Origin of the sequence: Antarcticimicrobium luteum (assembly GCF_004358185.1) — a bacterium.
Taxonomy (GTDB): Bacteria; Pseudomonadota; Alphaproteobacteria; order Rhodobacterales; family Rhodobacteraceae; genus Antarcticimicrobium; species Antarcticimicrobium luteum.
Window position 1 is genome coordinate 1 of the sequence record NZ_SMUV01000059.1, and the last position, 56,049, is coordinate 56,049.

A 56,049-nucleotide genomic window follows, 5' to 3' on the forward strand; every position below is an offset into this window, starting at 1 on the left:
GCGCTGGCCCGCGACGACCTGCGCGAGGAGCTCTCCCGCTATCTCGCCGAGGTCGTCCAGATCGACAAGGCCGCACAGTAGACAAGCAGCGGGCGGCCCGTCGCGGGCCGTCTGGCTGTTGGGCCGCGGGCCGAAACGGTCTAGACTGCGGTGGACGACTGCCGATGCCCGGAGATGCCGCCGCTGGCCGATACCACAGATAACCCTGCCCCGCCCGCCCGCCTGCTGGACCTGACCCGTCTTGTCCGCCGAGCGGGGCGGCGTCCGACCGGCATCGACCGGGTCGAGATGGCCTATCTGCGTCATCTCGCCGGTGACGCGGTGCCGCTTTTCGCGCTGGTGCGCAGCGCCTGGGGTTACATCCTGCTGGACGCGGGCGGGATCGCCGATCTGGCCGCGCGATTTCAGGGGACGCGGGATTGGGGGCGGCCCGATCTGCTGTCGCGGCTGGCGCGCCGCCTGCCGCCGCCGGTGCGCCGGGCCGAAAGCGACCTGCGCCGCGCCGCCTGCGCCCGCAGCAGCCCGCTGGGGCTGGCGCGGATGCTGCGGCGCCATCTGCCCGGCGGGTTCGCCTATCTCAACGTCGGTCATTCCAACCTCGGCGCGCGCAGCCTGCGCGGGGTGCGCGCGGGCGGGGCCGGGCGCATCGCGGTGCTGATCCACGACGTGATCCCGCTGGAGTTTCCGCGGTATCAGCGCCCCGGCACCCCGGAGGCGTTCCGCGCCAAACTGGAACGGATACGCGCCTGGGCAGACCTGATTATTTACAATTCTGCCGACACACGCGCGCGCGCCGAGGCCCGGATGCGGGTCTGGGGGCCGGTGCCCGCCGGCGTGGTGGCGCATCTGGGCGTGGATCGGCCGCAGCCGGGGACATTGCCCCCGGGGATCGACGCCGAGCGCCCCTATTTCGTGGCGCTGGGCACGATCGAGCCGCGCAAGGGTCATGATCTGCTGCTCGATCTCTGGGACCAGATGGGGGAGGGGCCGGAGGTGCCCGGCCTGTTCCTCTGCGGTGCGCGGGGCTGGAACAACGACGCGGTGTTCGAAAGGCTGGACCGGCTGCCGCCCGATTCCTCCGTGCGCGAGCTGGCCGGGCTCGACGACGGGCAGATCGCGGCGCTGCTGGTGCGGGCCCGGGGGCTGCTGTTCCCCAGCCGGGCCGAGGGCTACGGGCTGCCCCCGATCGAGGCCGCCGCGCTGGGGGTGCCGGTGTTGAGCAGCGATTTGCCCTCTGTCCGGGAAATCCTGGGGAACATTCCAGTTTACCTGGATGAGTCCGACCGGTATCAATGGCTTAGCGCCGTCAAGACCCTGTCAATGGGCGGGATGGCGCCGCATGAGGCAGCAAGTGACGCAGGTTTTGTCCCACCGGGCTGGGAGAAGCACTTCAACATCGTCTTAAGGTTAACCTGATAGGCGCCAAGGGGTGACATGACCTGCAAATGGGTGAAGAGGGCGAGATTTGGGCGTATGGCAGACATATCGCCTGAGGATGCAGCGGAAACGCTGGCGCATCCGCGCGTTCCGCAAGCGGCGCGAGCTGTCCTCTGTCGTCAACCGCACGGCTGCGATCCGCCGCGACGACATCCTGCTGTTCTGCACCCAGCGCAACGAGCGTCTTCGCCTGCCCTATTTCCTCGAATATTACCGCGGGCTGGGTGTCGATCACTTCCTTTTCGTCGACAATGACAGCACCGACGGATCCCTCGACTATCTGCGCGACCAGGACGATGTCTCGCTCTGGCATACGGCGGCCAGCTACAAACGCGCGCGTTTCGGGGTCGACTGGCTGAACTGGCTGCAACGCAGGTACGGGCACCGGCACTGGTGCCTGGTGGTCGACCCGGACGAGCTGCTGATCTATCCTTTCTGCGACACCCGGCCGCTGCGGGCGCTGACCGATTGGCTTGACGCCTCATCCATCAAATCGTTCTCCGCGATGCTGCTGGACATGTATCCCAAGGGCCGTCTGGACGCGCAGCCCTACCGCGAGGGGCAGGATCCGATCGAGATAGCGCGCTGGTTCGACAGCGGCAATTACACCCTGAAAAAGAACCGGCGCTATGGCAACCTGTGGATCCAGGGCGGGCCGCGCAGCCGGGTGTTCTTTGCCGACAAACCGGCCAAGGCGCCGGCGCTGAACAAGATCCCGCTGGTCAAATGGGACCGCAAGTACACCTATGTCAGCTCGACCCACATGCTGCTGCCGCGCGGACTGAACCAGACCTTTGACGAATGGGGCGGCGAAAAGGCCAGCGGCGTTCTGCTGCACAGCAAGTTCATCGACACCTTTTCGGTCAAGGCGGCCGAGGAGCTGGAGCGCAAACAGCACTACGCGGCCTCGGTCGAATACCGCGCCTACGCGGAAACCCTGCGCGACGACCCCGAGCTGTGGTGCAAATGGTCCGAGAAATACATCAACTGGCGCCAGCTCGAGATTCTGGGGATGATGTCCAAGGGGAACTGGGCATGAGCGGTAGCGTCGGCATCGTGATGCTGGTGCACACCGCGCTGCATCGGGCCGAACAGGTGGCGCGGCACTGGCGCGCGGCCGGCTGTCCGGTGGTGATCCATGTGGACAGGAACGTGGCGCGCGCCACCTACCAGCGTTTCGAAAGGGCGCTGTCGGACGATCCCGGTATCCTGTTCAGCCCGCGCCACCGCTGCGAATGGGGAACATGGGGGATCGTCGAGGCAACCCAAAAGGCCGCCGAGATGATGCTCGACCGGTTTTCCGGGGTGCGCCATGTCTACCTTGCCTCCGGGTCCTGCCTGCCGCTGCGCCCGGTGCAGGAGCTGGTCGATTACCTCGCCGCCCGCCCGCGAACTGACTTCATCGAAAGCGCGACCACGGCCGATGTGCCCTGGACGGTGGGCGGGCTGGATGCGGAACGCTTCACCCTGCGCTTCCCGTTCTCGTGGAAGCGGCAGCGGGCGCTGTTCGACATGTATGTCGAGTTTCAGCGCCGGATCGGCTTCCGGCGCCGCATCCCGTCCGGGCTGGTGCCGCATATGGGCAGCCAGTGGTGGTGCCTGACGCGCCAGACCCTGTCGGCGATTCTGCAGGATCCCCAACGCAAGACCTATGAGCGCTACTTCCGCCGGGTCTGGATTCCGGACGAAAGCTATTTTCAGACTCTGGCGCGGAAATACTCGACCAATATCGAAAGCCGCTCGCTGACCCTGTCCAAGTTCGATTTTCAGGGAAAGCCGCACATCTTCTACGACGACCACCTACAATTGCTGCGCCGGTCCGACTGCTTTGTCGCGCGCAAGATCTGGCCGCGCGCCGATCGGCTCTATCAGGCGTTTCTGACGGACAGCGACGGCGCGATGAAACGGACCGAACCCAACCCGGGCAAGATCGACCGCATCTTCGCCAAGGCTGTCGAACGGCGCACGCGCGGGCGGCCGGGCCTCTACATGCAAAGCCGTTTTCCCCAGCCGGGCTGGGAGAACGGAATCACCGCCAGCCCCTATTCGGTGTTCCACGGTTTTTCCGAACTGTTCGAGAATTTCGAGACATGGCTGGCCCGGACCACCGGCGCGCGGGTGCATGGACATCTTTTCGCGCCCGAACGGGCCGAATTCGCCGGCGGCCAGGCGGTGATCAACGGCGCGCTCAGCAACAGCGCGGCCAAGCGGGACTATGATCCGGCGGCGTTCCTGACCAGCCTGATCTGGAACACGCGGGGCGAGCGGCAGTGTTTCCAGTTCGGCCCGCGCGATGCGCAAGCGATCAACCAAACCATCGCCCGCGACCCCAATGCGCAGGTCTCGGTCATCACCGGGGCCTGGGCGGTTCCGCTCTTCCGCTCCAACAGGAACTTTGCCGAGCTGCGCAAAGAGGCCGCCAGCCTGCAGCGCATCGAGAGCAAGCATCTGGACATCCTGCGCGCGGCACAGGCCAAGGCGCGGATCCGGATCTGGAACATGGCTGAATTCATAGAGGCGCCGATGGAACCGTTGCAGACCATCCTGGGCGAGCTTGGATCGCCGGCCCCGCGCCATCTGGCCGAGGCGCCGAAAATGGTCGATCTCACCGGCTTTGGCCAGTTCCTCCAGAACCTCAAGAACCAGGGCATGCACCCCTATCTCATGGGTGATTTTCCAGTGGACCAGGGGCCGGCGACGCCGTCCGAACCGGCCCGCAAACCCTATCTGGTAAGGTGATCCCGGCATGGCCGATTTCGATTATTTCACCGTCTTCGCCGAAATGCGCACCGGCTCCAATTTCCTCGAGGCCAATCTCAACGCGCTGGACGGCGTCGCCTGCCACGGCGAGGCGTTCAACCCGCATTTCATCGGCTATCCCAACCGCGACGAGATCCTCGGGATCAGCCGCGAGGCCCGCGATGACGACCCGCAACTCCTGATCGGCGCGATCCGGGGGCAGGCGGATGCGCTGGGCGGGTTCCGCTATTTCCACGACCATGATCCGCGTGTGCTCGATCCCATGCTGGACGATCCACGCTGCGCCAAGATCGTGCTGACGCGCAACCCGCTCGACAGCTATGTCTCATGGAAGATCGCGCAGGAAACCGGCCAGTGGAAGCTGACGGACGTCAAGCGGCGCAAGGCCGCCCGGGCCCGCTTTGACCCTGACGAGTTCGCCCGCCATGTCGGGGCGCTGCAACAGTTCCAGCAACAGCTACTGAACCGGCTCCAGATCCACGGGCAGACCGCATTCTACCTCGCCTATGAGGATCTTCAGGATCTGGAGGTGATGAACGGGCTTGCGCAGTGGCTGGGGATCGCGGCGCGGCTCGACAAGCTGGACCAGAGCCTCAAGCCGCAGAACCCGGCGCCGGTCACCGAAAAGGTCACCAACCCCGACGAGATGGCGGCGGCGCTGGCCGGACTTGACCGGTTCAACCTTACCCGTACCCCCAATTTCGAGCCGCGCCGCGGCCCGGTCGTGCCCAGCTATCTGGCCGCCGCCGAAACGCCGCTGCTTTACATGCCGGTGCGCGGCGGCCCGGAGGCCGCGGTTGCCGCCTGGCTCGCCGCGCTCGACGGGCTCGAGGCGGACGCGCTGCCGGGCCGGATGACCCAAAAGGATCTGCGCCAGTGGAAACGCCGCCACCCCGGCCATCGCAGCTTTACCGTGTTGCGTCATCCGGTGGCGCGGGCGCACCACGTGTTCTGTACCCGCATCCTTGACGACGGCCCGGGCAGCTTTCGCCAGATCCGCGACACCCTGCGCCGCAAGTTCAAGCTGCCGATCCCGAAATCGGCCCCCGATGAGGCCTATGACGTAGAGGCGCACCGCGCCGCGTTCGAGGGGTTTCTGGACTTCGTCAAAATGAACCTGGCCGGTCAGACCGCGATCCGGGTGGACAGCGCCTGGGGCACCCAGGCGCAGGCGCTGTCGGGTTTTGCGGATTTCGCCCCCCCCGACCTGGTGCTGCGCGAGGACGAGCTGGAGGCGCTGCTGCCCGATCTGGCCCGACGGGTCGGCCATGCCGCGCCGCCGGCGCCGGGGCCCGCCGAGGCGGACGGTCCGGTGCCCCTCGCCAGCATCTACGACCGGGCGCTGGAGGCGCGTGTCGCAGAGGTCTATCAGCGCGATTACATGATGTTCGGATTCGGACCCTGGCGGACGGCATAGGATTTCCGGATCCAGGGGGCGCGGCCCGGGATGGGTTCAGGCCGCGACCGGCTGTGCCTCGGTCAGAAGGGTATAAAGCGTGGCCGAGTCCGGATTGGCCCGCAGCTTGCTGCAAAGCGCGCTGTCGCGCAGCGTGCGCGATACCAGCGCCAGCGCCTTGAGATGCTCAACGCCGCTTTCCTCCGGGGCAAAAAGCGAAAAGGCGATGTCCACCGGCTGGCGGTCCACCGCGCCGAAGTCGATCGGCGTCTCCAGCATCAGAAAGATGCCGATCACGCTGTCGATCTCCGGCACCCGGGCGTGCGGCAGGGCGACGCCATGTCCCACACCGGTGGGGCCAAGGCTTTCGCGTTCGAGCAGGGCCTCGACGGTATTCTGCGGGTCCAGGCCATAGGCGCTGTGGGCCACATCGCCGATTTCCTGAAACAGTCTCTTCTTGCTCGAAGCCGCGGAAAAGACTTTCACGGCCTCAGGCTTGAGGATACTCGAAAGGGCCATCAATTGATTGCTCCACTCCGGCGCCACGGTGGGCGTCCCGGCTGTTATGTGTCGGTCTGCGGGTCGATCCAGCCGATATTGCCATCGTCGCGGCGATACACGACATTGACCCCGCTCTTGTTCTCGTTACGGAACACCAGAACCGGCGCGCCTGACAGCTCCATCTGCATTACCGCCTCGCCTACGCTGAGAGAGGGAATTTTGGTCTCCATCTCGGCGACGATGATCGGCTGAAGCGTTTCGGGCTCCGACTCGTCCGTCTGTTGATCCGAGGCGAGGATATACGAGGCCGCACCGAAAAGTTCAACCGGTTCCGACCGCTCGCGGTGGTGGTCCTTCAGGCGGCGCTTGTAGCGGCGCAATTGCTTTTCCATCTTGTCGCGGCAGGCGTCGAAGGCGCCGTAAATCTCGGTCGCATGCGCCTTGGCGGTCGCGGTCAGCCCTGTGGACAGATGCACCGTCGCCTCGCAAACGTATTCATGCGCATTCCGGGAAAAGACCACGTTGGCATCGGTGGGGCGCTCGGCGTATTTCTTGACCGCCGCGTTCAGCTCTTCCTGGACGTGGCTTTGCAAGGCCATGCCGATGTCGATCTGTTTTCCGCTGATTTGGTAACGCATGTGCTCTCCTTTTCATTTTACACCCTGCCTGCTCCGGTGACCCGGCCTGCGTTATTTGCGGGTGATGGGAAATGGCATCGCGGCCGGTTGCGCGTTGCCGGGCCCTGTGGCTAAGGCCGGATCGGAAACTGCATCGAACTGCACACGTGCCATGGTTCCATTTGAGGCGTGTTGCGCGGCAAGAGTCAACGCATCGCGGTATCGAATTGCGGAAAATCAGGTCGCGTCTGCTGCCCCGTTCAGGGTCCGCAGACCGCCCGCCCGGGCGTCAGAAAATCCGGAAGCTCTCGCCCAGATAGACGCGGCGGACATTTTCGTTCTCGACCACCTCGTCCGGGGTGCCCGACATCAGCACCTGGCCGTCATGCAGGATATAGGCGCGGTCGACGATCTCCAGCGTTTCGCGCACGTTGTGATCTGTGATCAGCACGCCGATGCCGCGTTTCTTCAGGTCGGCCACCAGATGGCGGATGTCGCCCACGCTGATCGGATCGACACCGGCAAAGGGTTCGTCCAGCAACAGGTATTTCGGATCGGCCGCCAGACAGCGGGCGATCTCCACCCGCCGGCGTTCCCCCCCCGACAGAGCCAGCGCCGGGGCGCGGCGCAGATGCTCGATCGAGAAATCCGACAACAACTCTTCCAGCCGCTCGCGGCGCGTATGTGGATCGCGCTCGGAAATATCCAGCACCGCCAGGATGTTGTCCTCCACGCTCAGCCCGCGAAAGATCGACATTTCCTGTGGCAGATAACCGATGCCCATCCGCGCGCGCCGGTACATCGGCAGTGTGGTCACCTTTTGCCCGTCCAGCGTCACGGTTCCGGCCTCGGGGAACACCAGCCCGGCAATGGCATAAAAGGTCGTGGTCTTGCCTGACCCGTTCGGACCCAACAGCGCCACCACCTCGCCGCGGTCCAGCTCCATCGACACGTCGCGAATTACCACCCGCTTGCGGTACGACTTGCGCACCCGCTCCACGCGCAGGCCCAGGCTTCCCTCGGTCACGGTCAGGTCGGGTTTCGCCATCAGTCGCCGCCGCCCGGATTCAGGATCGTTTTCACCCGCCCGGCCATCTGCGCAGTGCCGGTGGTCAGGTCCACCGTCATCCGCTGCGAGCTCAGCACGCTGGGCCCCTGGGTCAGCAGCACGTTGCCGGTCATCACGATCAGCCCGTTGTCGATGCTGTATACGGCGCTGTCGGATTCGGCCGCGTCCGGTCCGTTGACCAGCACCACGTTGCCGGTCGCCTCCAGCTGGGCGATGCGGCTGGCCTCGCGGTCATAGATCACAAAGACGCGATCGGCGGTCATCCGCATCGCGCCCTGGATCACCAGCACCTCGCCGGTGAACTCGGCCGAGCCGTCGGCCTGGTTCACATCCAGGCTGTCGGCGGTCACCTCGACCGGCTGGCTGGGGTCTGCCGGCTCCGCGCCAAAGGCGACGCGGGTCTCCTGCGCAAAGCTCGCGCCGGCCCCCAGGACAAAGGCGAGACAGAGAAAAAAGGCGCGAAATTTTTGCAAACTTACCGCTCCGGCGATTTTTTGGGATCGTATATCAGCTTAACGCCGTTTTTGAAAACCATATGCATCGGACCGCCAGGGTTTTTCGCGGCGATTTCCATCTGCCCTGCGGTCAGCTCCCCCACCGGTCCGGTGGCGCGCACCGCCCCCGGGGTGCTGGCGTGAAAGGTGCCGATCGTGGCGTCCAGCTGCTCGGTGCGCACCGTGTAGCCGGTCGAGGTGGTGATCTCGACCGCGCCGGCAAAGCTGGCCCGATCGCTTTGGGGATCGATCGACCCGGTCTGCGAGCGCAGCGCGATCTCGCCGCCCTTGGCCAGTTTCAACCGTGCGTCCAGCGCTTCGGCCTCGGCCAGCCCGCCCTGGCCGCCGGGCCGCGCCAGCCGGGCGCTGACGTTGATCTCGTCGCCGCCGTCGGTGGTGCCGGAAAAGAAGGGCGCGGTGATCTGCTGGCCGCGCACCCGCGCCTCGATCTCCTTGCGGGCAAACGGCAGGGTTCCCTCGGGATCGATACTGCTCGACAGCAGGAACAGCGTCGACAGCAGCGCCAGCGCCGCCAGCGGCAGGATGACCTTGAGATAGGCCACGAAACGCGAATGACTGTCCATCGCCGTGCTCGCCCCGGATCAGCCCAGACCGGCCCGCAGGCAGTCGTGGATATGCAAAAGACCCATCGCCCGGCGCGGCCCGTCGGGATCGACCACGAACAGACAGGTAATCTTGCGCGCGTTCATCAGCGCCACCGCCTCCTCGGCCAGCGCGTCCGGACCGATGGTGGTGGGCGCGGCCGTCATCACATCGGCGGCACGATGGGACAAAAGCCCCTCCATGTGGCGGCGCAGGTCGCCATCGGTGATGATGCCGGCAAGCGCACCCGTTGCATCGGTCACACCGACGACCCCGAACCCCTTCCGGCTGATTTCCAGCAGCGTGTCGCTCATCGGGGCCTCGGCGGGCACGGTGGGCAGCGCCTCGCCCGTGTGCATCAGATCGCGCACCTTGCTCAGCCGCGCCCCCAGCTTGCCGCCGGGGTGAAACTCGCGGAAATTCTCCAGCCGGAAATCGCGGTATTTCATCAGCGCGATGGCCAGCGCATCGCCCATCGCCAGTGTCAGCGTGGTCGAGGTCGAGGGCACCATGCCAAAGCCGCAGGCCTCGCCCAGCGAGGGGATCAGCAGATGCTCGTCCGCCTGGGTCATCAGCGTGCTGTCGGGGCGGCTGGACAGGCCGATCAGCGGAATCTCAAACCGGCGGGTATAGGCCAGCAGATTGGCCAGTTCCGGCGCCTCGCCCGAGTTGGAGATGGCCAGCACCACATCGCCCCTGGCCACCATGCCCAGATCGCCGTGGCTGGCCTCGGCGGGGTGGACGAAATGCGCCGGCGTGCCGGTGCTGGCCAGCGTCGCCGCGATCTTGCGCCCGATATGGCCGGACTTGCCGATGCCGCTGACGATGATCCGGCCCTTGGACGCGAGGATCAGCCGCAGCGCGCGGACAAAGCTTTCGTCAAGGCTCGCGGCCAGTGCGTCAAGCGCGCGGGCCTCGTCGGTGACGACCTGCCGCGCGGTTGCGAGGAATGTCTCGGTCCCGGTCATGCGTGGGCAAAGATGTCGATTTCGGGCCAGCCTTCCAGATCCAGCAGCGCGCGGTGCGGCAGGAAATCGAAACAGGCCTGGGCGATCTCGGTCCGCCCCTCGCGCGCCAGCCGCTTGTCCAGCTCCTCGCGCAGCCGGTGCAGGTGCAGCACGTCGGAGGCGGCGTAATCCAGCTGCGCGCCGGTCAGCTCCTCGGCGCCCCAGTCGCTCATCTGCTGCTGCTTGGAGACGTCCACGCCGATCAGTTCCGCGGTCAGGTTCTTCAGCCCGTGCCGGTCGGTGTAGGTGCGCACCAGCCGGCTGGCGATCTTGGTGCAATAGACCGGGGCGGCCAGCGCGCCAAAGGCATGATGCATCGCGGCGATGTCGAACCGGCCGAAATGGAACAGCTTCAGCACATCGGGATCCGTCAGCATCCGGCACAGGTTCGGCGCCTCGGTCTGGCCCTTGGCGACCTGTACGATATGCGCATTGCCGTCGCCGCCCGACATCTGCACCACGCACAGCCGGTCGCGATGCGGGTTCAGCCCCATGGTTTCGCAGTCGATGGCGACAACGGGGCCAAGGTCGAGCCCGTCGGGCAGATCGTTCTGATAGAGATGGTTCGCCACGTCGGGTTCCTTTGCTGCGGCCATGGGCCTGCGTATGGCTTTTGTTCCCGGTCGAAATAGGCCTTTTGGTGGGCAAACTCAACTGCGGCGCAGCGGGGCCTTGTCGCGGCGGGCGGGGCGCGCGATCCTTGCCCGACGCCCGGCCGCGCGCGGGGCCGCGCATATACAGTCCACCAGACGGAGCCAGACCCTGCCGACCCGCCCCGATCCTCTGCCCGCCGATCCGCCCGCCGATCTGATCGCTCGGCTGCGCCGGCACCGGATTTTGCCCGGCGCGCCGCGCCCGGTGGCGCTGGCGGGCGGGCGCACCAACCGGGTCTGGCGGTTGCGGGGCGAGCTGTACGATTTCGTCCTCAAACTCTACGATGCCGGCGCCGCCACACCGCTTTTCGCCAATGACCCGGTGCGCGAGGCGGCCTGCCTCGCGGCGCTCTGCGCGCAGGGCCTCGCCCCGGCGCCGGTGGCCGGCGATCCACAGGCCGAAACGCCCTGGATCCTCTATCGTCATCTGCCCGGCGCGCGCTGGGTGCAGGGACCGGCGGCGGTGGCGCGCCTTCTGGCCCGTGTCCACGCCCATCCACCTCCGCCCGGCCTGCCGGCGGCGCCCGGCGGCAGCGCCGCGCTGAGCCGCCAAACCCTTGAAATTTTGTCGCTTTGCCGCTCCGGGCAGGCCGACGATCTGCGCCTGCTCGAGCCGCCGGGCACTGTCGCCGCCGCTGGCCGCACCCGGCTGCTGCACGGCGATCCGGTGCCGGGAAATATCGTGGTGCAGGGCACCCGCGCCACGCTGATCGACTGGCAATGTCCGGCCCTGGGCGATCCGGTGGAGGATCTGGCGCTCTTCACGTCGCCGGCGATGCAGCTGATTTATCGCGGTGCCCCGCTCAGCCATGCGGAAACAGACGCGTTTCTAACGGCTTATCCGGATCGCACGGTTGTCGCCCGATACCACGCGCTTCGCCCCTGGCATCACTGGCGCATGGCGGCCTATTGCCTCTATCAGGCGGCGCGCGGGCGCCCCGGATATGCCGAAGGCCTGGATCTGGAGCGCGCCGCGCTCAGCGCTCAGTCCCCGGCCCGATAATCGCTGCGCCCGACCGAGACATAGCGGGCGAACCCGGCGCGTCTGGCATCCTGCGCCGAATAGATGTTGCGCAGATCGGCCATCGCCGGAAAGGCCATGCGTTTCGCCAGCCGCTTCAGATCCAGCGCGCGAAACTCGTTCCATTCGGTCAGGATCACCAGCGCGTCGGCGTTCTGCGCCGCCTTGTAGGCGTCGTCCATCCAATGCACCCCGGGCAGCAGCGCCTCGCCCTCGCGCCGGCCCTGCGGGTCGACCACCCGCACCCGGGCTCCGGCCCCGATCAGGGCGGGGATGACGGTCAGGCTGGGCGCCTCGCGCATGTCGTCGGTATTCGGCTTGAAGGTCACACCCAGCACCGCGACGGTCTTGCCGGCGAGATGACCGTCCATCATGTCGGTGATCTTCTCGATCATCCGGCGGCGGGTCTCGTCATTGACCTTGATGACGGTCTCGGTGATCTGCATCGGCAGGCCGTGGTCCTGTCCGATCCGTGCCAACGCCTTGGTATCCTTTGGAAAACATGACCCGCCATAGCCGGGGCCGGCATGCAGGAACTTGTTTCCGATCCGCCCGTCGCGGCCCATCCCCTTGCTCACCTGCTTGATGTCGGCGCCGACCCGTTCGCAGAGCGCCGCGATCTCGTTTATGAAGGTGATCTTGGTCGCCAGAAACGCGTTCGCGGCGTATTTGATCATTTCGGCGCTTTCCAGATCGGTGGTGATGATCGGAAATTCGCGCAGGTAGAGCGGCCGGTAGATATCCGCCATCACCTGGGCGGCGCGGTCATTTTGCACGCCCACGATGATGCGGTCGGGTTTCATGAAATCCTCGATCGCAGCGCCTTCGCGCAGGAATTCGGGGTTGCTGGCCACGTCGAATTCGGCCTGCGGATTGGCCTTGGCGATCACCTCTTCGACCTGTCGGTTGGTGCCCACCGGCACGGTGGATTTGGTCACGACTACGGTATAGCCGGTGATCGCATGGGCGATCTCCTCGGCGGCGGCCATCACATAGGACAGGTCCGCATGACCGTCACCGCGCCGCGTCGGCGTGCCGACCGCGATGAACACCGCCTCGGCGCCGTCCACCGCCGCCGGCAGATCCGTGGTGAACGACAGCCGTCCGGCCGCCACGTTCTTTTCGATCAGCGCATCCAGACCGGGTTCAAAGATCGGCACCTCGCCGCGTTCCAGCATGGCGATCTTTTCCGGATTCTTGTCGACGCAGACCACGTCGTGGCCGAAATCCGAGAAACACACGCCCGAGACCAGCCCGACATATCCCGTCCCGATCATCGCAATTTTCATATGCCCGTCCTCAAGCCCGGTTTTTCTCAGGGATGGGCGATCCTGCGGGGGCTGTCAACCGCGCCGCGAAAGGACCGCTCAGAGGTCGCCGAGCGCCAGCGCCGCGTAGAGCGGCGGCATCAGCAGACGCCGGGCCCGGCCCAGTGGAAAGCGCCGCATCGGTCGCCGCATCGGGTCGGGGTAGGGCAGATCCGGCGTCTGGCCCCGTGCCAGATCGGCCAGCAGCCGCCCGGTATAGCTGCCCATCGCCACGCCGTTGCCGTGATAGGCCAGCCCGGCGAACATCCCCGGGCGTCCCGGCACCGGTCCGGCAAAGGGCACGCGGTTTGCGGCCAGACAGACCATCCCGGACCACATATGCGCGCTTTCCACGCCGCGCCAGGCGGGGAACATGCGCTCGAAATCGGCCCTGGTGCGGGCCCGCGCGGCGGCCTCGGCCCGGCCGCCGGAGAGCAGCCCGCCACGCATCCCGAACAGGAACCGCCGGTCGGGCATCAGCCGGAAGTAATGCAGCAGGTTGCGGGTGTCATAGGCCATCTGGTCCGTGGTCCAGCCCTGCGCGGCAAGTTCCGCATCGCTCAGCGGTCGGGTGACCAGCACGGTGGACTGCGCCGGCATATAGCGGCCCGCCAGCCAGCCGGGGAGATCCTCGCTGGAATAACCATTGGTACAGATCAGGACCGTCTCGGCCTGCAGCGTGCCCTGCGGCAGGGCGATCCGGTAACCGCCGGCGGTTGTCTCGATCCGGCCCGCCGGGCTTTTCTGATAGAGGGCCGCCCCGGCCTCTGCGGCGGCGCGGGCAAGGCCGAGAACGTATTTGCGCGGATTGAGACCAAAGCCGACCGGCAGGGTCAGCGCACCGTGGAACGGCCCGCCGAACCCTTCCGAGGCCAGATCGGCGCGTTCGGTCAGAACTGCGCCCTCCTCGCCCTCGGCGGCGCGGCGCAGACGGGCCATCGCGCGGGGGCTGTGGGCGATCTGGGTTTCGCCGCGCGAATGGGTGTCGGCGTCGATCCCCAGCCGGTCGAGCAGACCGGCCACCAGTTTCACCGCCGCGACCTCGGCCCGATAGAAATCGCGCGCCTGCTCTGGTCCATAGGCCCGGGCGAATTGCGCGCTGCTGAGCTTGGCGCCGCCAAGGCAGCAGAACCCGCCGTTGCGCCCCGAGGCGCCCCAGCCGGGATACTCCGCGTCCAGCACCGCGACCGAGGCGCCCGCCCCGGCCAGGTGCAGCGCGGCGGACAGCCCGGTATAGCCGCCGCCGATCACCGCGACATCGGTGCGCAGATCCCCCCGCGCCTCGGGCCAGTCGGGGCGGGTTGCGGTTTCATCCCACCAGCAGCCGTCGCGCGGCGCGCCCGAATAGGCAAAAGCCCCGAAGATCCGTTTCATTGCGCGCGCGCCGCTTCCTGTTCGTCCTTCTGCTGGCGCACAAGGCTGCGTTTGGAGACCAGCGAGGCCGCGATCACCCCGACCGCGACGATGGCGATCATGACGGTGGACAGCGCGTTGATCTCGGGGCTTACCCCCAGCCGCACCGCCGAGAAGATCTTGATCGGCAGCGTGGTCGAGGACGGCCCGGCGGTGAAGGAGGCGATCACCAGATCGTCGAGCGAGAGCGTGAAGGCCAGCAGCCAGCCCGAGATGACCGCCGGGGCGATGATCGGCAGGGTGACCAGCCGGAACGCCTGTGCCGGGGAACAGCCGAGGTCGAGCGCGGCCTCTTCCAGCGAGCGGTCGAAGGTCACCAGCCGCGAGGACACCACCACCGAGACATAGCACATCGAAAAGGTGGTATGCGCCAGCACGATGGTCAGAACACCGCGATCCAGCCCGATGCCGATGAACAGCAGCAGCAGCGACAGGCCGGTGATCACCTCGGGCATCACCAGCGGCGCATAGATCATGCCGGAGAACAGCGTGCGGCCCAGGAACCGGTTGCCGCGTACCAGCACATAGGCCGCCATGGTGCCCAGAACCGTGGCGATGGAGGAGGAGAACACCGCCACCTTCAGCGTCACCCAGGCGGCATCGAGGAAGGCCTCGTTGTGCAGCAGCTCGCCGTACCAGCGGGTGGAAAACCCGGCCCAGACGGTGACCAGCTTGCTCGCGTTGAAGCTGTAGATCACCAGGATCAGCATCGGGATGTAGAGGAACGCGAACCCCAGCGTCAGCGATACGGTATTGAACCAGCTCAGCCTGTTCATTGCTCCGCCTCCGCCTGTTTCTGCTGGTTGCGCTGGAACAGCACGATCGGAATCACCAGGAGCAGCAGCAGCACGATCGCCACCGCGCTGGCCACCGGCCAGTCGCGGTTGGAAAAGAACTCCTCCCACAGCACCTTGCCAATCATCAGCGTGCCCGATCCGCCCAGCAGCGAGGGGATCACAAACTCGCCCAGTGCCGGGATGAAGACCAGAAAACACCCCGCCGCGATGCCGTTTTTCGACAGCGGCACGGTGATCAGCCAGAACGCGCTGAGCCGTGAACAGCCCAGATCCTCGGCCGCCTCAATCAGCGATTCGTCCAGCCGGTCCAGCGCGGCGTAGATCGGCAGGATCATGAACGGCAGATAGGTATAAACGATGCCGATATAGACCGCGATCTTGGTGTTCAGGATGATCAGCGGCTCATTGATGATGCCGGTCCACAGCAGGAACTGGTTCAGGAACCCCTCCTGGCTGAGGATGCCCATCCAGGAATAGACGCGGATCAGGAAACTGGTCCAGAACGGCAGGATGATCAGCATCATCAGAGTGGGGCGCCACTCTCCCGGCGCGCGGGCCATGCCATAGGCGATGGGATAGCCGATCATCAGCGTCAGCACGGTCGAGATCAGGGCGATGGTCAGGCTGCTGAGATAGGCCTTCCAGTACAGGTCGTCCTCGGTGAGCCAGATGAAATTCTCGAAATCCAGACCGGCGAAGAACGCCTTGATCCCCGCCCAGCCGGCGGCGAAATCCAGCGTCGGCGTATAGGGCGGGATCGCCAGCGCGATGTCCGAGAGCGAGATCTTCAGGACGATGATGAAGGGCACCAGGAACAGCGCCAGAAGCCAGAGATAGGGAACCGCGATCAGGAGCAGTCGGCGCATCGTTTCACCCCGCCAGAAGAACGCCGCCGGTGACCGTCCAGGACAGCCAGACGGGATCTTCCCAAGTGAAACTCCGGCGCGAGATGCGGCGCGTGTTCGCCGTCTGCGCCTTGATGACCGTGCCCGAGGTCAGCTCGACATGATAGGTCGAGATATTGCCCAGATAGGCGATATCCAGCACCTTGCCCTGAACCGCGTTCAGGGCGCCTTCGGGACGTTCGGCGGAAATCGTCACCTTTTCCGGCCGGATCGCCAGGTAACAGGTCTGGCCGGGGTCGAACCGGGTGGCGGAGGTCGCCTGCAGCGGCGTCTCGCCCTCGGCCCAGTCGATGCGATAGGTGTCGTCCTCGCCCCCGGCCTCTGGCGTGGCGCGCCCTTCGATGATGTTCACGTCGCCGATGAAATCGGCCACATAGACGTTTTCGGGGCTCTCATAGATCCGGTCCGGCGTGGCCACCTGGATCAGCTTGCCTTCGTCCATCACCGCCACGCGGGAGGCGACGGTCATCGCCTCTTCCTGGTCGTGGGTGACGATGACAAAGGTGGTTCCGGTCTTTTCCTGGATGTCCATCAGCTCGAACTGGGTATCCTGGCGCAGCTTCTTGTCCAGCGCGCCCAGCGGCTCGTCGAGCAGCAGCAGTTTCGGCGCCTTGGCAAGGCTGCGCGCCAGTGCCACGCGCTGGCGCTGGCCGCCCGAGATCTGGTGCGGTTTGCGGCGCGCGAATTTTTCCAGCCGGGTCAGCTTCAGCATCTCGGCCACGCGGGCCTCGACATCGGCCTTTGGCCGGCCGTCGCGGCGCAGGCCGAAGGCGATGTTGTCCCAGACCGACAGGTGCGGAAACAGCGCGTAGGACTGGAACATCATGTTCACCGCGCGCTTGTTCGGCGGCACGCCGACGATGTCCTTGCCGGACAGTTCGATGCGGCCCTCGGTCGGTGACTCGAACCCGCCCAGCATCCGCATCATCGTGGTCTTGCCGCAGCCCGACGGGCCCAGCAGGGCAAAGAATTCCCGCTCAAAGATATCAAGCGACAGGTTGTCGATGGCAGTGAATGTGCCGAACCGCTTGGTCACGTTCTGGAACCGGATCAACGGCTTTGCCTCTGGGTCTTCCCAGGGCGCGAATTTCGTGGATTGCAAGGTGGCCCCCGTTGGTCTGAGCATCATCGGGGCGGGCCGAAACCGGCCCGCCCGCGAAATCAGGGCTCAGGTGCCCGACTTGATCTTGGTCCACAGACGGGTGACGACCCGCTGCACCTTGGCCGGATAGGGCCGGGTGGTGAACAGGTTTTCCAGCGTCGCGGCATCCGGATAGATCGCCGGATCGCCGATGACGTCCTCGACCAGGAATTCCTGCGAGGCGAGGTTGCCATTGGCGTAGTAGACATAGTTCGAGGCCGCCGCCATGTTCTGGGCGTCCATGATGAAATTCAGGAACTTGTGCGCGGCGTCCGGGTTGGGCGCGTCGACCGGAATCGCCATCTGGTCGAACCACATCTGGGCGCCTTCCTTGGGCGCGTGATAGGCGATCTCGACGCCATTGTCGGCCTCGGCCGCGCGGTCGCGCGCCTGCAGCACGTCACCCGACCAGCCGACCGCGACGCAGATGTCGCCATTGGCCAGCCCGTTGATGTACTCCGAGCTGTGGAACTTCTGGATATAGGGGCGGACCGCCATATAGACGCCTTCGGCCTTGGCGATGACGTCGGGGTCCTGGCTGTCGGGATCCTCGCCGATGTATTTCAGCGCGGCCGGGATCATCTCGGCGGGGGCGTCGAGGAAATGCACGCCGCAGCCGGCCAGCTTCTCCATGTTGGCGGGGTCAAAGACCAGCGCCCAGCTGTCGATCGGGGCGTCCTCGCCCAGCAGCTCGGTCACCTTGCCGACATTCACGCCGATGCCGGTGGTGCCCCACATGTAGTTGATCGAATAGGCGTTGTCGGGGTCATATTGCGCGGTGCGCTTTTCGACGACGTCCCACATGTTCTTGTGGTTCGGCAGTTTGGACATGTCCAGTTTCTGGAACGCGCCCGCGGAAATCTGGCGCTGCAGGAAGGTGCCCGAGGGCACCACCACGTCATAGCCCGAGCCGCCGGCCAGCATCTTGGTCTCGAGAACCTCGTTGCTGTCGAACACGTCATAGATCAGGTCGATGCCGGTTTCTGCCTCGAACTTGGCCAGCAACTCCTCGTCGATATAGTCCGACCAGTTGTAAACGCGGACTTCCTCGGCCTGCACGGCGGAGGCGCCCAGCGCCAGAACCGCGGTCAGACTCAGCGATTTGAAGGTCATAGTAGTCTCCCTGTGAAGGAACGGGTTTACCCCCGCATCTTCTGATTTGATCAAGTTTTGCCTTCCCCGGCAACAAGGGATATGTTTTCACGCAGCCTCGCTCAGTGCAAGCATAGTCAGTCGCATCAGGAAGAGTCCGTTGAATTTGATCAAAAAATCAGCAGCGAAAGCCCCGAAACCGGCCGCCGAACCGCCGGTTCACGAACAGGTTTATCAGAAACTCCGGGGTCAGATCCTGTTCGGAGAGATGGCTCCGGGCCAGGCTGTGACCATTCAGGGGCTGACTGATTCGCTTGGCGCCGGCATGACTCCGGTGCGCGAGGCGATCCGGCGATTGATCTCGGACGGGGCGCTGGTGTTTCAGGGCAACCGCCGCGTCAGCGTGCCGGTGTTGTCGGCGGCGGATGTCGAGCAGCTGATCTTCGTCCGCCAGGCCCTGGAATCCGAACTGACGCGCCGGGCCGCGCGCCATGTCACGCCGGGTCTGATCGCCGAGCTGGAAGCAATTGACTCGGCTTTGGATTCCGCCATCGCGGCGGGCGATGTCTCGGGCTATCTGCAGCAGAACTATAACTTTCACACGGCCCTTTATGCCCGCGCGCAGGCGCCGGTGATGCTGGATCTGTCCGACCGGATGTGGCTGCGGTTCGGCCCCTCTCTGCGGGTTGTCTGTGGCCGGTTCGGGACACAGAATCTGCCCGACCGGCACAAGGAACTGCTGGATGCGCTGCGCATCGGCGATATAGAGGCCGCGGCCGGGGCGATGGCTGAGGATGTGGTTCAGGGCATGCAAATGGTCGACGCGGTGCTGGAAGAACGCAGCGTGCAGGTCTGATTCGATTGACAGCAAAAAATTTGATCATATTCTGTCCCTAACACCGGAATTTCAGGAGTCCCGCGATGCCCGCCATCACCAACCACATGCCGACCGCCGAGCTTCAGGCGCTGGACAGCGCCCACCACATGCACCCCTTCACCAACGGAGACGAGCTGGCGGCCAAGGGCGCGCGGGTGATCACGCGGGCCAAGGGCGTCTATCTGACCGACAGCGAGGGGGTCGAGATCCTCGACGGCATGGCCGGGCTGTGGTGCGTCAATATCGGCTATGGCCGTGACGAGCTGGCCGAGGTTGCCGCCCGCCAGATGCGCGAGCTGCCCTACTACAACACCTTCTTCCAGACCACGCATGTGCCCGCCATCGCGCTGGCCAGCAAGATCGCCGAACTGGCGCCGGGCGATCTGAACCACGTGTTCTTCGCCGCAGGCGGGTCCGAGGCGAACGACACCAACATCCGCATGGTGCGCACCTATTGGGACGCCAAGGGCAAGCCCGATAAAAAGATCATCATCAGCCGCAAGAACGCCTATCACGGCTCGTCCATGGGCAGCGCCAGCCTCGGCGGCATGGCCGGAATGCATGCCCAGGGCGGCATGCCGATCCCGGACATTCATCACATCAATCAGCCCGACTGGTGGGCCGAAGGCGGCGACATGACGCCCGAGGCGTTCGGCCTCGCCCGCGCGCAAGAGCTGGAAGCCGCGATCCAGGACCTGGGCGAGGATCGCGTCGCGGCCTTTATCGCCGAGCCGGTGCAGGGCGCCGGCGGCGTGATCGTGGCGCCCGACAGCTATTGGCCCGAGATCCAGCGCATCTGCGACAAGTACGAGATCCTGCTGATCGCGGATGAGGTGATCACCGGGTTTGGCCGCACCGGCAACTGGTTCGGCTGCCAGACCCTGAACATCCGTCCCGACATCATGACCATCGCCAAGGGGCTCAGCTCGGGCTACCAGCCGGTCGGCGGCTCGGTGGTCAGCGACGAGGTGGCCAAGACCCTGGGCGGGGTGGAGTTCAACCACGGCTATACCTATTCCGGCCATCCGGTGGCCGCCGCCGTGGCGCTGGAAAACCTGCGCATCCTCGAGGAAGAGGGCATCGTCGACCGCGTGCGCGCCGAAACCGCGCCCTACCTGGCCGAGAAATGGCACAGCCTCGGCGATCACCCGCTGGTGGGCGAGACCAGGATCGTCGGCATGATGGCCTCGCTGGCGTTGACGCCCGACAAGGCGAGCCGCGCCAAGTTCGCCTCCGATCCGGGCACCGTGGGATACATCTGCCGCGAACGCTGCTTTGCCAACAACCTGATCATGCGCCACGTCGGCGACCGGATGGTCATCTCGCCGCCGCTGGTCATCACCAAGGCAGAGATCGACACCCTGATCGACCGTGCCCGCCGCGCGCTCGACGAATGCCACGCCCAGCTCAGGGAACGGGATCTGCTGAAAATGGCGTCCTGAGGGGCGTACCGAGGACCAAGACCGACCCCCCGGGCCCCGGCCCGGGGGGTTTTCGTTCAGGGGTCAGGCTCCGTTGTGGAACACCCGCGCCCCGGTGGCCCGCAGCAGCGCGTCCGGCGCGACGCGAAAGACGGCGTTGGGCGCGCCGGCCGCCGCCCAGACCGCAGGATACTGCAATAGCGCGTTGTCCATCCAGGTGTCGATGGCGCTCAGATGGCCGATCGGCGCGACACCGCCAATCGCGAATCCGGTTTCCTCGCGCACCCGCCCGGGGTCGGCGCGGCGCAGCCCCTCGTCGAACATCCCGCTGGCGGCATCCAGGTTCACGTCGTGCCGTCCGCTGACCAGCAGCAGCTTCAACTCGCCGCTGTCGACCCCCTCGAAGATCATCGATTTGACGATCTGCCCTACGTCGCAGGCGCAGGCGGCGGCGGCCTCCTGCGCGGTCCGGGTCGAGGCGGGCATATGCAGGACCGACATGTCCAATCCGGCGGCGGCTGCGGCGCGCTCGACGCGCCTGGTGCTTTTCGACATCGAGGCCTCCTGGGTATCCTCTGGCAAAGATTGGATACAAAAATACGTATTGCAGACATTCTGTCAATGCCGCAGGATTGTACCGGCAAGGAAACGGACCGCCATGACAGACAAGCCCAGCCGAACCGGCGCCACCGCCACACAGATCGCCGCGGCGCTGCGCACCGACATCATCGCCGGCGCCTTCGCCCCGGGCACAGTCCTGCGGCAGGAGGAACTGGCGCGGCGGTTCCACACCAGCAGGATGCCGGTCCGCGACAGCCTGCGCATTCTGGAACAGGAGGGGCTGGTCATCCTGGCGACCAATCGCGGCGCGCGGGTGGCGCCGTTGGATGCCGCCGGTTTCCGGGAAATCTCCGAGATGCGGGCGGTGGCAGAGCCGCTGGCGCTGAAACACGCCATTCCCGAACTGACAAACCGCCAGCTGGATCAGGCCGAGGCGATTCTGGATCAGGCCGAAACAGCCGCAGCAGACCGGTTCGGTGCGCTGAACAAGGCGTTTCACCTCGCCTTGCTCGCGCCCTGCCAGCGGCCGCGACTGCTGTCCCATATCGCCGGCCTGAGCGATCTCAATGAACGCTATCTGCATCTGGCGGCGAGAGAGCTGGACTATGCCGCCCGCTCTCATGCCGAACACCGGGCGCTGCTTGCGGCCTGCCGCGACCGGGACGCCGAGCGCGCCTGCGGGCTGCTGACCGCGCATATCGTCAGCGCCAGCGAGGCCCTGCTCGCCGCCCTGCGCACGGCGGACTGAATACGGCCCGTCTCTGGTCAGGGCGGCGGGTCCAGCGCCGGCGAGGCTTAGAAATCCACCCCGCGTTGCGCCTTGATCCCGTTGTGATAGGGGTGCTTGACCTCGGTCATTTCGGTGACCAGGTCGGCATAGGCGCAGATCTCCGCCGGCGCATCGCGCCCGGTCAGGATCACGCCGGTCCGATCCGCACGCGCCCTCAGCCCCTCCAGCACCTCTTCGGCACTCAGATAGCCATAGCGCAGCGCGATGTTGATCTCGTCCAGAACCAGCAGGTCGAAATCGCCGCTCTCCATCATCTGACGCGCGCGGGCGAACGCGGCCTGCGCGGCGGCGATGTCGCGGGCGCGATCCTGGGTGTCCCAGGTAAAGCCTTCGCCCATGGTATGCCAGGTGACCCCGCCCAGCCGGTCGAAGAACTGCCGCTCGCCGGTGATCCAGCTGCCCTTGATGAACTGAACCACGCCCACCGTCTGCCGCCAGCCCAGCGCGCGCACGACAACGCCAAAGGCGCTGGACGACTTGCCCTTGCCGTTGCCGGTATGCACCAGCACCAGCCCGCGCCCCGGATCGCCCGCCTCGGAGACCTTGGCGCGGTGCTCGGCCTGCATCTTCTTCATCTTCTGCTTATGTGTCTCGGCGTCGGTCACGCGGCGTCCCTCCTGAATGTCCGACGGATCATAGGGCAGGCGGCGCGGGGGTAAAGATCACGCCTTCGGATCGCTGACCGATCGCGCGCGGGCCCGTTCCAGCCCCAGATGATGCTCGCGCCAGATCACCAGTATATTGCCCGCGATCACCAGCGCGGCACCCGCCAGCATGACCAGCGTCGGCACCTCGCCGAACCAGACATAGCCGATCAGGATCGCGAACAGCATCGAGGCGTAGTCATAGGGCGCCAGCATCGAGGCCGGCCCGAACCGGTAGGACGCGGTCACCAGGATCTGCGCCACGCCCCCCACCAGACCCGCCAGCACCAGCAGCAGGGCGATCTGCGGCGGCGGCACCACCCAGCCGAACGGCAGCGTCAGCAGCGCCAGAACGGATGCGGTGGCCGAGAAATAGAACACGATGGCCGACGTGCGCTCGGTCTCCACCATCCGCCGGATATGGATCTGCACCAGCGCCCGCAGCATCGTCGCCCCGAGGATCAGCAGCGCGCCCAGCGCGGCGGCATCGCGCAGTCCGCCGCCGCCGGCGCCAAGGCGCGGCCAGACCATGATCACCACCCCGACCAGACCCACCAGAACCGCGCTGATCCGCACCAGCCGGATCCGCTCGCCCAGCATCAGCGCGGCCAGTATCAGGGTAAAGATCGGCGTGGCATAGCCGATCGCCGTGACTTCGGGCAGCGGCAAAAGCCCCAGACCGGCAAAGGTCATCCCCATCGCCGAGGTGCCGATGATCCCGCGCCAGAAATGCCCCATCGGCCGATGCGCAATCAGCCCGCTGCGCAGCTCTCCCTTGGCGGCGATCCAGACCAGGATCACCGGGATCGCAAAGAACGAGCGGAAAAACACCGCCTCACCCGCCGGGACATCCTCGGACGTCGCCTTGATCAGCGCCGCCATTGTCGAGAACAAAAAGATCGCGCTGAGTTTCAGCGTCACCGCGAGTCCCGGTCGATGCGATGTTAAGGATGTCGCCATTCGCGGACCCTGCGCCGCGCCACGGGAAAGATCAACGGGTTGATTTCGCCCCGTTGCAGGGCGCAGATAGACGAAACCCGAGCGGAGGCATTCGATGTACGACGACAATCACCTGATCACCCGGCTGCGTGCGGCCTCTGTGGGCCACGAGACCCGCAATTTCGCCACCTTCCCGGCCCGCGCCAGCATGACCTTTGGCGAGCTTTTCGCCGGCGCCGAGCGCAACGCGGCGGCGCTGGTGGCGATGGGCGTTCAGCCGGGCGACCGGGTGGCGGTGCAGGTCTCCAAGACCATCGAGGCGATTCAGCTCTATCTCGGCACGGTGATGGCCGGCGGTGTCTTTCTGCCGCTCAACACCGCCTATACGACGCCCGAGGTTTCCTATTTCCTCGGCGACGCCACCCCGCGCGTGGTGGTCTGCGATCCGGCGAAGTACGAGGCGATCTCCGGCATCGCCGGTGACGCTCGGGTGGTCACGCTCGACGGCAAGGGGCTGGGCACGCTGACCGACGCCGTGGTCGGGCGCGGCGGCTTCGACCCGGTGCCGCGCGGGCCGGACGATCTGGCGGCGATTCTGTACACGTCGGGCACCACCGGCCGCTCCAAGGGTGCGATGCTCAGCCACGCCAACCTGGCCAGCAACTCCGAAACGCTGCGCGACTACTGGCGGTTCACGCCGCAGGACGTGCTGATTCACGCGCTGCCGATCTTTCACACCCACGGGCTGTTCGTCGCCACCAACGTGGCGCTGCTGGCCGGGGCGCGGGTGATCTTCCTTCAGGGGTTCGACGCGGACGCCATTCTGGACGCGATGCCGCAGGCAACCGCGCTGATGGGGGTGCCCACCTTCTACACCCGCCTGCTCGCCGACCCGCGCCTGACGAAAGAGCGCGCGGCCAACATGCGCCTGTTCATCTCCGGCTCGGCGCCGCTGCTGGTGGAAACCCATGAGCAATGGGAGGCACGCACCGGGCACCGCATCCTGGAACGCTACGGCATGACCGAAACCAACATGAGCACCTCAAACCCCTACGACGGCGAGCGTCGGGCCGGCACCGTCGGCTTCCCGCTGCCCGGCGTCGAAGCGCGGGTGATGCACGAGGGCAAAGAGGTGCCCGCCGACGAGATCGGTGTGCTCGAGGTGCGCGGGCCAAACGTGTTCCAGGGTTACTGGCAGATGCCCGAGAAGACGGCGGAAGAGCTGCGCCCGGACGGCTGGTTCATCACCGGCGATTTGGCGATGATCGACGCCGATGGTTATGTCACCATCGTCGGCCGCGAAAAGGATCTGATCATCACCGGCGGCTTCAACGTCTATCCCAAAGAGGTCGAAGGCCTGATCGACGAGCTGCCCGGCGTGCTGGAAAGCGCGGTGATCGGCGTGCCGCACCCCGACTTCGGCGAGGGGGTGGTCGCCGTGGTGGTCCCCGACAGCGACGGCACCACGCCCGAGGCCATCGCCGCCGCGCTCGACGGCCAGCTTGCCAAATTCAAGCAGCCGAAAAGGATCGTCATGGTCGATGCCCTGCCGCGCAACACCATGGGCAAGGTGCAGAAAAAGGCGCTGCGCGACGACTACAGCACGGTTCTCGCCTGACCGCGCGCCCGGCGGCACCCGCCGGAGGCATGGCGCGCGGCGCCATTCCCGCTCAGGTCAGCCAGAACAGCAGCGCGCTGAGGCTGAAGAAGGCGGCGGAGGTGGCCACCAGCAGGGCGATGGAGGCCGCCCCGCCAAGGCCGCGCTCCTGCGCCAGAACGGTGTAGATGCCGAACATCGGCATCGCCGCCGACAGGATCGCGGCAAGGCGCATCTCTTCGCTCAGGGCGGCGAGGCCGAGCAGCGGCAGCGCCAGCGCCGCAAGCGCCACCATCCCCGGATGCAGCAACAGCTTGGCCGCCGCGATCTGCGCCGCCAGCGTCTTGTTTCCCTTCATCGGCAGCCCCACCAGCGCGCCGCCGATCACCATCAGCGACAGCGCGGCGGCAGAGGCCGCCAGCATCCCCATCACCCGGGTCACCGGCGCCGGGATGGTCAGGCCGGAGGCCGAGACCGCCAGCCCCAAGAGCAGCCCGATCACCATCGGCCGCTTCAGCAGCCCCAACAGCACATGGCCCGCCCGCCGCAGCGGCGAAACCCCGGCGCGACCCTCCGCCAGATCCATCAGAATCAGGCAGATCGGGATGATCAGCACATTCTCGACCAGGAAATTCAGCGCCAGGATCACGCCTGCCAGATCGGGCAGCACCAGCAGCAGCACCGGATAGCCGACAAAGCCGGAGTTGGGGCAGGAGGCCCCCATCACCGCCAGCGCCCGGCGCGGCCTGTCCGGCGCGGTGGCGCCGAACCACAGCCAGGCGGCGATGAGGGTCGCCAGCCCGCCGACCGCCATCACCAGCAGATAGCCGGGGCGCAGCACCTCGCCCAGATCGCGGCCCGCCACCGCGTTGAACAGCAGCGCCGGCAGCGCCAGGTTCAGCACATATTGCCCCAGAACCCCCATGTCCTGCGGTTTGAACCAGCCGATCCGCACCACGATGTAGCCGATGACCACCGCAGCGTAGATCGGAAAGGTGATGCCGAGAATATCGCTCATGTCGCGGTCCAGTCCGGCGGCAGGGGGGTGCCGATCTCGGCGCCGAGGTCTTCGAGGAAACCGATCATGCGCCGGGCGCGCGCGTGGGCGATCTGCCGCCCCCGCGCGGTCAGCATTCCGGCGGGCAGCGCCAGCAGCTTGGTGCGGAAATGATCGAGCGCATGGGCCCTGTCGTCGGGATCGCGGCGCTGGGAAAAGGGGTCGGCGGGATCATAGAGCGGCCGCCCCAGCGCGCCGGAAACGGCAAAGCAACGGGCGATACCCACGGCCCCCAGCGCATCCAGCCGGTCGGCATCGCGCAGGATCTTCGCCTCTGGCGTCTCCGGCGGGATACCGGCGGAAAAACTATGCGCGGCGATGGCGTGCCGGGTCGCCGCGATCCGCTCCGCGTCAAAGCCCAGATCACGCAGGATCGGCGCCGCCTCCTCCGCCGCCAGCCTTGAGGCGCGGGCGCGGTCGGGGCTGTCCTTGGGCAGGTTCACCAGATCGTGCAGATAGCTCGCCGCCAGCAGAACCGCGCGATCCGCACCCTCCCCGGCAATCGCCTGCACATTGGCCCAGACCCGGTCGAGATGGGCCATGTCATGGGCGCTGTCCTGCGCCATGCGGGTTTCGACAATTTCCCGCAGCCGGTTCCGCAGGGGGGCGAGATCAGCCAATGCGACCCCGGGCCTCGCCCACCGCGCCGCCGATCTGGCCGCGGTTCAGCAGGATATGATCGAGGATCACGCAGGCCATCATCGCCTCGCCCACCGGCACCGCGCGGATGCCGACGCAGGGGTCGTGGCGGCCCTTGGTGATGATCTCGGCTGCCTCGCCCGATCTGGTGATGGTCTGGCGTGGCTTCAGGATCGAGGAGGTGGGTTTGACCGCGAAGCGAACCACCACGTCCTGCCCGGTGGAAATGCCGCCCAGAATGCCGCCGGCGTGGTTCGAGGAATACACCGGCCGCCCGTCGTTCCCCATGAAGATCTCATCGGCGTTGTCCTCGCCGGTGAGCTGGGCTGCCGCCATCCCCTCGCCGATCTCCACGCCCTTGACCGCGTTGATCGACATCATCGCGGCGGCCAGATCGGTGTCGAGCTTGCCATAGACCGGCGCGCCGAGGCCGGCGGGCACGCCGCGCGCCACCACCTCGACGATCGCGCCCACCGAATTGCCGGATTTGCGCAGGGCGGTCATATAGTCCGCCCAGTCCGCCGCCGCCCGGGCGTCGGGGCACCAGAACGGGTTTTCCGCGATGGTGCCCCAGTCGAACCGCTCGCGGTCGATCTCATGCGGCCCGATCCGGGTCATGTAGCCGGTGATCTCGACCCCGGGCGCCAATGTCGCCAGCGCCGCCCGCGCCAGTCCGCCGGCGGCGACCCGCGCCGCCGTCTCGCGCGCCGAAGAGCGGCCGCCGCCGCGGTAATCGCGGATGCCGTATTTCTGCCAATAGGTGATATCGGCATGGCCGGGCCGGAACTTCTCCATGATCTCGGAGTAATCCTTGGACCGCTGGTCGGTGTTCTCGATCATCAGTTGCACCGGTGTGCCGGTGGTCTGCCCCTCGAACACGCCCGACAGGATCTTCACCGCGTCCGGTTCGCGCCGCTGGGTGGTATAGCGGCTGGTGCCCGGCCTGCGGCGGTCGAGCCATTGCTGGATGACGCCCTCGTCCACCGGCACGCCGGGGGGGCAGCCGTCGACCGTGGCGCCCAGTGCGGGCCCGTGGCTTTCGCCCCAGGTGGTGACACGGAAGAGATGACCGAAGGTGTTCAGGGACATAGGCGCTGCTCCACAGGGTTCGCGCCCGCAGTTACCGTATTGCCGGGGCCGGTGCAATTCGCGGGCCGCAAATCGGGCCGCAAAACGGTCCGCAGACCGCAGCCACCGGCGGCAAATGGGTCGGGTCCGGCGACCGGTTTCCCCTTGTCCGCAGGCGGAGCCGCTGATTTGAATGGGGCCGGAACGGAACAGAACTGGGACCGTCGACGTGACATCGGGACATATCCCCTCGCTTGACGGGTTTCGCGCGGTATCGATCCTGGTCGTGTTCGCCAGCCATGTCGGTTTCGGCGACACCGTGCCCGGGGGCTTCGGGGTGACGGTGTTCTTTTTTATCTCGGGTTTCCTGATTACCACCCTGCTGTGCCGCGAGACGGACCGCTATGGCCGGATCTCGTTCCGGGCCTTCTATGCCCGGCGGGTGTTGCGGCTGATGCCGCCGCTGCTCTGCGCGCTGGGGCTGTCCTATCTGCTGCTGGCCACCGGGATCGCCATCGGCGGGTTCGACTGGACCACGCTCATCAGCCAGATCTTTTTCTTCTTCAACTACCTCTACATCTACGGCCAGAGCGAGACGGTGCTGGGCCTGGGCGTGCTGTGGTCTCTCTCGGTCGAGGAGCATTTCTATATCCTCTGGCCGCTGGTCTTTCTGGTCTTCGCCGGACCGGTCCGGCGGTTGCGGTGGATCTGGCCGCTGATCCTGGTTTTCACCCTCTGGCGCGCAGTCCATTACTGGGGTCTGGGGACCGGCTTCGAGGGGATCTATTATCTCAGCGACACCCGGCTCGACAGCCTGCTGGTCGGATGCGCGCTGGCGCTGTTGATGTGGCGCGACAGGATCCCCGTGCGGGCCGGACGGCCAGTGGTCATGGCGAGCGTGCTGGCGCTGTCCTTCGCCGCGCTGCTGGTCAGTTTCCTCTGGCGCGATCCGGCGTTCCGCTCGGTGCTCCGATATGCGGTGCAGGGACTCGCGCTGATGCCGATCTTCTACTATGCGGTCACCCGCCCGGACCTGTGGCTGTTCCGCCCGCTGAACTGGGGCTGGATGCAGAGGATCGGCGTTTATTCCTATTCGATCTACCTGATCCACCTCGTGCTGATCCGCACCATGGATTTCGGGGCCTTCGCCGGGACCGGAATGCTGTGGAAGGTGATCTGCGCCGGTGGGCTGTCGGTACTCTATGCCGCGGCGATTCACCAGCTGGTCGAACGCCCGCTGCTGCCGCTGCGGCGGCGCATAACCGGCCATCTGCCGGTGCCGCGCTAGACCCCGCCGGTGCCGGGGCAGGGCATCGCCGCGGTTGAAATGGCTTGCCGCCGGCGGGGCGGGGCACTACGGTCCGCCTCACCTCGGGGTGCCCCTGCGCCTCATCAGGGTCCATGGGAAACCGTTTCCCGCCCGGGTGAGGCGACAGAAATTCGGGCTGAGATGCAGTTGCGAACCCGTTGAACCTGAACCGGCTCATACCGGCGTAGGGAAGGTGAATGGACATGCCTCCACCCTTGCCCTGTCGCCGCAAAAGGAGGATGCCATGAAGTATCTAACGTTTGCAGCGGGATTGCTTTCGGCCACTACGGCGCTTGCCGAGGTGCCGACGCTGACCGTCTATACCTATGACAGTTTCACCGCCGAATGGGGGCCCGGCCCGCAGGTCGAAAAGGCCTTCGAGGAGGTCTGCGGCTGCTATCTGAAACTGGTCGCCGCCGGCGACGGCGCCGCACTGCTGGCTCGGCTCAAGCTCGAAGGCGCCCGCACCGAGGCCGATATCGTGCTGGGGCTGGACACCAACCTTGTTCAGGCAGCCCGCGACAGCGGCCTCTTCGCCCCCCATGCGGTGACGGCCGAGTACGATCTGCCGATCGAATGGAGCGATGCGAATTTCGTCCCCTACGACTGGGGCTATTTCGCCTTCGTCCAGTCCCGCGATCTCGCCGCCCCCACCTCGTTCCGCGCGCTGGCCGACAGCGATCTGAAGATCGTGATCCAGGATCCGCGCAGCTCCACCCCGGGGCTGGGCCTGCTGATGTGGGTCAAGGCGGCCTATGGCGATGAGGCCCCGGCGATCTGGGAGGGGCTGGCCGACAATATCGTCACCGTGACCAAAGGCTGGTCCGAGGCCTATGGCCTGTTCCTCGATGGCGAGGCCGACCTGGTGCTCTCCTACACCACCTCGCCCGCCTATCACCTGATCGCGGAAGAGGACGACAGCAAGACCGCCGCTCCGTTCGACGAGGGCCATTACATGCAGGTCGAGGTGGCCGGTAAACTCGCCGCCACCGACCAGCCGGAGCTGGCCGATCAATTCCTGCAATTCATGGTGACGGACGCCTTCCAGTCGGTGCTGCCCACCACCAACTGGATGTACCCGGCGGTGACGCCGGAGGCTGGCCTGCCCGCAGGCTTCGAGACGCTGATCCAGCCCGCCAAGGCGCTCCTGTTCTCGCCCGAAGAGGCGGCAGAGCTGCGCGACCCCGCGCTCACCGAATGGCTGACCGCGCTCAGCCGGTAAGCGGCGCAGCGGGGGTCGGCGCGGCGGCATTCGTCGCCGCGCTGATCCTCGGCACGCTCGCCGCCGTGGCCCTTCGGGCCGAGCCGGGCAAGGGGCTCGGCCCCGCCGACTGGCAGGCGCTGCGCTTTACCCTCATGCAGGCCGCGCTCTCCGCCGTCTTCAGTGTGGCGCTGGCGGTGCCGGTGGCCCGCGCGCTGGCGCGGCGGCGGTTTCCCGGCCGTGCGGCGCTGATCACGCTTCTCGGCGCGCCGTTCATCCTGCCGGTGATCGTCGCCGTGCTGGGCCTCTTGGCCGTCTTCGGCCGCGCCGGATGGGTCAGCCAGGCGCTGGGCGCCGTCGGGCTCGAGCCGCTGCGAATCTATGGTCTGCACGGGGTGGTGCTGGCGCATGTCTTCTTCAACCTGCCGCTGGCGACCCGGCTGATCCTGCAGGGCTGGCAGGAGATCCCCGCCGAACGCTTCCGCCTCGCCGCCCAGCTTGGCGCCGGCCCGGGGGCGATCTGGCGGCTGCTGGAGCGTCCGATGCTTGCCCGCGTGGCCCCCGGCGCGCTGGCGGTGGTCTTTGCCATCTGCCTCAGCTCCTTCGCCGTGGCGCTGACGCTGGGCGGCGGCCCGCGCGCCACCACGGTGGAACTGGCGATCTATCAGGCGTTCCATTTCGATTTCGACCTCGGTCGCGCGGCGCTGCTGTCCTGCATCCAGATCGCCCTGACGGTGATCGCCGCCAGCCTCGCCCTGCGCGCGCGCCCCGGCGGCGGTTTCGGCGCCGGTCTCGACCGCCCGGTGCAGCGGTGGGACGCCAATACAACCGGCCTGCGCCTGCTCGATACCGGCGCCATCGCCCTCGCCGCCCTGTTTCTGCTGCTGCCGCTGGCCGCCATCGCCCTTTCCGGCTTGCCCGGCCTGCCGCAACTGCCGCTGAGCGTCTTTCGCGCCGCCGCAACCTCGGTGCTGATCGCGCTGGGCAGCACCGCAATCCTGCTCCTCCTCGCCGTGCCCATGGCCGCCACCGTCGCGCTCGCCCGCCACGCGCTCTGGGTCGAGCTGGCGGGTCTGCTCGGCCTCGCCGTCTCGCCGCTGGTGATCGGCATCGGCCTTTTCGTGGTGATCTATCCGCTGGCCGACCCCTTTGCGCTGGCGCTGCCGGTGACGGCGCTGGTCAACGCGGTGATGGCGCTGCCCTTTGCCCTGCGCATCCTCGTGCCGCGCGCGCAGGCGGTGATCGGCGATTACGGAAGGCTGGGGGCCAGCCTGAACATGGGCGGCGGGCCGTTCCTGCGGCTGGTGCTGCTGCCGCGGATGCGGGCCCAGATCGGCTTTGCCGCCGGTCTCGGTGCCGCGCTGTCGATGGGCGATCTCGGCGTCATCGCGCTTTTTGCCGATACCGAGGTGGCCACGCTGCCGCTGCAGATCTACCGTCTGATGGGGGCCTACCGGATGGAGGCGGCGGCGGGCGCGGCGCTCCTGCTGCTGGTGTTGTCGATGCTGGCCTTCTGGATCTTCGACCGCGGAGGGCGCTGGCATGCTGAGGCTTGAAGACGCGGTGATCCGCAATGGCGAGTTCACCGTCCGCGCCGATTGGGCGGTGGATGGGGGCGCCCGCGTCGCCGTCATCGGCCCCTCCGGTGCCGGCAAGACCACGCTGATCGAGGCGATCGCCGGCTTCCGCCCGCTGGAGCGCGGCCGCATCCTCTGGGACGGGCGCGACATTACCGGCGACGCCCCGGGCAAGCGTCCCGTCGCCATGTTGTTCCAGGACGGCAACCTGTTCCCGCACCTGACCGTGGCGGAAAATGCCGGCCTCGGCCTGCGCCCCGACCTGCGGCTGAATGCAGAGCAGAAGGCCAGGGTCCGCGCAGCGCTCACCCGCGTCGGGCTGGCGGGGCTGGAGGATCGCAAACCCGGCGCCCTCTCCGGTGGCCAGCAAAGCCGCGCCGCGCTGGCCCGGGTGCTGTTGCAGGACCGGCCGCTCTTGCTGCTCGATGAACCCTTCGCCGCCCTCGGCCCGGCGCTGAAGGTCGAAATGCTGGATCTGGTCGCGGCACTGGCCGAAGAGACCGGCGCAACGCTGCTGATGATCAGCCACGATCCGGACGACGCCCGCCGCATCGCCGATCAGGCGATCCTGGTGGCCGTGGGCACGGCCCACCCGCCGCAACCCACCGCCGCGCTGCTGGACAATCCGCCGCCGGCGCTCCGCGACTATCTGGGCGAAACCTGACAAACTGCCGGCACGCGCCCGCCGGCCGATGGCGGGCGCGTGCCGGCAGTTTCAAAGACCTCAAGGCCGCCTGCGGCTGGTTCCGGGAAACGGGGGCAGGGGCCCTTATTCCGCCGCCATCGGCACCAGCGCGGCGCGGGTCTTTGCGATACCCAGCGCCGCCTCTGCCGCCTCGCGCCCCTTTTGCACGAAATGGGCGCGGTAGATGGCGCTGTGATGCTCTGTCTCCTGATAGTGATGCGGCGTCAGCGACACCGAGAGCACCGGCACCCCGCTGTCGAGGCCCGCGCGCATCAGCCCGTCGACCACCGCCCGGGCGACGAAATCGTGCCGATAGATGCCGCCGTCCACCACCAGCGCGGCGCAGGCCACGGCGGCGTATTTGCCGGTCATCGCCAGATCGCGCGCCAGAAGCGGCATCTCGAAGGCGCCGGGCACGTCAAAGACATCGACTTGGCTTGCCGGGATCAGTTGCAGGAACCCCTCCAGCGCGCGGTCCACCACATCGGCGTGCCATTGCGCTTTGACGAAGGCGTATCGGGTGTGTGTCATCGTGATCTCTCCATTGGTTGAACGACACGTCACCCAAGGCGATCACGAACAGCACGGACCCACGCGTCGCGCGGTCCCGGTCTGCACGTTCTCTTCCATCCGGACTTTCACCGTCGGCTCCGGCCTCTCACCGGATCTGCTGACACCCCCGCCGGTTTTGTGGGAGGGGGCCGCTCGCGGGCTCGCGGGAAACCCCGCATACCGCCGGTGGGGAATTTCACCCCGCCCTGAGAACGCCGCGACCTTGCCAAGGCGCGCCGCGCCGGTCAAGCATGGCCGCAACGAAGGAGAGGCCGATGCACCCCAACCCGATCTACCGCACCGCCGATGCCGCCCGGAACATCGGTTTCGCCCGCGCCCGCGCCCGCGGCTTCGGCGTGCTGGCGGTCGCAGATCCGGCGGGGGTCGCGCCGATGCTGTCGCATGTGCCCTTCGTGCTCTCGGACGATGGCGCCATGGCCGAGCTGCATCTGGTCCGCTCCAATCCCATCGCCCGGGCGCTCCAATCCCCGCTGCCCGCCCGCCTCGCGGTCAGCGGGCCGGACAGCTATATCTCGCCCGACTGGTACGGGATGGAGGACCAGGTGCCGACCTGGAACTATGTCGCCGTCCATCTGACCGGGCGGCTGGAGCTTTGCCCGCAAGAGGAGCTGCGCGGCTTTCTCGACCGGCTCTCGGCGCAGTTCGAGGCCCGGCTGGCGCCGAAACCGGAATGGCGCGCCGACAAGGTGGACCGGGCCGCGCTGGACCGGATGATGCGGATGATCGTGCCCGCGCGGCTGCATGTGGATGGGATCGACGGCACCTGGAAACTGGCGCAGAACAGACCCGGGGCCGCCCGCCTCGCCGCCGCCGACGGGGTGGCGGAAACCGGCATCGGCGCCGAACTTTCCGCGCTGGCCGAGCTGATGCGAGACGTCCCGGAGGAATGATGGACAGCCGCCCCGCCCGCGCCTAGGCTGCCGCCGAACACAGCGAACGGAGCGACCCCAATGAAACTGATCATGTCCCCCGCCTCTCCCTTTGTCCGCAAGGTGGCGGTGTTGATCCGGGAAACCGGCCAGCAGGACGACATCGAGGAGGTGGAGGTGTCCACCACCCCGGTGAACACCGCCGATGCGGTCTGGGCGGCCAACCCGCTGGGCAAGATCCCGGCGCTGGTGCTGGAGGACGGACGCGCGCTCTATGACAGCCGGGTGATCACCCGGTTTCTCGATGACCGGGCGCAGGCCGGGCTTTATCCCGCGGACCGGCTCTGGGACGTCCTCACGCTGGAGGCGACCGCCGATGGCATCCTCGAGGCCGCCGTGCTGATGGTCTACGAGAGCCGCGTGCGCCCCGAAGAGATGTGCTATGCGCCCTGGGTCGAGGCGCAATGGACCAAGGCGCTGAGCGCGGTCAGGGCGGTTGACGCGCGCTGGCTCGATCAGCTGAACGGTCCGCTCGACATGGCGCAGATCGCCGTCGGCTGCGCGCTGGGCTATCTCGATTTCCGTCACCCCGGCCGCGACTGGCGCAGCGAGGCCCCGGGGCTGGCCGACTGGTTTGCGGGGTTCGGGCAACGCCCCGCCATGGTGGCGACGCGCCCGGGGGGCTGAGACCGGCGGCGGTCCGAGGCGTTTGACGCAGATCATGTCCCGCCCCGTGCCGCCCACGCAAGGATGCCACAGGCAAGGAGAGGACGCCGATGACCGATCACGCGCAAACCGACCCCGGACAGCCGATCGCCGCAAACCGGCTGCGGCCGGCCTGCGATCCGGCAAGCCTGGGCTTTGCCACCACCGCCGAGCTTGAGCCGATCGAAGGGCTGATCGGGCAGGATCGCGCGATGGAGGCGATCCGCCTCGCCGCCGGGATGCGCGCCAGCGACTTCAACCTCTTCGTGCAGGGGCCGCCGGGGACCGGGCGGCGCGCCTCGGTCGATGCCTTTCTGGGCAGGCACGCGGCGACCCTGCCCGAGCCGGACGATTGGGCCTATGTCAACAATTTCGATGCGCCGCACCGTCCGCGCGCGCTGCGGCTGCCGCCGGGAGTGGCGAGCAAGCTGAAGGACGAGATGGAGGACGTGGTGGACGATCTGGCGATCGACATCGCGGCGCTGTTCGAATCCGACGATTACCAGGCCGCCAACCGCGCCATCAACGAGGAGTTCGGCGAACAGCAGGAACACGCCATGTCGGAGTTCGCCGAAAAGGCCAAATCCGAGAACGTGGCGCTGATGCGCACGCCGATGGGCATCATGCTGGCGGCGATCAAGGACGGAGAGGTGGTCAAGACCGACCACTTCGAGACCCTGCCCGAGGACGAGCAGAAGCAGATCGAGGAAAAGATCGGCCGGTTGCAGGCCGAGCTGTCCGAGATACTGAGAAACGCCCCCAAGCTCGACCGTGACCGCCGCCGCCGGATCGAGGCGCTGAACGCCGAGATGCTGGGCGAGGTGGTCGCCTCGCGCCTGCGCGAGGCGCGCGACGCCTTTGCGGGCCTCGATGCGGTACAGGCGTATCTGGCGACGGTCGAAGAGGATCTGATCGGCAACGCCGAGATGTTCCTCGTCGTGATGCAACAGCAGCAGCAGGCCGACGGGCCATTCCCGGAATCGGTGCACAAGGCGCACAGCAACCCGGTCTTCCAGCGTTATATGGTCAACGTCATGGTCACCCGCGAGGAGGACGATGCGCACGGCGCGCCGCTGGAATCCGAGGATCTGCCTACCCTCGACCGGCTGACCGGACGGATCGAACATGCGCAGCAGATGGGCGCGCTGTTCACCAATTTCATGATGATCAAGCCCGGCGCGCTGCACCGCGCCAACGGCGGCTATCTGGTGCTGGACGCGCGCCGCCTGCTGTCCGAGCCGATGGCCTGGCCGGCGCTCAAGCAATGTCTGCAAAGCGAGTCGATCACCATCACCTCGATGGGCGAACGCCTCAGCCTGGTCTCCACCACGTCGCTGGAGCCTGACCCGATTCCGATGAACCTTCGGGTGGTGCTGATCGGCGACCGCATGCTCTATGCGCTGCTGGTCACGCTCGACCCCGATTTCGGCGAGCTGTTCAAGCTGCAGGCGGATTTCGAGGAAAGCATCGAGCGCAGCGATGAAAGCCAGGCGCTGTTTGCCCGGGTGATCGGCATGCGCGCGACAAAGGACGGGCTGCACCCGGTCTCGGCCGCCGGCGTGGCGCGGCTGATGGACGAGGCGGTGCGCCTGGCCGAGGACGCCAGCAAGCTCAGCCTGCATCTGGGGGCGCTGGGCGATCTGCTGAGGGAGGCCGATTATTACGCCGGGCAGAACCGGCGCGACCAGATCGAGGCGGCCGACGTGGACATGGCGGTGCGTCAGGCCGACCGCCGCGCCGCGCGCATCAAGGACCGCATGCGCGAGATGGTGCGCCGCAAGACCATCCTGATCGACACCGGCGGCGCGCGGGTGGGCCAGGTCAACGGGCTCTCGGTGATCGGGCTGGGCGGCTATCGCTTTGGCCGGCCGTCGCGGATCACCGCCCGCACCCGCATGGGCGGCGGCGAGCTGATCGACATCGAGCGCGAGGTCGAGCTGGGCGGGCCGCTGCATTCCAAGGGGGTGCTGATCCTGTCCGGCTATCTCAGCGCGACCTATGCGCTGGATGTGCCGTACTCGCTGCAGGCCAGCCTGGTGTTCGAGCAGAGCTATGGCGGCGTCGATGGCGACAGCGCCTCGGCGGCGGAGCTGTTCGCGCTGATCTCCTCGCTCTCCGGCCTGCCGATCGACCAGGGCTTTGGCGTCACCGGCTCGGTCAACCAGAACGGCGAGATTCAGGCCATCGGCGGGGTCAACGAAAAGATCGAAGGGTTCTTCGAGACCTGCCTCGATCAGGGGCTGACCGGCGCGCAGGGGGTGATGATCCCGGCGGCGAATGTCGATCACCTGATGCTGCGGCAGGACGTGGTCGATGCGGTGCGCGACGGCACGTTCCGGGTGATCGCCATCCGCACCATCGACGAGGGGCTGGCGGTGCTGACCGGGCGCGATCCCGGCACCCGCGGCGCCGACGGCGTCTATCCGCCCGACTCGGTCAACGGGCTGGCCGAGGCCCGGCTGCGCGGCTTTGCCGACCAGCGCCTCAAATTCGCCCAGGCCGGTAACAAGCCGCCGAACGGGCAGGGGGGCTGAACATGGTCGATGCGGAACAGCGGCACAGACGCATTCTGGTGGGCGCCGGCAGCTATGCCGATGCCCGCGCCGCGCTGGCGATTCTCGACCGCATCGCCGGATTCGGCATCACCGATATCGGCGGGCTCTTCGTCGAGGACCGCGGCCTGATGGAGGCCGCCGCCCCGCGGATGAGCGCGCTGGTCAGTCCGCGCGGCGCGATCCGGGACGCCCCCTCGCGGCAGGTTCTGCGGCTGATGTGGCAAAGCGATGCCCGCGCCTTTCGCGACCGGCTGAGGCAGCTTGCCGCGCGCCGCGCCCTGCGCTGGAGTTTCGACCGCCTGCCCGGTGATCCGGTGGCCGGGCTGTGCGGTGCGGCGCAAAGCTGGGACTGGCTGCTGATCGGGCATCTGCCCTCGGGGGCGCGGGCCGGCAAGGTTGTGGGCATCGCCCCTGCGGCCGAGGGCGGCGACGGCGTCGGACAACTGACCGGGGCGCTGGCGCAGTCGCTGCGCACCGGGGCCGAGGTCATCCGCGACAGCCTGCCCGAGGACGAGATCCTGGCGCGGCTGGAGCGGGTGCACGCCGCCGCGGTGGTGATCGACGCGGCCGGCGGCCCGTTCCGCACCGCCGCGCAGATCCGCGCGCTGCTTGCCGCCGCGCGCTGCCCGGTGCTGGTTCTGGGCGCGGCGCGCATCCCCAGCCTGGTCGAACACAGCACGCAAATCCCCGCTTCGCCGCAGGGGAAGGGCGGCTGAGGTGTGACCAAACTGCGTCAAACCGCCACGGCTGCGACTCCTTGATCCGCCAAACCCGCTGGACGAAACCGGTTCACAGCGATAGATACCCGCCCTGAGACACCGCGCGTATACAGCGGTGCACGTGCATACTGCCCCTTGCGGGCGCTGGAATCGGAGAAAACCTCGTGTCCCACGCAGAAGACCACGAAGGCACCCGGAGGGATTTCCTCTACTACGCCACTGCCGGCGCAGGTGCTGTGACCGCCGGTGCCGCCATCTGGCCGCTGGTCAACCAAATGAACCCTTCGGCCGACGTGCAGGCGCTGTCGTCGATCCGCGTCGATGTGAGCGACGTCGAGACCGGCACCCAGATCAGCGTGAAGTTCCTTGGCAAGCCGGTGTTCATCCGCCGCCGCACCGAAGAAGAGATCGCCCAGGCCCGCGAGGTGGCGCTGGGGGATCTGACGGACCCGAAATCCGAAAACCCGAACAAGCCGGGCACCGACGCCTCGGACCAGAACCGTACCCTGGACGAGAACGGCGAATGGCTGGTGATGATGGGCGTCTGCACCCATCTGGGCTGCGTGCCGCTGGGCGACGGGGCCGGCGAGTTCAACGGCTGGTTCTGCCCCTGCCACGGGTCGCACTACGACACCGCCGGGCGCATCCGCAAAGGGCCGGCGCCGGAAAACCTTCACATTCCGGTGGCCGAATTCATCGACGAAACCACCATCAAGCTGGGTTAAGGGGGCTCTGAAATGGCCGGAATTCCGCACGATCACTACGAGCCCAAGACCAGCGGCGAAAAGTGGCTTCACAGCCGCCTGCCGATTGTCGGGCTGCTTTACGACACCATCATGATCCCCACCCCCAAGAACCTGAACTGGTGGTGGATCTGGGGCATTGTCCTGGCCTTCTGCCTGGTCCTGCAAATCGTCACCGGCATCGTCCTGGTGATGCATTACACCCCCAGCGCCGATCTGGCCTTTGCCAGCGTCGAGCACATCATGCGCAACGTGAACGGTGGCCATATGCTGCGCTACCTGCACGCCAACGGCGCCTCGCTGTTCTTTGTCGCCGTCTACATCCACCTGTTCCGCGGGCTGTTCTACGGCTCGTACAAGGCCCCGCGCGAGATCACCTGGATCATCGGGATGCTGATCTTCGTCGCCATGATGGCCACCGGCTTCATGGGCTACGTGCTGCCCTGGGGGCAGATGTCGTTCTGGGGCGCCACGGTGATCACCGGCCTGTTCGGCGCGATCCCCTTCATCGGCGAGTCGATCCAGACCTGGCTGCTGGGCGGCCCGGCGGTGGACAATGCCACGCTGAACCGCTTCTTCTCGCTGCACTACCTGCTGCCCTTCGTGATCGCGGCGCTGGTCGTCGTGCATATCTGGGCCTTCCACACCACCGGCAACAACAACCCCACCGGGGTCGAGGTGCGCCGCGGCTCCAAGGAAGAGGTCAAGAAGGACACGCTGCCGTTCTGGCCCTATTTCGTGATCAAGGATCTGTTCGCGCTGGCCGTGGTGCTGACCGTGTTCTGGGCGGTGGTCGGGTTCATGCCGAACTACCTGGGTCACCCCGATAACTATCTCGAGGCAAACCCGCTGGTGACGCCGGCGCATATCGTGCCGGAATGGTACTTCCTGCCGTTCTACGCGATCCTGCGCGCCTTCACCTCCGAGGTCTGGGTGGTGCAGTTCGCCTCCTTCATCACCGGCGGTATCGTCGACGCCAAGTTCTTCGGCGTGCTGGCGATGTTCGGCGCGATCCTCGTGATGGCGCTGACCCCCTGGCTCGATACCTCCTCGGTGCGCTCGGGCAAGTTCCGGCCGATGTTCAAATGGTGGTTCTATCTGCTGATCATCGACTTCATGGCGCTGATGTGGCTGGGCGCCATGCCGGCCCAAGAGCCCTATGCCTCCTTCTCGCTGATCGCCTCGGCCTATTGGTTCGCCTATTTCCTGATCATCCTGCCGATCCTCGGCGTGATCGAGAAACCCGGCGAAATCCCCGCCACCATCGAGGACGACTTCGAGGCGCATTACGGCAAATCCTCGGACGCCTCCGCGCCCGCAGCCACCCCCGCCGAGTAAGAAAAGGGACCGGATAAGATGTTCAAGAAACTTGCAATCGGTGCCGTCCTTGCCCTGGCCCCTGTCGCGTCTCTCGCGGCCGGTGGCGGCGGGCATGTAGAGGATTACTCCTTCTCCTTCGAAGGGCCTTTCGGCAAATACGACACCAACCAGCTCCAGCGCGGGCTGCAGATCTATACCGAGGTCTGCGCCGCCTGCCACGGGCTGAAACAGGTGCCGATCCGCACCCTTGCGGATGAAGGCGGCCCGAGCCTCCCCGAGGATCAGGTCCGCGCCTATGCGGCCCAGACCTTCGAGGTGTTCGACCCCGAGCTGGAGGATTTCCGCCCGGCAAAACCGACCGACCATTTCCCGGCCAACACCGCGGCCGGCGCCCCCGACCTCAGCCTGATGGCCAAGTCGCGCGCCGGGTTCCACGGCCCTTACGGCACCGGGATCAACCAGCTGTTCAAGGGCATCGGCGGACCGGAGTACATCGCTTCGATCCTGGCCGGTTACGAAGAGGCCCCGGATTGCGCTCCCGAGGATTTCAACGGCTACTACAACACCGTTTTCGCCCCCGGCGGCTATCCGGACGAGTGCAAGATCTATGACGAGCATGGGGTCGAGATCGGCCGCAAGGCGCCTGGATCGTGGATCGCCATGGCGCCGCCGCTCGCGGGCGAGGATGTGGAATTCGCCGACGGCCACTCGAACGAGCTGCATCACGAGGCGCAGGATGTTGCCGCCTTCCTGATGTGGGCGGCCGAGCCCAAGATGATGGCGCGCAAGCAGGCCGGCCTGGTCGGCGTCATCTTCCTGACCATCCTGTCGGTGCTGCTCTATCTCACCAACAAGCGTCTCTGGGCGCCGGTCAAGGGCAAGCGCGACGACGCCTGATCCGGGCCTGACAGGCACAACAGACATCGAACCCCCGCCCCACCGGCGGGGGTTTTTCGTTGCGGGGCGCAACCTGCGACACTGGCTCAGACGCCGCTCCGAGCCCGTTTCCCCGGCGCGGAACAAGGCCGAAGGCCACCGCTTGTCTGACGTACGCTCGCCAATCGGATGTCGTCCGGATTTGGCTGCCATAAAGTGCGCCGAGCGAAGGTTGCGGCGCCAGACCCCGGTCCGGCGCCTGCGCGGCTCGCTCTACGTGTTCATCGCGAGGCAACCGATCGGACCGGGTGTCCTGAGACCAGGCTACTCCACCGCCACCCGCGGACGGCCGCTGGCCTCGGCGGTGAGCATCGCCTCGACAAAGACCGCCCGCGCCTCCACCTGCGCGGTACGGATGTCGCGGGCGGTGCTCACATGGATGCCTTCGGCCCCGGCGGCGCGGGCGGCCGCCTCTGCCTCCTGCCGCAGGGCCGCCTCCAGCCGGTCCATCGCCGCCTCCGGGTCCGGGAAATCCTCCGGGCCTTGCGCCAGATGGGCCCGGAACCGGCCCTCCGACGGGGCGGTGACGGTGCCGCTGCGCCGCACTGTCACCCGGCCCACCACCGCGCCGATGGCGTTGGCCACCCCGGCGTGCGGCGGCAGGATCATCCGGCAGCGCAGCCGCGCCCCCACCGCCGGATAATAGCTGGCGGCAGAGGCGCCCAGCCCCACCACATCCACGTTCAGCGCCGCATCCAGCGCCAGCAACCCGCGATGGCCCTCCAGCCCCCGGCGCAGCAGCACGTGCCGCGCCAGGTCGGCCGGCGGCAGGTCAAAGGCATCGCCCTCCTCGGCAAACGCAGCCTCTAACAGCGCCGATACGGTCTGCTCGGTCAATTGATCGACGATCATCCGGGCCAGATGATCCGCCCCGGGGGCAAGCGGCCCGCCGCCGCCGGTGCGCTTGCGCGCCATCAGCTCCAGCGCCATCCGCGCCGCCGCCGCATCCCAGGTGTCGAGCCTGCCCAGACCGTGGCTCGCGTCCGTCGGGGTCACCCCGGCCAGCTGTACCAGCCCCCGGCTCACCAGCCGGTCCAGCGCGCCCTGGTCCATCCGGGTCCGCAACAGCCGCGCCAGCGGCAGCACATCGCCGCCCAGCCGGTCCAGCAGCGCCGCCTCGCGCGGGCTCAGCCCCTCCGGCGCCAGCCCCGGCACCGCCCGGGCAAAGCGGGCGTCATGTTCGCCCGGCACCGGACTGCGCAGCTGTGCCTCCAGCGCCGCGCGCACCCCCGCGCCACCCTCGGCCGAGATCAGCGCGATCGGCAGCACCCGGCGCGGGCCCAGCGTGACGCGGCCCGCCAGCCCCTCGGAGCGCAGCCGCACCTCGCTGTCGCCGCCCAGCCCGCTGGTGCGCATCGCCACCGCCTCGACCATGGTGCGATGGCCGCCCACCTGGGCACCGTCCGGGTCGATGGCGGGCCGTCCACCCCGGATCAGGGCCACATCCGTGGTGGTTCCGCCGATGTCCGAGACCAGCGCCTCCTCGGCTCCGGTCAGCCAGCGCGCGCCCACGATGGAGGCGGCGGGTCCGCTGAGGATCGTCTCGATCGGCCGGGCGCGGGCCTGCTCCGCGCTCATCAGTGCGCCGTCGCCGCGCACCACCATCAGCGGCGCGGTCACCCCGATCTCGGTCAGGACATCACCGGCCCGGCCGATCAGCCGGTCGATCATGCCGATCAGTCGCGCGTTCAGCACCGCGGTCACCGCCCGTTTCGGCCCGTTCAGCCGCGCCGAAAGCTGGTGCGAACAGCTCACCGGCCGCCCGGTCCGCGCCGCGATGATCCGCGCCGCGGCCAGTTCATGGCCTGGGTTGCGGGTGGCGAACTGTCCTGCCACCGCATAGCCCGACACGCCGGATTCAGTCTCTAAAAAGGCGTTCAGGGCCTCCAGATCCAGCGCCGCGGCCTCGGCGCCGGCATGGCTGTGGCCACCGGCGATGACCGCCGCCGGATCGCCCGCCAGCGCCTCGCGCAGATCGGGCCGCTCCAGTGTGGCGGGCCGGAATCCGATCAGAACCAGTGCCACGCGCCCGCCCTGGCCCTCGACCAGCGCATTGGTCGCCAGCGTCGTCGACAACGCCGCCAGCCCGACCTCGCGCGGGTCCACTCCGGCCTGTTCCAGCGCCGCGCGCACCGCCTCGCCCACGCCGATGGCCAGGTCGTGGCGCGTGGTCAGCGCCTTGGCGCTGGCCACCACCTCGGCCTCGTCGCGGATCAGCACCGCGTCGGTATAGGTTCCGCCCGTATCCACGCCCAGCGCCAGCGCCATGCCCGATAATCCCTTGTTAGTCTCTGTTTTTCACCGCCCGGTCAGCCGCCCCACCGCCCAGCGCGCCGCATCCGCGACCGCCGGGCTGGAATCGCCGGTCAGCCCGCGCGCCACCCCGGCCAGCGCCGCATCGCCCGAATTGCCGATGGCGTAAAGCACATTGCGCACGAAGCGATCCCGCCCGATCCGCTTGATCGGGCTGCCAGAGAACAGCGCCCGGAACCCGGCATCGTCCAATTGCGCCAGATCGGCCAGCTTCGGCGCCGCCAGATCCGCCCGCGCGGCATAGCGCATGTCGCTGGCCGCCACCGCGAACTTGTTCCAGGGACAGGCCGCCAGACAATCGTCGCAGCCATAGATCCGGTTGCCGAGCTTCTCGCGCAGCTCCAGGTCTATCGGCCCGTGATGCTCGATGGTCAGGTAAGAGATGCAGCGCCGCGCGTCGAGCTGGTAGGGCGCCGGAAAGGCATCGGTCGGGCAGGCATCCAGACAGGCCCGGCACGACCCGCAATGATCCCGCTCCGGCGCGTGCGCGGGCAGATCGAGCGTGGTGAAAACAGAGCCTAAAAAGGCCCAGTTTCCGAATTCCCGGCTGACCAGATTGGTATGCTTGCCCTGCCATCCCAGCCCGGCGGCCTGCGCCAACGCCTTTTCCGGCACCGGCGCGGTATCGACAAAGACCTTGACCTCGGGCCTGTCCGCCGTCTGCGCCGGGAGCGGCACCCACTTGCCGGTACCTGCATCGCGGTTGCCGCCCTTCTCCACGGTTTCGATCAGCCAGCGCGCCAGCCGTTTCAGCCGTTTCTTAACGATGTCGTGGTAATCGCGGTTCTGCGCATAGACCGAAATGGCGCCGCAATCGCGCCGGTCCAGGATCGCACGCGGATCATGGTCGGGGGTGTAGCTTTCGGCCAGCATCAGGACCGAGCGCGCCTCGGGCCAGAGCGCATGGGGATCGCCGCGCCAGTGCATCCGCTCCGCCATCCAGCCCATCTGGCCATGATAGCCGGCCTCGACAAAGCCGGCGAGGCGGCCGGGCACCTCCGGCACGTCCCAGGGGCGGCAGATGCGGGCGGCGACGAATCCCTCCTCCCGCGCCTGCGCCAGCAGACGCGCCTTCAGCCCATATGTCGCATCATCGTCCAAACCTACCTCGCCGGGGTGGCGGCGCCCTGTCGCCTGCCCGCCAAAAGGGCCCAGCGCGGGGCGGAAATCAACCCCCGCCGGGGCTTGCACGCGGCTCGCGCGCCGCGCATCTAAGGGGGATGAGCAACACGCTTCTTTGTCTTGGCGCGGGATACTGCGCGCGGGCGCTGGCCCGCCATCCATGCCTGGCGCGGGGCTGGCGCATCCTTGGCACCACGCGGTCCGCGGACTCTGCCGCCGCGCTGGAGGCGCAGGGTATCACCCCGCTGATCTGGTCCGGCACCGGCCCGCTGCCGGCGCTGGATCAGGCCAGCCATCTGCTGATCTCCGCCGCGCCGGGGCCCGCGGGCGATCCGGTGCTTGCCGCGCTGGGCGATCAGATCGCGCAACGTGCCGCGCAGCTGCACTGGGTCGGCTATCTTTCGACCACCGGCGTCTATGGCGACCATCAGGGCGGCTGGGTCGATGAGGACACCCCCCTTGCCCCCGCCACCGAGCGCGGCAGGGCGCGGGTGGGGGCCGAGGCGCAATGGGCCGCGATCCCCGGTCTGCCGCTGCATATCTTTCGCCTCGCCGGCATCTACGGCCCCGGTCGCGGACCGTTCGAGAAGGTCCGCACCGGCACCGCGCGGCGCATCGTCAAACCGGGCCAGGTGTTCTCCCGCGCCCACGTGGAGGACATCGCACAGGTGCTCGCCGCCTCGCTGCTGCATCCGCGTCCCGGCGCCGTCTACAATGTCTGCGACGACGATCCCGCCCCGCCCGAGGAGGTGATCGCCGAGGCCGCCCGTCTTCTGGACCTGCCGCTGCCGCCGGCGGAAGATTTCGAAACCGCCGCGATGACCCCGATGGCGCGCAGCTTCTATGCCGAGAGCAAGAAGGTCAGCAACAACCGCATCAAGCGCGAGCTGGGCGTGCGCCTGCGCTATCCCACCTACCGCGAGGGGTTGGCGGCGCTGCTGGACCAGGACGGCGACGCATGAGCGGTGGCAGCCGGCCCCACAGCCTGACCGCCCTGCTCGACGCGCTGGATGCGGCGGCCACCGGTCCCAGCGTCAGCGTCGCCGACATGCTGGAACAGATAGGCGAACGTTCCTTCACGCCGATCATCCTGGCCGTCGCGGTGCTGCTGGTTTCGCCCGCCTCGGGCATTCCGGGCGTGCCGACGCTGTCGGCGCTGCTGATCGTTCTGGTGGGGGTTCAGGGGTTGGCGCGGCGGCGGCACCTCTGGCTGCCCGGCGCGCTGATGCGGCGGCGGATCGCGGCGGGGCGCCTGCGCCGCGCCACCGCCTGGCTGCGCCGCCCGGCGGCCTGGATCGACCGCCATTCCCACACCCGCCTGCGCGGCCTCACCCGCGGCCCGGCGCGGCTGGCGGCCTTCACCCTGTGCACCCTGATCCCGATGATGTGGCCGATGCTGGAGCTGGTGCCCTTCGTCACCTCCATCGGCGCCGGCGCGGTGGCGCTGATCGCCTTCGGCCTGCTCACCCATGACGGGCTCTATGTGCTGCTGGGCTATGCCATGTGCGGCGCGATGGCCGCGGCGGCGGTGGCGGTGGTGGGGGGCTGAAAGAGACGAGGGGCGCGCCGGCCCGCGGGGTGGCGCGGTCGCGCCGCCCCAGGGTGGCGGGTCGGCGCGGCCCGGCGTAAACGCCGGGCAGTTCCTGATAACCCCAGCGGTGATCGGATGGGATTACGCCCGCTTCCCCGCGATCGACGCCACGCCCAGAACCTCCAGCACCCTGGCCTCGATCTGCGCGGCGTTCATCCCGGCCACCGCGTACATGTCCTCGGCGCTGGCCTGGTCGATGAAACTGTCCGGCAGCACCATCGAGCGGTATTTGAACCCGCCGTCGAACACCCCCGCCTCGGCCAGAAGCTGCGCGACATGGCTGCCAAAGCCGCCCAGCGCGCCCTCTTCGATGGTGATCAGCGCCTCGTGCCGTGCGACGAGCCGCAGGATCAGATCGCGGTCCAGCGGTTTGGCGAACCGCGCGTCGGCCACCGTCGGCGCGATCCCCCGCGCCGAGAGCGCCTCGGCGGCTTTCAACACCTCGGCCAGACGGGTGCCAAAGGACAGGATCGCCACCCGGTCGCCTTCGCGGACCACGCGGCCCTTGCCGATCTCCAGCACCTCGCCGCGCTCGGGCATCTCCACCCCGACCCCTTCCCCGCGCGGATAGCGAAAGGCGATGGGTCCGTCGTCATGCGCGGCGGCGGTGGCGACCATATGTTTCAGCTCGGCCTCGTCGGCGGCGGCCATCACCACCATGCCCGGCAGGTTGGCCATATAGGCGATGTCAAAGGCGCCCGCATGGGTGGCCCCGTCGGCCCCCACCAGCCCGGCCCGGTCGATGGCAAAGCGCACCGGCAGCCGCTGGATCGCCACGTCATGCACCACCTGGTCATAGCCGCGCTGCAAGAACGTCGAATACATCGCGCAAAAGGGTTTCATCCCCCCCGCCGCCAGCGCGGCGGCAAAGGTCACCCCGTGCTGCTCGGCGATGCCCACGTCGAAACAGCGCGACGGGTAGCGTTCGGCAAACAGGTTGAGGCCGGTGCCATCCGGCATCGCCGCCGTCACCGCCACGATCTTGTCGTCGCGCGCCGCCTCCTCGACCAGAGTCTTGCCAAAGACCGAGGTATAGCTCGGCGCGTTCGACGGCATCTTCTTCTGCTCGCCGGTCACCACGTCGAATTTGCCGGTGGCATGGCCCCTGTCGCGGGCCTGTTCGGCCGGAGCGTACCCCTTGCCCTTCTTGGTCAGCGCATGGATCAGGATCGGCCCGGTGCCCCGGGCCTTGACCATCCGCAGGATCGGCAGGATCTGGTGCAGGTCGTGCCCGTCGATCGGCCCGATATAGGAAAACCCCAGCGCCTCGAACAGCGTGCCGCCCATCGCCATGCCCTTGAGCATGTCCTTGGCCCGCTTGGCGCCCTCGCGCAGCGGCTCGGGCAGCAGGCTCACCGCGCCCTTGGCGGCCGCCTTCAGTTCCTGGAACGGCTCCTCGGCATACAGCCGCGACAGGTACGACGACAGCGCGCCGACCGGGGGCGCGATGCTCATCTCATTGTCGTTGAGGATGACGATCATCCGCTTTTTCAGGTGGCCCGCGTTGTTCATCGCCTCAAAGGCCATGCCCGCGCTCATCGCGCCGTCGCCGATCACAGCGATCGCATCGCCCAGCCCCTCGGGCACCACCCCGCCCAGATCGCGCGCCACGGCAAAGCCCAAAGCGGCGCTGATCGAGGTCGAACTATGCGCCGCCCCGAACGGGTCATAGGGGCTCTCGCTGCGCTTGGTGAACCCGCTCAGGCCCCCCTTCTGCCGCAGGGTGCGGATGCGGTCGCGCCGCCCGGTCAGGATCTTATGCGGATAACATTGGTGGCCGACGTCCCAGATCACCTTGTCGCGCGGCGTGTCGAACACCGCGTGCAGCGCCACGGTAAGCTCGACCACCCCCAGCCCGGCACCCAGATGCCCGCCGGTCACGCTGACCGCCGCGATGGTCTCGGCGCGCAGTTCGGCGGCCAGCTGGATCAGCTGTCCGTCGCTCAGCCGCTTCATGTCGGCCGGGCTCTCGATCCCGTCCAGCAGCGGTGTGTTCGGTCGGTCTGGCATCTGCGCCTCCTTCGGGGGCAGGGACTAGCTGTCGCGCGAGATAACGAAGCGCGCGGCCTCCCGCAAGGGATCGGCCTGCGCGCCGTAGGCTTCCAGCGCCGCCTCGGCCGCCTCCGCCAGCTCTTTGGCCCGGGATCGCGCGCCCTCAAGCCCCAGCAGAGAAACAAAGGTCGCTTTGCCCGCCTCGGCATCCTTGCGCAGGCGTTTGCCCGCCTTTTCCGCATCGCCCTCTTCATCCAAGATGTCGTCGGCGATCTGAAAGGCAAGGCCCAGCGCACCCGCATATCGGGCAAGGGGCGCGGTCTCCGCCCCGGCCAGCCGCGCCCCGGCGCAGGCCGCCCATTCGATCAGCGCCCCGGTCTTGCCCGCCTGCAGCCGGGTGATCTGCTCCAGCGACAGCGGCGCGGGGGCCTCTTCCGCGGCAATATCCAGCGCCTGTCCCAGCACCATGCCCCGCGCCCCCGAGGCGCGCGCGAGGCTCAGCGCCAGATCGGCCCGCACGGCCGCCGGCCCGCAGTCCTCATGCGCCGCCAGCTCGAAGGCCAGCGCCTGCAGCGCGTCGCCGGCCAGCACCGCGGTGCCCTCGTTCCATTTCACATGCACCGTGGGACGGCCGCGGCGCAGATCGTCGTCGTCCATGCAGGGCAGATCGTCATGCACGAGGGAATAGGCATGCAGCGCCTCGATCGCGCAGGCGGGCCAGATCGCCCGCTCCGGGCCCACGCCATGCAGCCGCGCCCCCTCCAGCACCAGAAACCCGCGCAGCCGCTTTCCGCCCGCGGTCGCATAGGCCATCGCCTGCGCCACCGGCAGGGCATCGAGCCCGGCCAGAACCTGATCGAAATGCGCCTGGATGCGCGCCGCATCCCCGGCCAGCCGGTCCGCGAACATTTACGCGCCTTCGACCGGTGTCGTGCCCGTCGGGTTGCCGTCCGTGTCCAGCGTGATCGCCGCCACCTTTTCCTCGGCGCGCTTCAGCTCGTCCTCGCACCGCTTCTTCAACTGCGCGCCCCGCTCATACAGCGTGATTGATTCCTCCAGCGCCACCTCGCCGCGCTCCAGCCGGTCGACCACCGTCTCCAGCTCTTTCATCGCCTGTTCAAAGCTCATCTCTTGGACGGGGGTATCAGTCATGTCGCGGCCTTTATCAGTTCTTCCACATGGCACTTTGCCAGCCTGGCAAGCGTGTTCAGATCATACCCGCCTTCGAGAGTCGAGACGATGCGCCCGCCGCATAATTCCTCGGCCAGATCGCACAGATGCGCGGTGATCCAGATGTAATCCTCATCCTCCCAGAGAAGCTGCGCCAGCGGGTCGTCGCGGTGGGCGTCGAACCCGGCCGAGATCACGATCAGCTCGGGGCGGAACGCCCGCAGCCGCGCGGTCGCCGGCCCGCTCCAGGCGGCGCGCATCTCGGCGCTGCCGCTGCCTGGTGGCAGGGGCAGGTTCAGCACGTTGTTGTGCCCGCCGGTCTCATCCGCCATGCCGGTGCCGGGCCAGAGCGGCACCTGCTGGCTGGTGATCACCAGCGCGCGCGGCTCGCCGCTCAGCAACTCCTGCGTGCCGTTGCCGTGATGCACGTCGAAATCCACCACCGCCACGCGCGCCAGCCGGTGATGGTCCAGCGCGTATTGCGCCGCCAGCGCGGCGGTGCCGAACAGGCAGAATCCCATCGGTGTCTCGGCCTCGGCATGGTGCCCCGGCGGACGGGTGGCGCAAAAGGCATTGCCGACCTCGCCGCCCAGCACCATGTCGACGGCCCGTAGCGCGCCGCCGACCCCGCGATAGGCCGCCTGCAACGATCCGGGCGACATCCAGGTGTCGGCGTCCAGCTGCACGATCCCCTCTTCGGGCAGCGTATCGCGCAGCTCGTCCAGATAGGATTTCGGATGCAGCCGCAGCACATCGTCCTCGGCGGCCAGCGGCGCGGTCACCCGTTTCAGATCCAGCGGTTCCAGCGCATTCAGCACATGCTCCAGCCGCGCCACCTGTTCGGGATGGCCCTCGGGCGTGACATGCGCAAGGCAGTCGGCATGGGTGATCAGGGCGGTGGTCATCGGCTCTCCCAAATGATCGCGCGGCGTCTCCCGCGTCTTTTTCTGGCTGAAAATATTCCTGCCCGAGGCCTGAAATCGCCGCGCGGCGGTCCGCACCCTCAGTCCGGCGCCAGCATATAGCCCGCCCCGCGCACGGTCTGCAAATAGCGCGGCTGTTTCGGGTCCGGCTCGATCTTGCGCCGCAGCCGGGTGATCTGCACATCCACCGCGCGTTCCTGCGCCTGGCCGCGGTCGCGGCCCAGATCCTCGACCAGCTTGGCGCGGCTCACCGGCTCGCCGGGGCAGGCGGAAAAGATCCGCATCAGCTGGCTCTCGGTCGCGGTCAGCCGCACCAGCGCCTCGCCCTGCCACATCTCGCCGCGCTCGATATCATAGCGGATCGGCCCCAGATGCAGGATCTTCGGCACCGTCTGCGCCGCCGGGATGTCGGGCATCCGCCGCAGGATCGCATTGATCCTGAGCAGCAGTTCCTTGGGCTCGAACGGCTTGGCCAGGTAATCGTCGGCGCCCGCCTCCAGCCCGGCGATGCGATGCTCGGTCTCGCCCCGCGCGGTCAGCAGCAGGATCGGCGTGTCGAGTGTTTCGCGCAGCGCCCGCGTCAGGCTCACGCCGTCCTCGCCGGGCATCATCACATCCATCACGATCAGGTCGAACTCCAGCCCCGCCAGCACCCGCCGCGCGTGTTGCGCGTCGCGCGCTGCGGTCACAAGAAAGCCGTGCCGCATCAAGAACTTGCGAAGCAGATCACGGATCCGCTCGTCGTCGTCCACGATCAGCAGGTGCGCGTCCATTCCGCTCATCCGACGGTATCCCTCAGCCGGGTATAGGCGCGGCGCATATCGGCATCCATCATCGCCTCCAGCACCCTGCGGAACCCCGCCACCGCCTCCGGCCCGGCATCGCGGAAGGCGGCGCGCATCCGGGCGCGCTGGGCGTCGGACAGCTGCGCCTCCAGCTCGTGACCGGCCTCGGTCAGATAGAGATGCCGCTCGCGCTTGTCGAGGTTGCCGACCCGGCTCTCCACCAGCCCGTCGGCAATCAGCGTCCGCAGCACCCGGTTCAGCGATTGCTTGGTCACGCCCAGGATCGCCAGCAGATTGTTCACCGTGGTCCCCGGCGCGCGGTTGATGAAGTGGATCGCCCGATGATGCGCCCGGCCATAGGACATGTCGGCCAGAATGCGGTCAGGGTCGGCGGTAAAGCCGCGATAGGCAAAGAACATCGCCTCGATGCCCTGCCGCAATTGCTCGTCGGTGAGGAACAGCAGGTTTTCGCCGCTATGGACCTGTGCCGTTCGCCCGTCCGTCATGGTCGTCTCCCCCACTGCTCCTGCGCATTCTTCGAGTTTACGTCAGTCTTGTTGACATTCCAAGACCGAACCGGTATCGAATCGCATCTTTTGCGCAACTTTATGTCCGTTTCGGACGTAACTATGCAACAAACGGAAACCACGCAAGCAGATGGAGAGCGTGACATGTCGGGATATGATGACCGCGACGGCAAGATCTGGATGGATGGCGAGCTGATCGACTGGCGCGAGGCGAACGTACATATTCTGACCCACGCGATGCACTACGCGTCCTCGGTGTTCGAGGGCGAGCGCTGCTATAACGGCAAGATATTCAAGGGCGTGGAGCACTCCAGGCGCCTGCGCAACTCGGCGCAGCTGCTGGACATGGAGATCCCCTATTCGGTCGAGGAGATCGAGGCGGCCAAATACGCCATGCTCGCGGCCAACGGTTGGACCGACGCCTATGTGCGTGCGGTGGCCTGGCGCGGCGCCGGCGAGGATATGGGCGTCTCGGCCGCCCGCAACCCGGTGCGCCTGGCGGTGGCCGGCTGGGAATGGGGCGCCTATTACGGCGACGCCAAGATGAAGGGCGCCAAGCTCGACATCTCCAAATGGAAACGTCCCAGCCCCGAAACCATCCCGGTCAACGCCAAGGCCGCCGGCCTCTACATGATCTGCACCATGTCCAAGCACGCGGCCGAGGCCAAGGGCTGTTCGGACGCGCTGTTCATGGACTACCGCGGCTATGTGGCCGAGGCGACCGGCGCCAATATCTTCTTCGTCAAGGACGGCGAGGTGCATACGCCGCTGCCGGACTGTTTCCTCAACGGCATCACCCGCCAGACCGTGATCGGCATGCTGGAGGAGAAGGGCATCAAGGTGCACGAGCGGCATATCGAGCCGGGCGAGCTGGAAAGCTTCGAACAATGCTGGCTGACCGGCACCGCCGCCGAGGTCACCCCGGTGGGCCAGATCGGTGACTATACCTTCGAGGTCGGCGCCCTGACCCGCGACATCGCCGAGAGCTACGAGAAACTGGTGCGCAGCTGACGGCCAGCGCCCTATCCGGTTATTTTTGCACAGAAAAAGCAGGGGGCGTTTCGGCGCCCCCTTTCGTTTGTGCGGCGTTGAGGAGGGGCGCGCCCGGCCCTGCGGCCGGGCGATCGGCAGACTGTCGGAGCGAAAGCAGGCGGCGTTTACCCCACCAGCGCCGCCGATTTCCCCAGCTTCTCCAGCATGTCCAGACAGGCCTGCATCTGGTCGAGGCTGACGAACTCGTCCGGCTTGTGGGCCTGCTCGATCGAGCCCGGCCCGCAGACCACCACCGACAGGCCCAGTTTCTGGAACAGCCCGGCCTCGGTGCCGAAGGGCACCACATGCGCCCCGTTCGCCCCCACCAGCCGCGCCACGAGATCGCGCGCGGCGTTGTCGTCCATCGGGATCAGGCCGGCGACCTCGCCGATCACCTCGGTCTCTATCCAGGCCTCGTCGCAGACCGCGCGCATCGCCGGCAACAGCTCGTGATCGACATAGGCCGCCACCGCCTCCTTGACGAAATCGACGTCGCCGTCCTGTACCGGGCGCATTTCCCATTCGACCTCGGCCTTGCCGGCGATCACGTTATGCGCCACCCCGCCGCTGATCCGCCCCACGTTCAGTGTTGTCCAGGGCGGGTCGAACCGGCCGTCGCCGGGCGCCCGCAGCATCAGCGCCTGGCGCAGCTCCATCAGCCGCGTGACATAGCGCGCCGCATATTCCGCCGCGTTTACCCCCCGCTCGGGCGACGATCCGTGCCCCTCCAGCCCGGAAAACCGCACGGTATATTCGCAACAGCCCTTGTGCCCCTCGATCACCTGCATCGAGGTCGGCTCGCCGATCACCGCCATCGACGGACGCAGCCCGCGTTTCTCCAGCTCGGGCACCAGCGTGCGGGCGCCAAGGCAGCCGACCTCCTCGTCATAGGTAAAGGCGAAATGCACCGGGCGGCGCAGTTTGGCCTGCGCATAGGTTGGCGCCATCGCCGTGGCGGCGGCGATGAACCCCTTCATGTCGCAACTGCCGCGCCCGAAAAGCCGCCCGTCCTCGGCCCGCAGCGCAAAGGGATCGCTGCTCCAGTCCTGGTCGGCCACCGGAACCACATCGGTATGGCCGGACAGCACGATGCCCCCCGGCGCCTCCGGCCCGATGGTGGCGAACAGGTTGGCCTTCTGCCCGGTCTGGTCGCGGAAAAGATCCACCCGCGCGCCGCTGTCCTCCAGCCGCTGCGCCAGATCGGCGATCAGCGCCAGGTTGCTCTCCGCCGACACCGTCGGATAGGAAATCAGCCGCTCCAGCAGCGCCACGCTCTCGTTCAGCCGCGTGCTCATGGCTTGACGAACATCTTTCTGGGGCGGTCGCAGAAGGTCTCGGCCGGACCCTCGTCGCGGATCAGGATGCTCTCGGTGATCTCCAGCCCCCAGTCGAACATCCACAGCCCCGGCATGAAATGAAAGGTCATCCCCGGCTCCAGCACGGTCTCGTCCTCGGCCCGCAGCGAGATGGTGCGCTCGCCCCAGTCGGGCGGATAGCTCAGCCCGATCGGATAGCCGCAGCGCGCGCCGCGTTCGATCCCGGCCCGCTCCAGCGGCTCGGCCAGCGCATTGGCGATGTCACAGGCGCGGTTGCCCGGCCGCGCCGCCTCCAACCCGGCCTCCAGCCCCTCGATCAGCGCCGCCTCGGCCCGCAACAGGAAATCCGGCGGTGTGCCCAGAAAGATCGTGCGGCAGAACGGCGTGTGATACCGCCGGTAACAGCCCGAGACCTCGAAGAACGTCGCATGTCCGTTCTCGAACGGGCGCCCGTCCCAGGTCAGATGCGGCGCGGCGGCATCCGGCCCCGATGGCAGCAGCGGCACAATCGCCGGGTAATCGCCCCAGGCCCCCTCGACGCCGCGAATCGCATCGCGGAAGATCTCGGCAACCACCTCGTTCTTGGGAACGCCCGGCTCGACCCGCTCAAGCAGCCCGTCGACGATCTTTTCCGAAATCGCCGCCGCCTTGCGCATAAAGGCGATCTCCTCGCCCGATTTCACGCCGCGCTGCCAGTTCACCAGCCCGGTGGCATCGACCCAGAACACCTGCGACAGCGTGGTCGAGAGGGTCTCGAACGCCTTGGCGGAGAAATAGTAATTGTCCATCTCCAGCCCGACCCGGCCCTGTTCCAGCCCCAGCCCGGCCAGCCGCGCCGACAGATCCTGCATCGGGTGACGCTCGCTCGACTGCACGTAATTGTCGGCATAGCTCCAGATCCGGTCCTCCGGCATCCAGACCGTGCGCACCGCGCCGTTGGCGTCCTGGTTGCGGCCCCACCAGATCGGATCCTGATCCGGAAGGACGATCACCCCCTGGTGCACATAAAATGACCATCCGTCGTATCCGGTCAGCCAGGCCTGATTCGACGGATCGGTGACGAACAGCGCATCAAGGCCCCGTTCGGCCATCTCTCGGCGCGTCAAATTCAGCCGCCGCTGGTATTCTGCACTGGAAAACGGCAGGTCAATCACACTCATTTCGCGCCTCGTGAATCTGTCATGGAACCGGCCCATATGGGCACAACGCGCCGCCCCCGCAAATTTTTTTTTGCCCAGTGCAGAGCGCGCGAAACGGCAATGTGCCCTGATTAAGAAAGCGGCGCCGCATCATGTTGTGGAGTCGGGTTTTTCACCCACTATAGAGGCCCTCCCGACCGCTTCCGAATAGGACCGATCGGGGCATTTTTTAGTAAACGGGTTGCGCTACGGGCGCTAACAGGCTTTATTTCCTTATAGAAAGCGGCGCAGACCGCAGCATAACGATTACACGGGGAGCCACTCTTGGCCGATACATCAAGCAACGATGCGTTCGTAGAGTTCGAGCGTGTGCAGAAGAGCTATGATGGCGAAACTTTAGTCGTCAAAGATCTCAACTTGAAAATGCCGAAGGGCGAGTTTCTGACGATGCTTGGCCCCTCAGGCTCCGGCAAGACCACCTGCCTGATGATGCTGGCCGGGTTCGAAACCGCCACCCATGGCGAGATCAAGCTCGACGGACGGCCGATCAACAACATCCCGCCGCACAAGCGCGGCATCGGCATGGTGTTCCAGAACTACGCCCTGTTCCCGCACATGACGATCAACGAAAACCTGAGCTTTCCGCTCGAGGTTCGCAAGATCGGCAAGTCCGACCGCGAGGCCAAGGTCAAGCGGGCGCTCGACATGGTCGAGATGGGCGATTTCGGCGGCCGTCGCCCGGCGCAGCTTTCGGGCGGTCAGCAGCAGCGGATCGCGCTGGCCCGCGCCCTGGTGTTCGAGCCCGAGCTGGTGCTGATGGACGAACCGCTGGGCGCGCTCGACAAGCAGTTGCGCGAAAAGATGCAGTTCGAGATCACCGACCTGGCACACCGTCTGGGCATTACCGTGGTCTACGTGACCCACGACCAGACCGAGGCGCTGACCATGTCCGACCGGGTCGCGGTGTTCGACGATGGCCGCATCCAGCAGATCGCGCCGCCGGACGAGCTTTATGAAAGCCCGCAAAACAGTTTCGTGGCCCAGTTCATCGGCGAGAACAACACGCTCGAAGGCACCGTCAAGGAACTCAGCGAGAATCTGGCGCTGGTCGAGCTTGACGACGGTGAGGTGATCGACTGCA

The 56,049-nt window shown here is 67.2% G+C and carries 54 protein-coding genes and 2 riboswitches (1 of these 56 only partly in view); of the genes, 24 read left to right on the plus strand and 30 right to left on the minus strand.

What is annotated here, in order from left to right; genetic code table 11:
- The first annotated feature begins 150 nt into the window (after positions 1-150).
- The 4 genes from E1832_RS07445 (at position 151) to E1832_RS07460 (ending at position 5,614) form a co-directional block, all read left to right on the plus strand.
- Positions 151-1,416 (plus strand): glycosyltransferase family 4 protein, encoded by a 1,266-nt coding sequence (locus tag E1832_RS07445; RefSeq protein WP_245513895.1) that lies wholly within the window; start codon positions 151-153, stop codon positions 1,414-1,416.
- A gap of 79 nt (positions 1,417-1,495) precedes the next feature.
- The gene (locus tag E1832_RS07450) at positions 1,496-2,476 is read left to right on the plus strand and encodes a glycosyltransferase family 2 protein (protein WP_206021019.1); all 981 of its coding nucleotides are present in this window, start codon (positions 1,496-1,498) and stop codon (positions 2,474-2,476) included.
- Positions 2,473-4,176 carry a beta-1,6-N-acetylglucosaminyltransferase gene (locus tag E1832_RS07455; RefSeq protein ID WP_245513896.1) on the plus strand — a complete coding sequence of 568 codons (1,704 nt, stop codon included), beginning with the start codon at positions 2,473-2,475 and terminating at the stop codon, positions 4,174-4,176. Before E1832_RS07450 ends, E1832_RS07455 begins: the two co-directional genes overlap by 4 nt.
- 7 nt (positions 4,177-4,183) lie before the next feature.
- Entirely contained in the window at positions 4,184-5,614 is a 1,431-nt protein-coding gene (locus E1832_RS07460) for a nodulation protein NodH (protein ID WP_133359113.1), read from the plus strand.
- Between the two features lie 36 nt (positions 5,615-5,650).
- On the opposite strand, the gene E1832_RS07465 is transcribed toward E1832_RS07460, so the two are convergent.
- The 7 genes from E1832_RS07465 to E1832_RS07495 form a co-directional block, all read right to left on the minus strand.
- On the minus strand, positions 5,651-6,112 hold the full coding sequence (locus E1832_RS07465; protein ID WP_133359114.1) for a PTS sugar transporter subunit IIA: 462 nt from the start codon (positions 6,110-6,112) through the stop codon (positions 5,651-5,653).
- Positions 6,113-6,156: 44 nt separating this feature from the next.
- Positions 6,157-6,732: a ribosome hibernation-promoting factor, HPF/YfiA family gene (hpf, locus tag E1832_RS07470; RefSeq protein WP_133359115.1), complete on the minus strand. Its 576-nt coding sequence runs from the start codon at positions 6,730-6,732 to the stop codon at positions 6,157-6,159.
- A gap of 268 nt (positions 6,733-7,000) precedes the next feature.
- Positions 7,001-7,759, minus strand: coding sequence for an LPS export ABC transporter ATP-binding protein (gene lptB, locus E1832_RS07475; protein WP_133359116.1), 759 nt, complete (start codon positions 7,757-7,759; stop codon positions 7,001-7,003).
- Positions 7,759-8,253, minus strand: coding sequence for an LptA/OstA family protein (locus tag E1832_RS07480; protein WP_133359117.1), 495 nt, complete (start codon positions 8,251-8,253; stop codon positions 7,759-7,761). The genes lptB and E1832_RS07480 overlap by 1 nt, the downstream gene beginning before the upstream one ends.
- Positions 8,254-8,255: 2 nt before the next feature.
- The gene (locus E1832_RS07485) at positions 8,256-8,858 is read right to left on the minus strand and encodes a hypothetical protein (RefSeq protein ID WP_133359118.1); all 603 of its coding nucleotides are present in this window, start codon (positions 8,856-8,858) and stop codon (positions 8,256-8,258) included.
- Between the two features lie 18 nt (positions 8,859-8,876).
- Entirely contained in the window at positions 8,877-9,845 is a 969-nt protein-coding gene (locus E1832_RS07490; RefSeq protein WP_133359119.1) for a KpsF/GutQ family sugar-phosphate isomerase, read from the minus strand.
- Positions 9,842-10,456, minus strand: a complete 615-nt coding sequence (locus E1832_RS07495; protein WP_133359198.1) for a ribonuclease D — start codon at positions 10,454-10,456, stop codon at positions 9,842-9,844. The genes E1832_RS07490 and E1832_RS07495 overlap by 4 nt, the downstream gene beginning before the upstream one ends.
- A 100-nt stretch (positions 10,457-10,556) precedes the next feature.
- On the opposite strand from E1832_RS07495, the gene E1832_RS07500 reads away from it, so the two are divergent.
- On the plus strand, positions 10,557-11,540 hold the full coding sequence (locus E1832_RS07500) for a phosphotransferase (protein ID WP_245513897.1): 984 nt from the start codon (positions 10,557-10,559) through the stop codon (positions 11,538-11,540).
- Here E1832_RS07500 and E1832_RS07505 read toward each other — a convergent pair.
- The 6 genes from E1832_RS07505 to E1832_RS07530 form a co-directional block, all read right to left on the minus strand.
- The gene (locus tag E1832_RS07505) at positions 11,522-12,847 is read right to left on the minus strand and encodes a UDP-glucose dehydrogenase family protein (RefSeq protein ID WP_133359121.1); all 1,326 of its coding nucleotides are present in this window, start codon (positions 12,845-12,847) and stop codon (positions 11,522-11,524) included. The genes E1832_RS07500 and E1832_RS07505 overlap by 19 nt on opposite strands.
- Positions 12,848-12,925: 78 nt before the next feature.
- Positions 12,926-14,239 carry an NAD(P)/FAD-dependent oxidoreductase gene (locus tag E1832_RS07510; protein ID WP_133359122.1) on the minus strand — a complete coding sequence of 438 codons (1,314 nt, stop codon included), beginning with the start codon at positions 14,237-14,239 and terminating at the stop codon, positions 12,926-12,928.
- Positions 14,236-15,054, minus strand: coding sequence for an ABC transporter permease (locus E1832_RS07515; protein WP_133359123.1), 819 nt, complete (start codon positions 15,052-15,054; stop codon positions 14,236-14,238). Before E1832_RS07515 ends, E1832_RS07510 begins: the two co-directional genes overlap by 4 nt.
- The gene (locus tag E1832_RS07520; RefSeq protein WP_133359124.1) at positions 15,051-15,941 is read right to left on the minus strand and encodes an ABC transporter permease subunit; all 891 of its coding nucleotides are present in this window, start codon (positions 15,939-15,941) and stop codon (positions 15,051-15,053) included. Before E1832_RS07520 ends, E1832_RS07515 begins: the two co-directional genes overlap by 4 nt.
- 4 nt (positions 15,942-15,945) lie before the next feature.
- Positions 15,946-17,106: an ABC transporter ATP-binding protein gene (locus tag E1832_RS07525; protein WP_133359199.1), complete on the minus strand. Its 1,161-nt coding sequence runs from the start codon at positions 17,104-17,106 to the stop codon at positions 15,946-15,948.
- A gap of 42 nt (positions 17,107-17,148) precedes the next feature.
- Positions 17,149-18,234: a polyamine ABC transporter substrate-binding protein gene (locus tag E1832_RS07530; RefSeq protein ID WP_133359125.1), complete on the minus strand. Its 1,086-nt coding sequence runs from the start codon at positions 18,232-18,234 to the stop codon at positions 17,149-17,151.
- Between the two features lie 139 nt (positions 18,235-18,373).
- Between E1832_RS07530 and E1832_RS07535 the strand changes: the two genes are divergently transcribed.
- Together E1832_RS07535 and E1832_RS07540 are read left to right on the plus strand one after the other, a co-directional pair.
- Complete coding sequence (locus E1832_RS07535) at positions 18,374-19,069, plus strand: GntR family transcriptional regulator (RefSeq protein WP_133359200.1); 696 nt, start codon at positions 18,374-18,376, stop codon at positions 19,067-19,069.
- Between the two features lie 65 nt (positions 19,070-19,134).
- Complete coding sequence (locus E1832_RS07540; protein ID WP_133359126.1) at positions 19,135-20,532, plus strand: aspartate aminotransferase family protein; 1,398 nt, start codon at positions 19,135-19,137, stop codon at positions 20,530-20,532.
- Between the two features lie 63 nt (positions 20,533-20,595).
- Here the strand turns inward: E1832_RS07540 and E1832_RS07545 are convergent, their stop codons facing one another.
- Complete coding sequence (locus tag E1832_RS07545; RefSeq protein ID WP_133359127.1) at positions 20,596-21,066, minus strand: YbaK/EbsC family protein; 471 nt, start codon at positions 21,064-21,066, stop codon at positions 20,596-20,598.
- Positions 21,067-21,169: 103 nt separating this feature from the next.
- On the opposite strand from E1832_RS07545, the gene E1832_RS07550 reads away from it, so the two are divergent.
- Complete coding sequence (locus tag E1832_RS07550) at positions 21,170-21,820, plus strand: GntR family transcriptional regulator (protein ID WP_133359128.1); 651 nt, start codon at positions 21,170-21,172, stop codon at positions 21,818-21,820.
- Between the two features lie 47 nt (positions 21,821-21,867).
- On the opposite strand, the gene cobO is transcribed toward E1832_RS07550, so the two are convergent.
- A complete protein-coding gene (gene cobO, locus E1832_RS07555) occupies positions 21,868-22,467 on the minus strand; it encodes a cob(I)yrinic acid a,c-diamide adenosyltransferase (RefSeq protein ID WP_133359129.1) in 600 nt (199 codons plus the stop codon).
- A 57-nt stretch (positions 22,468-22,524) separates the two neighbouring features.
- The gene (locus E1832_RS07560; protein ID WP_133359130.1) at positions 22,525-23,466 is read right to left on the minus strand and encodes a DMT family transporter; all 942 of its coding nucleotides are present in this window, start codon (positions 23,464-23,466) and stop codon (positions 22,525-22,527) included.
- Between the two features lie 94 nt (positions 23,467-23,560).
- On the opposite strand from E1832_RS07560, the gene E1832_RS07565 reads away from it, so the two are divergent.
- On the plus strand, positions 23,561-25,063 hold the full coding sequence (locus E1832_RS07565; protein WP_133359131.1) for a malonate--CoA ligase: 1,503 nt from the start codon (positions 23,561-23,563) through the stop codon (positions 25,061-25,063).
- Between the two features lie 52 nt (positions 25,064-25,115).
- Here the strand turns inward: E1832_RS07565 and E1832_RS07570 are convergent, their stop codons facing one another.
- Genes E1832_RS07570 through aroC form a run of 3 tightly spaced genes read right to left on the minus strand, consistent with a single transcriptional unit; the run spans position 25,116 to position 27,827 of the window.
- Positions 25,116-26,060, minus strand: coding sequence for an AEC family transporter (locus E1832_RS07570; RefSeq protein WP_133359132.1), 945 nt, complete (start codon positions 26,058-26,060; stop codon positions 25,116-25,118).
- On the minus strand, positions 26,057-26,665 hold the full coding sequence (locus tag E1832_RS07575; RefSeq protein ID WP_133359133.1) for an HD domain-containing protein: 609 nt from the start codon (positions 26,663-26,665) through the stop codon (positions 26,057-26,059). Before E1832_RS07575 ends, E1832_RS07570 begins: the two co-directional genes overlap by 4 nt.
- A gap of 46 nt (positions 26,666-26,711) precedes the next feature.
- Positions 26,712-27,827: a chorismate synthase gene (aroC, locus tag E1832_RS07580; protein ID WP_133359134.1), complete on the minus strand. Its 1,116-nt coding sequence runs from the start codon at positions 27,825-27,827 to the stop codon at positions 26,712-26,714.
- A 208-nt stretch (positions 27,828-28,035) separates the two neighbouring features.
- On the opposite strand from aroC, the gene E1832_RS07585 reads away from it, so the two are divergent.
- The 4 genes from E1832_RS07585 to E1832_RS07600 all read left to right on the plus strand — a co-directional run bounded on the left by E1832_RS07585 (position 28,036) and on the right by E1832_RS07600 (position 32,557).
- Entirely contained in the window at positions 28,036-29,094 is a 1,059-nt protein-coding gene (locus E1832_RS07585; RefSeq protein WP_165978829.1) for an acyltransferase family protein, read from the plus strand.
- 74 nt (positions 29,095-29,168) lie between these two features.
- Positions 29,169-29,323, plus strand: a riboswitch (TPP riboswitch).
- A 36-nt stretch (positions 29,324-29,359) separates the two neighbouring features.
- Positions 29,360-30,337: a thiamine ABC transporter substrate binding subunit gene (gene thiB, locus E1832_RS07590; protein ID WP_133359136.1), complete on the plus strand. Its 978-nt coding sequence runs from the start codon at positions 29,360-29,362 to the stop codon at positions 30,335-30,337.
- Complete coding sequence (locus E1832_RS07595; protein ID WP_133359137.1) at positions 30,313-31,872, plus strand: thiamine/thiamine pyrophosphate ABC transporter permease ThiP; 1,560 nt, start codon at positions 30,313-30,315, stop codon at positions 31,870-31,872. Before thiB ends, E1832_RS07595 begins: the two co-directional genes overlap by 25 nt.
- Complete coding sequence (locus E1832_RS07600; protein ID WP_133359138.1) at positions 31,859-32,557, plus strand: thiamine ABC transporter ATP-binding protein; 699 nt, start codon at positions 31,859-31,861, stop codon at positions 32,555-32,557. Before E1832_RS07595 ends, E1832_RS07600 begins: the two co-directional genes overlap by 14 nt.
- 105 nt (positions 32,558-32,662) lie before the next feature.
- Here E1832_RS07600 and E1832_RS07605 read toward each other — a convergent pair whose 3' ends face one another.
- Entirely contained in the window at positions 32,663-33,109 is a 447-nt protein-coding gene (locus E1832_RS07605) for a 6,7-dimethyl-8-ribityllumazine synthase (RefSeq protein ID WP_133359139.1), read from the minus strand.
- 83 nt (positions 33,110-33,192) lie between these two features.
- A riboswitch (FMN riboswitch) is annotated at positions 33,193-33,348 on the minus strand.
- Between the two features lie 57 nt (positions 33,349-33,405).
- Between E1832_RS07605 and E1832_RS07610 the strand changes: the two genes are divergently transcribed.
- The 7 genes from E1832_RS07610 to E1832_RS07640 all read left to right on the plus strand — a co-directional run bounded on the left by E1832_RS07610 (position 33,406) and on the right by E1832_RS07640 (position 40,959).
- A complete protein-coding gene (locus E1832_RS07610; protein WP_133359201.1) occupies positions 33,406-34,041 on the plus strand; it encodes an FMN-binding negative transcriptional regulator in 636 nt (211 codons plus the stop codon).
- Between the two features lie 60 nt (positions 34,042-34,101).
- Positions 34,102-34,707 carry a glutathione S-transferase gene (locus tag E1832_RS07615; protein ID WP_133359140.1) on the plus strand — a complete coding sequence of 202 codons (606 nt, stop codon included), beginning with the start codon at positions 34,102-34,104 and terminating at the stop codon, positions 34,705-34,707.
- An 89-nt stretch (positions 34,708-34,796) separates the two neighbouring features.
- Complete coding sequence (locus E1832_RS07620) at positions 34,797-37,259, plus strand: Lon protease family protein (protein WP_133359141.1); 2,463 nt, start codon at positions 34,797-34,799, stop codon at positions 37,257-37,259.
- Between the two features lie 2 nt (positions 37,260-37,261).
- Positions 37,262-37,996 (plus strand): hypothetical protein, encoded by a 735-nt coding sequence (locus E1832_RS07625; RefSeq protein WP_133359142.1) that lies wholly within the window; start codon positions 37,262-37,264, stop codon positions 37,994-37,996.
- 167 nt (positions 37,997-38,163) lie between these two features.
- Positions 38,164-38,724 (plus strand): ubiquinol-cytochrome c reductase iron-sulfur subunit, encoded by a 561-nt coding sequence (gene petA, locus E1832_RS07630; protein ID WP_133359143.1) that lies wholly within the window; start codon positions 38,164-38,166, stop codon positions 38,722-38,724.
- A gap of 12 nt (positions 38,725-38,736) precedes the next feature.
- Positions 38,737-40,080 carry a cytochrome b gene (gene petB, locus E1832_RS07635; protein ID WP_133359144.1) on the plus strand — a complete coding sequence of 448 codons (1,344 nt, stop codon included), beginning with the start codon at positions 38,737-38,739 and terminating at the stop codon, positions 40,078-40,080.
- Positions 40,081-40,098: 18 nt separating this feature from the next.
- Positions 40,099-40,959 carry a cytochrome c1 gene (locus E1832_RS07640; protein ID WP_133359145.1) on the plus strand — a complete coding sequence of 287 codons (861 nt, stop codon included), beginning with the start codon at positions 40,099-40,101 and terminating at the stop codon, positions 40,957-40,959.
- A 303-nt stretch (positions 40,960-41,262) separates the two neighbouring features.
- Here the strand turns inward: E1832_RS07640 and E1832_RS07645 are convergent, their stop codons facing one another.
- Positions 41,263-43,266, minus strand: a complete 2,004-nt coding sequence (locus E1832_RS07645; protein ID WP_133359146.1) for a hydantoinase/oxoprolinase family protein — start codon at positions 43,264-43,266, stop codon at positions 41,263-41,265.
- Positions 43,267-43,296: 30 nt separating this feature from the next.
- Positions 43,297-44,412: a tRNA epoxyqueuosine(34) reductase QueG gene (queG, locus tag E1832_RS07650; protein WP_133359147.1), complete on the minus strand. Its 1,116-nt coding sequence runs from the start codon at positions 44,410-44,412 to the stop codon at positions 43,297-43,299.
- A gap of 119 nt (positions 44,413-44,531) precedes the next feature.
- Here queG and E1832_RS07655 point away from each other — a divergent pair, with 119 nt between their 5' ends.
- Positions 44,532-45,395: an SDR family oxidoreductase gene (locus tag E1832_RS07655; RefSeq protein WP_133359148.1), complete on the plus strand. Its 864-nt coding sequence runs from the start codon at positions 44,532-44,534 to the stop codon at positions 45,393-45,395.
- A complete protein-coding gene (locus E1832_RS07660; RefSeq protein WP_133359149.1) occupies positions 45,392-45,982 on the plus strand; it encodes an exopolysaccharide biosynthesis protein in 591 nt (196 codons plus the stop codon). The genes E1832_RS07655 and E1832_RS07660 overlap by 4 nt, the downstream gene beginning before the upstream one ends.
- A gap of 123 nt (positions 45,983-46,105) precedes the next feature.
- On the opposite strand, the gene dxs is transcribed toward E1832_RS07660, so the two are convergent.
- The 6 genes from dxs to E1832_RS07690 form a co-directional block, all read right to left on the minus strand.
- Entirely contained in the window at positions 46,106-48,034 is a 1,929-nt protein-coding gene (dxs, locus tag E1832_RS07665; protein WP_133359150.1) for a 1-deoxy-D-xylulose-5-phosphate synthase, read from the minus strand.
- A 24-nt stretch (positions 48,035-48,058) separates the two neighbouring features.
- Positions 48,059-48,925, minus strand: a complete 867-nt coding sequence (locus tag E1832_RS07670) for a polyprenyl synthetase family protein (RefSeq protein WP_133359151.1) — start codon at positions 48,923-48,925, stop codon at positions 48,059-48,061.
- Entirely contained in the window at positions 48,926-49,168 is a 243-nt protein-coding gene (locus E1832_RS07675) for an exodeoxyribonuclease VII small subunit (RefSeq protein WP_133359152.1), read from the minus strand. It lies immediately after the preceding gene.
- Positions 49,165-50,091, minus strand: a complete 927-nt coding sequence (locus E1832_RS07680; protein WP_133359153.1) for a histone deacetylase family protein — start codon at positions 50,089-50,091, stop codon at positions 49,165-49,167. The genes E1832_RS07675 and E1832_RS07680 overlap by 4 nt, the downstream gene beginning before the upstream one ends.
- 98 nt (positions 50,092-50,189) lie before the next feature.
- A complete protein-coding gene (locus tag E1832_RS07685; protein WP_133359154.1) occupies positions 50,190-50,891 on the minus strand; it encodes a response regulator in 702 nt (233 codons plus the stop codon).
- Positions 50,888-51,400, minus strand: a complete 513-nt coding sequence (locus tag E1832_RS07690; RefSeq protein WP_133359155.1) for a MarR family winged helix-turn-helix transcriptional regulator — start codon at positions 51,398-51,400, stop codon at positions 50,888-50,890. Before E1832_RS07690 ends, E1832_RS07685 begins: the two co-directional genes overlap by 4 nt.
- 165 nt (positions 51,401-51,565) lie before the next feature.
- Here E1832_RS07690 and E1832_RS07695 point away from each other — a divergent pair, with 165 nt between their 5' ends.
- On the plus strand, positions 51,566-52,432 hold the full coding sequence (locus E1832_RS07695; RefSeq protein WP_133359156.1) for a branched-chain amino acid aminotransferase: 867 nt from the start codon (positions 51,566-51,568) through the stop codon (positions 52,430-52,432).
- A 146-nt stretch (positions 52,433-52,578) separates the two neighbouring features.
- Here E1832_RS07695 and argE read toward each other — a convergent pair whose 3' ends face one another.
- Both argE and E1832_RS07705 read right to left on the minus strand, forming a co-directional pair.
- Positions 52,579-53,748 (minus strand): acetylornithine deacetylase, encoded by a 1,170-nt coding sequence (gene argE / locus E1832_RS07700; protein ID WP_133359157.1) that lies wholly within the window; start codon positions 53,746-53,748, stop codon positions 52,579-52,581.
- Positions 53,745-54,929 (minus strand): M24 family metallopeptidase, encoded by a 1,185-nt coding sequence (locus E1832_RS07705; protein ID WP_133359158.1) that lies wholly within the window; start codon positions 54,927-54,929, stop codon positions 53,745-53,747. Before E1832_RS07705 ends, argE begins: the two co-directional genes overlap by 4 nt.
- Positions 54,930-55,232: 303 nt before the next feature.
- Here E1832_RS07705 and E1832_RS07710 point away from each other — a divergent pair, with 303 nt between their 5' ends.
- A protein-coding gene (locus tag E1832_RS07710; protein ID WP_133359159.1) for an ABC transporter ATP-binding protein crosses the window boundary here: on the plus strand, positions 55,233-56,049 show its 5' portion. Its footprint extends 284 nt past the window's final position; 817 of the gene's 1,101 nt are visible here — the first part of the coding sequence; its start codon is at positions 55,233-55,235; the stop codon falls past the right edge of the window.

Bases quoted from the DNA above. Each gene is read 5' to 3' on its own strand.
- E1832_RS07450 (WP_206021019.1), top strand. From the start codon at position 1,496: ATGCAGCGGAAACGCTGGCGCATCCGCGCGTTCCGCAAGCGGCGCGAG.
- E1832_RS07455 (WP_245513896.1), top strand. From the start codon at position 2,473: ATGAGCGGTAGCGTCGGCATCGTGATGCTGGTGCACACCGCGCTGCAT.
- E1832_RS07460 (WP_133359113.1), top strand. From the start codon at position 4,184: ATGGCCGATTTCGATTATTTCACCGTCTTCGCCGAAATGCGCACCGGC.
- E1832_RS07465 (WP_133359114.1), bottom strand. From the start codon at position 6,112: ATGGCCCTTTCGAGTATCCTCAAGCCTGAGGCCGTGAAAGTCTTTTCC.
- hpf (WP_133359115.1), bottom strand. From the start codon at position 6,732: ATGCGTTACCAAATCAGCGGAAAACAGATCGACATCGGCATGGCCTTG.
- lptB (WP_133359116.1), bottom strand. From the start codon at position 7,759: ATGGCGAAACCCGACCTGACCGTGACCGAGGGAAGCCTGGGCCTGCGC.
- E1832_RS07485 (WP_133359118.1), bottom strand. From the start codon at position 8,858: ATGGACAGTCATTCGCGTTTCGTGGCCTATCTCAAGGTCATCCTGCCG.
- E1832_RS07490 (WP_133359119.1), bottom strand. From the start codon at position 9,845: ATGACCGGGACCGAGACATTCCTCGCAACCGCGCGGCAGGTCGTCACC.
- E1832_RS07505 (WP_133359121.1), bottom strand. From the start codon at position 12,847: ATGAAAATTGCGATGATCGGGACGGGATATGTCGGGCTGGTCTCGGGC.
- E1832_RS07510 (WP_133359122.1), bottom strand. From the start codon at position 14,239: ATGAAACGGATCTTCGGGGCTTTTGCCTATTCGGGCGCGCCGCGCGAC.
- E1832_RS07515 (WP_133359123.1), bottom strand. From the start codon at position 15,054: ATGAACAGGCTGAGCTGGTTCAATACCGTATCGCTGACGCTGGGGTTC.
- E1832_RS07520 (WP_133359124.1), bottom strand. From the start codon at position 15,941: ATGCGCCGACTGCTCCTGATCGCGGTTCCCTATCTCTGGCTTCTGGCG.
- E1832_RS07525 (WP_133359199.1), bottom strand. From the start codon at position 17,106: ATGCTCAGACCAACGGGGGCCACCTTGCAATCCACGAAATTCGCGCCC.
- E1832_RS07530 (WP_133359125.1), bottom strand. From the start codon at position 18,234: ATGACCTTCAAATCGCTGAGTCTGACCGCGGTTCTGGCGCTGGGCGCC.
- E1832_RS07540 (WP_133359126.1), top strand. From the start codon at position 19,135: ATGCCCGCCATCACCAACCACATGCCGACCGCCGAGCTTCAGGCGCTG.
- E1832_RS07545 (WP_133359127.1), bottom strand. From the start codon at position 21,066: ATGTCGAAAAGCACCAGGCGCGTCGAGCGCGCCGCAGCCGCCGCCGGA.
- E1832_RS07550 (WP_133359128.1), top strand. From the start codon at position 21,170: ATGACAGACAAGCCCAGCCGAACCGGCGCCACCGCCACACAGATCGCC.
- E1832_RS07560 (WP_133359130.1), bottom strand. From the start codon at position 23,466: ATGGCGACATCCTTAACATCGCATCGACCGGGACTCGCGGTGACGCTG.
- E1832_RS07565 (WP_133359131.1), top strand. From the start codon at position 23,561: ATGTACGACGACAATCACCTGATCACCCGGCTGCGTGCGGCCTCTGTG.
- E1832_RS07570 (WP_133359132.1), bottom strand. From the start codon at position 26,060: ATGAGCGATATTCTCGGCATCACCTTTCCGATCTACGCTGCGGTGGTC.
- E1832_RS07575 (WP_133359133.1), bottom strand. From the start codon at position 26,665: ATGGCGCAGGACAGCGCCCATGACATGGCCCATCTCGACCGGGTCTGG.
- aroC (WP_133359134.1), bottom strand. From the start codon at position 27,827: ATGTCCCTGAACACCTTCGGTCATCTCTTCCGTGTCACCACCTGGGGC.
- thiB (WP_133359136.1), top strand. From the start codon at position 29,360: ATGAAGTATCTAACGTTTGCAGCGGGATTGCTTTCGGCCACTACGGCG.
- E1832_RS07595 (WP_133359137.1), top strand. From the start codon at position 30,313: ATGGCTGACCGCGCTCAGCCGGTAAGCGGCGCAGCGGGGGTCGGCGCG.
- E1832_RS07600 (WP_133359138.1), top strand. From the start codon at position 31,859: ATGCTGAGGCTTGAAGACGCGGTGATCCGCAATGGCGAGTTCACCGTC.
- E1832_RS07605 (WP_133359139.1), bottom strand. From the start codon at position 33,109: ATGACACACACCCGATACGCCTTCGTCAAAGCGCAATGGCACGCCGAT.
- E1832_RS07610 (WP_133359201.1), top strand. From the start codon at position 33,406: ATGCACCCCAACCCGATCTACCGCACCGCCGATGCCGCCCGGAACATC.
- E1832_RS07615 (WP_133359140.1), top strand. From the start codon at position 34,102: ATGAAACTGATCATGTCCCCCGCCTCTCCCTTTGTCCGCAAGGTGGCG.
- E1832_RS07620 (WP_133359141.1), top strand. From the start codon at position 34,797: ATGACCGATCACGCGCAAACCGACCCCGGACAGCCGATCGCCGCAAAC.
- E1832_RS07625 (WP_133359142.1), top strand. From the start codon at position 37,262: ATGGTCGATGCGGAACAGCGGCACAGACGCATTCTGGTGGGCGCCGGC.
- petB (WP_133359144.1), top strand. From the start codon at position 38,737: ATGGCCGGAATTCCGCACGATCACTACGAGCCCAAGACCAGCGGCGAA.
- E1832_RS07640 (WP_133359145.1), top strand. From the start codon at position 40,099: ATGTTCAAGAAACTTGCAATCGGTGCCGTCCTTGCCCTGGCCCCTGTC.
- E1832_RS07645 (WP_133359146.1), bottom strand. From the start codon at position 43,266: ATGGCGCTGGCGCTGGGCGTGGATACGGGCGGAACCTATACCGACGCG.
- E1832_RS07655 (WP_133359148.1), top strand. From the start codon at position 44,532: ATGAGCAACACGCTTCTTTGTCTTGGCGCGGGATACTGCGCGCGGGCG.
- E1832_RS07660 (WP_133359149.1), top strand. From the start codon at position 45,392: ATGAGCGGTGGCAGCCGGCCCCACAGCCTGACCGCCCTGCTCGACGCG.
- dxs (WP_133359150.1), bottom strand. From the start codon at position 48,034: ATGCCAGACCGACCGAACACACCGCTGCTGGACGGGATCGAGAGCCCG.
- E1832_RS07670 (WP_133359151.1), bottom strand. From the start codon at position 48,925: ATGTTCGCGGACCGGCTGGCCGGGGATGCGGCGCGCATCCAGGCGCAT.
- E1832_RS07675 (WP_133359152.1), bottom strand. From the start codon at position 49,168: ATGACTGATACCCCCGTCCAAGAGATGAGCTTTGAACAGGCGATGAAA.
- E1832_RS07680 (WP_133359153.1), bottom strand. From the start codon at position 50,091: ATGACCACCGCCCTGATCACCCATGCCGACTGCCTTGCGCATGTCACG.
- E1832_RS07685 (WP_133359154.1), bottom strand. From the start codon at position 50,891: ATGAGCGGAATGGACGCGCACCTGCTGATCGTGGACGACGACGAGCGG.
- E1832_RS07690 (WP_133359155.1), bottom strand. From the start codon at position 51,400: ATGACGGACGGGCGAACGGCACAGGTCCATAGCGGCGAAAACCTGCTG.
- E1832_RS07695 (WP_133359156.1), top strand. From the start codon at position 51,566: ATGTCGGGATATGATGACCGCGACGGCAAGATCTGGATGGATGGCGAG.
- argE (WP_133359157.1), bottom strand. From the start codon at position 53,748: ATGAGCACGCGGCTGAACGAGAGCGTGGCGCTGCTGGAGCGGCTGATT.
- E1832_RS07705 (WP_133359158.1), bottom strand. From the start codon at position 54,929: ATGAGTGTGATTGACCTGCCGTTTTCCAGTGCAGAATACCAGCGGCGG.